Source organism: Bacillus sp. JJ1532 (assembly GCF_036965085.1).
Classification (GTDB): domain Bacteria; phylum Bacillota; class Bacilli; order Bacillales; family Cytobacillaceae; genus Cytobacillus.
In genome coordinates, this window is record NZ_JBALOW010000055.1 from 19,476 (window position 1) to 77,146 (window position 57,671).

Sequence of the window (57,671 nt, forward strand, 5' to 3'; positions counted from 1 at the left end):
CAAGGGTACAGTCGAAAACACGCACTATGAAGTGTTCATGAAGCTCGTTTAGCAAGGGTACAGTCAAAATGCGTACTATGAAGTGTTCATGACTCTCGTTTAGCAAGGGTACAGTTGAAAACACGTACTATGAAGTGTTCATGACTCTCGTTTAGCAAGGGTATAGTCGAAAATGCGCACTATGAATCGTTCATGAAGCTCGATTTTATCCTCATTTTTTGATCATAAGCTTCGACTACTCCTCACGTTAAATCTCCCCTTAATACTTGCTATTCCTTTCATTCAGATTATGTTCAATTTAGAAGATTGCATTTTATCAATTAAAATTTATTCTCTCGTCTTTTTCATGTTAAAATAGAATACATGATTGCCTTTTTAATAGTTTGACAGTAATTTCGAAGTCTTAAATATATTCATAGAAGTTTATTTATAGATGAAAGTAGGTGATATCGTGGGCAAAGTCATTGCAATTGCAAACCAAAAAGGTGGAGTAGGAAAAACGACTACATCCGTGAACCTTGGTGCCTGTTTAGCATACATAGGAAAAAAGGTTTTGCTAGTAGATATTGACCCTCAAGGGAATGCGACAAGCGGGGTAGGAATAGAGAAAGCAGATGTTGATCAATGTATTTATGATGTGTTAGTAGATGATGTAGAAGCTGCGAAGGTTATTCGCCCAACTACAGTTGAGAATTTATATGCTATTCCTGCAACGATTCAACTAGCTGGAGCAGAAATTGAATTAGTGCCGACGATTTCAAGGGAAGTGCGTTTAAAACGTGCCTTAGAGGAAATTAAAGAGAACTTCGATTACATTATTATTGATTGTCCGCCATCTCTTGGCTTATTAACATTAAATTCCTTTACAGCATCTGATGCTGTCATCATTCCAGTTCAATGTGAATACTACGCCCTCGAGGGGCTAAGCCAGCTTTTGAACACAGTCCGCCTCGTTCAGAAGCATTTAAATCATGATTTAAAAATTGAAGGCGTGTTACTGACGATGCTGGATGCGAGAACAAATTTGGGCATTCAAGTTATCGAAGAGGTGAAAAAATATTTCCAGGATAAAGTGTATCAAACAATCATTCCTAGAAATATCCGCCTTAGTGAAGCGCCGAGTCATGGTGAACCTATTATTACTTATGATCCTAAATCACGTGGTGCAGAGGTGTATTTAGATTTAGCAAAGGAAGTGGTTTCGAATGGCTAAAGGTTTAGGGAAGGGGCTTAACGCTTTTTTTTCCAACATGGAGACCAAAGAGGAATCAGTTAGGGAAATCAATTTAAAAGAGCTGCGTCCTAATCCTTATCAACCTCGTAAAATATTTGAGAAGGAAGCAATTGAAGAGTTAACCCAGTCGATTCTAGAGCATGGTATTTTGCAGCCAATCATCGCACGGAAAAGCTTAAAGGGCTATGAAATTGTTGTAGGGGAAAGACGGTATCGCGCAGCAAAAGCGGCGAAATTAGAAACGGTTCCGGTAGTCGTTAGAGAATTGAATGAACAGCAGATGATGGAATTAGCTGTATTAGAAAATCTGCAGCGTGAGGATTTAACCCCAATTGAAGAAGGTGCTGCCTACCAGCTTCTAATGGAAAAATTGAAGATTACCCAAGAAGAACTAGCAAAGCGTCTTGGAAAAAGCCGGCCGCATATTGCAAACCATATTCGCTTACTCTCCTTGCCTCCAAAAATCCAGACACTGATCTCCGAAGGGAAAATCACCATGGGCCACGGCCGAGCCTTATTGGGGCTAAGAAGTAAAGAGAAGCTTATGGTGTTAGTTGAGAAAATCATTAAAGATAACTTAAATGTTCGGCAGTTAGAACAGTTAATTCAACAGCTCAATAATGTTTCACGTGAAACAAAACAGCCTGCACCTAAAAAGGATATTTTTATTAAAGAGCAAGAATCCTTCCTACGTGAGAGATTCGGAACAACGGTTAATATAAAACAAACAAATAATAAAGGAAAAATTGAGATAGAGTTCTTTTCCAAGGAAGATTTAGATCGGATTTTAGAACTGCTTGAAACAAGTAAATAATCTATTTTAAGCCATCATAGGATGGTTTATTTTTTTGGCTTTTGGAGATTTCTACTTATCTATTAACGAAATTTTGAAAAAATGATTGTCATCTATCTCTCGTTCATGGTAGTGTATCTTTAACTTCATTCGTATGTCGAAATTTAACTAGTAAGGTGAAAAAATGTTTCTACTTGGTACGCTTGTAAATGGATTATTGATTATTATTGGTACCCTTTTAGGGAAAATGCTTAATAAAATCCCTGAAAATATGAAAGGGACTGTCATGCATGCCATTGGACTGGCTGTCATGGTTTTGGGCCTTCAAATGGCCTTAAAGGGTGAGAATTTCCTAGTCGTTATTATCAGCCTTGTATTTGGGGCTGTTCTGGGTGAGTATTTTGCTTTGGAGAATAAGCTTAATGCACTTGGTGATTGGTTGGAAAGGAAAATTGGCTCTAATGGTCAGGGGAGTATTTCTCAAGGATTTGTCACGGCTACACTTATTTTTGTGATTGGTGCCATGGCCATTATTGGCGCATTGGACAGCGGGATTAGAGGCGATCATGATGTGCTTTACACAAAGTCGATAATTGATGGTTTTACTGCGTTGATTTTAACGACTACTCTTGGAATTGGCGTCCTGTTTTCGGCTATCCCTGTTGTAATTTACCAAGGACTAATTGCCCTATTTGCTACACAGATCGATCAATTTGTTCCGCCGATTCTTATGGATAGCTTTATTAAAGAAATGACAGCTACTGGAGGAATCATGATTTTTGCTATTGGTTTAAATCTTACCGGCATTATCAAAATTCGCGTAGCTAATTTACTTCCTGGAATTGCTGTAGTAGGGTTAATTGTGACGATTATTTATTTTTATCAATTATATTTTTAAAAAAGAAAAGGAGGGGAGCCTTATTATCCTCTCCTTATGTTATTTTCTCTTGTTCTGAATCAAATCTTGATATAGTTCGTTCTGGTTTGTAAAGTAAGTTTGCGTTGTAAATTCCGTTCGCAATGGTTTTGGCCATGTTCATCACAAGATGAAGTCTTGTATTCTGCAGGACAAAGAACTCCATAAAGCCGCTAACATTGACGATTCCTGTAATATGCATATGCCCTACCTCTGGAAGTTCTTTATTCACACCAGCACCAGGCTTCACAGGGCCCTCTCCAATCTGAATCACACCTACACTTTTTAAACGCCCTAAGCACGCATCAATGCCAATGATAAAAGGATTAAAGTGCTTTTTTTGAATTTCCGCCAGTTTGTCAGCCATATTTACAGCATGAATGGGATTTTCTAAAGTTCCGTACACGAAAAAGGAGGGCATTCTTTTTTCTTCAAGAAGTGTTCCGATGAGTGGACCTAATGAGTCCCCTGTTGATCGGTCAGTCCCGATACAGACAAATACAATAGGCCGGTTTCTGAAATTAGTTGGCAATAATTGGTTGATTTGCGAAGCTAACTGATGGGCGGCATTCGGTTCATCATGCACGATTCTTTCCGCATTTGCTTTTTTTTCAAAAAGCTGAGGTCTAAAATCCATTGGATCCACTCCTTTTTGTTGGGAACAGGGAAATTTTCTTTATGTATGTATACAGTTTTCACCTGCTATTCCACATCCACATTTTAGGTAGTAACAGTATACGGAAAATATTAGTAATCTATACATGGTGTTTAGTATGTGGGGAAATCGTGCTGTGAAGGGGTACAAAACTAAGAGAGAAATTGTTAAAATGAACTTGCTTTATCTCTTATGATTACTGGGTTATTCTAATCTATGATTGCTTGCCCTTAATAGATGCACTAAGCTTAAATAAAGTAAGTTTTTTGATACAAAAAAGCGAACCTCTATTTAAAGAAGGTGAAGGATTGGACCATATAAGGACATTTTTTAATAAAAAAATTGAAGTTTTATCAAATGAAGAAACTTGGATGGCAATCGGGAATGGGGCTCTTAAAATTTTATTTATTATTATTTTGACGGGTCTTTTTATTAAAATAGGAAAGGCTGTCATTTTAAAAATATTTAAACTTAGGACGCACAGTTCGCTTATTCGAATTTCAGAGCGGCGTGAGGCTACATTAGTAAAGCTATTAGTCAATATTCTTACATATGTGGCGTTTTTCTTTGCCTTAATGATGATTTTGGAAACGATGACCATCGATGTGAAGGCTTTATTAGCTGGTGCGGGAATTGTTGGATTGGCTATTGGATTTGGAGCACAAAATCTTGTTCGGGACATCATCACGGGATTCTTTATTATTTTTGAGGATCAATTTTCGGTAGGGGATTATATTCAGGTGGACCAGTTTATGGGGACCGTAGAGGAAATTGGACTAAGGACAACGAAAATTAAAAGTTGGACCGGGGAAATACATATATTGCCTAACGGAAGTATTAACCAGGTAACGAACTTTTCAATCAATAATAGTGTGGCTTTTGTGGATGTAAATATTGCTTATGAAAGTAATATCAATAAAGCAGAGAAGGTTCTGCAGGAGCTGCTGGAGAATCTGCCGGAAAAGTATGAGGATATGGTGAAGCCGCCTGAAATTCTTGGTGTGCAAACTTTAGATGTTTCCAATCTCACAATCAGAGTTACGTCTGAAACATTGCCTATGAGGCATTTCTATATCGCACGGCAATTAAGGAAGGAAATTAAGCAATGCTTAGAGGAGAATGGAATTGATGTGCCGTTCCCTCGCCTTGTCATGTATTCGCGAAATGAAGAAGAATTAAAGAAAACAAAAGACGGAATGGGGGGCTAATCGTGGAACAAAAGGAATTCAATTTAAATGATATTGTCGAAATGAAAAAGCAGCATCCATGTGGAACTAATCGCTGGAAAATTATTCGTATGGGAGCCGATATCCGGATAAAATGTGAAGGCTGTTCACACAGTGTATTAATCCCAAGAAGGGAATTTGCGAGAAAGATGAAGAAAATCCTTGTGAAGCATGAGGAATAAGTTCCGGCGGTTTGGTCGAGCACCTTGCGCTTTTCTTAGTTAATCTCTATAATTGTGAAGGAATTCATATACCGATTGTAAGTGATTTTCATAGATATTTTTTTATTTGAGGAGTGACTTGGATGGCTTTAACAGCAGGTATTGTAGGGTTGCCGAATGTCGGAAAGTCGACATTATTTAATGCGATTACCCAAGCGGGGGCAGAATCGGCGAACTACCCATTTTGTACGATTGATCCGAATGTAGGAATTGTAGAGGTTCCTGATTATCGCTTAAATAAATTAACAGAGCTTGTTCAGCCGAAGAAAACCGTTCCAACAACATTTGAATTTACGGATATTGCGGGAATTGTAAAAGGAGCGAGCAAAGGAGAAGGGCTAGGAAATAAATTTCTATCCCATATCCGTGAGGTAGAGGCCATTTGCCAGGTAGTCCGCTGCTTTGCGGATGATAATATTACTCACGTTGCCGGCAAGGTTGACCCGCTTTCTGACATTGAAACGATTAATCTGGAGTTAATTTTGGCGGACCTTGAATCTGTTGAAAAGCGGATTGCCAGAGTTGGAAAAATGGCGAAACAAAAAGATAAAGAATCTATGTTTGAAATGGAGATTCTTGAGAAATTAAAAGAGGCTTTCGAAGCGGACAAGCCTGCTCGAACAGTAGAATTTACAGAAGAGCAAATGAAGGTTGCTAAGGGACTGCATCTTTTAACCATTAAACCGGTTCTATATGTAGCCAATGTTGGGGAAGACGATGTGTCAGACCCGAATTCTAATGAATATGTCCAACAGGTAAAAGAATTTGCAAAAAATGATAATGCGGAAGTCATTGTCATTTGTGCCAAAATAGAATCAGAAATTGCTGAGCTAGAAGGAGAAGAAAAGGAAATGTTTCTTCAGGAGCTTGGAATTGAGGAATCCGGACTGGATCAATTAATTCGCTCCGCTTATCACCTTCTTGGACTAGCTACTTATTTCACAGCTGGTGTACAGGAAGTGCGTGCTTGGACATTCAAAAAAGGCATGAAAGCTCCACAATGTGCCGGGGTTATCCATTCTGACTTTGAAAGAGGCTTTATCCGTGCAGAAACGGTTTCCTATGATGATCTGTTAGCTGGAGGAAATATGGTTGCGGCACGTGAAGCTGGGAAGGTTCGCTTAGAAGGAAAAGAATATATTGTTCAAGACGGAGATGTTATCCACTTCCGTTTTAATGTATAAAAGGAAACACTGCAGAGTACGAATCTGCAGTGTTTTTTTAACGCCATTTTTAGCCTCATGAAGGGCGAGAATTACGAATATACCGAATTTATAGAAAATTTTACCTCTTTTTGCTATACTTTCAAAAGAAGATAGAACATAAGGGGAGTCTTTTACATGAATATAGCAAGGGTGATTTTGAAGAATGTACTGCTTTATGCTGTTATCATTGCGGGATTATTTCTCGTTGTCCTATTTCCAAGAAATCCAGTACTCTCTGTTAGTGGAAAGGCTTTAACGGTACAGATGGAATATCAATTCTCTTGGCAGGAGTACAAGAAAGATATTACGACATACATACAGCATATATGGGATAAAAAAAGCTTAGGGGGAACGAAGCATGAACGTTTGACGGTCGAGGATGAGCTTAGGCGGTTTGTGCCCAATAGTTTAAAGCTGCTTCTCCCTGCTTTTTTTCTTAGCCTATTAATAGGGATTGGGAAGGGAATCTTTGATTATCGCAATAGATCAAATAAGAAGAGAATCATTGGCCATGGGTTCACATGGCTTTTGCAATCGATACCTGATTTCTTCCTTGTCATAAGTATTCAATGGCTCGTTATATTTACCTTTCCAACGTTGCGCCTTTTTAGTCAGACGAATTGGTATGGATTTATTGTGCCAGCCATTCTAATTTCCATTTACCCAATGATGTATATGGCTAGAATCACTTCAGATGCTTTAGCTAATGAAGAAGGCCAGTATTATATCCAAGTGGCACAGTCAAAGGGATTTCCGATGTCAAAGGTCATTAATAAACATATGTTTCGCAATGCTTTGAAAACGGTTATTAATCATATGACCTCACTCATGATTCACTTATTGTCTAGTTTAATCATTGTTGAATATTTAATTGGATATGAAGGGATGGCCTATCGATTAATTACAGCCCTTGGTTTCGGCTTAGGCTTTCACATGGGAGCTTTTCGAAACTTCGAACCGGGTATGATTATTGGAATCAGTTTATGTTTTCTCCTATTTGTCATAATTGCACAAGTCCTTGGATTTATCATTAAGAGAAGTTTACGGATTCCTTAAAGGGGAGATATATTTGCGTAACTATTATTTAATTATAGGACTAATCATGGCTAGTGTATTGGCCTTTTTTACCATTTTTGGCCCTTCTCTTTCGTTTGTGGATTCGGATTTAAAGGGGGAAAGGGTGATCTTCCCAGGGCCAGGGAAAATTTCTGTAGCTCCTTTTCCCCCCTCTGACATGTTCCCTCTTGGATCTGATCGGGAGGGGCGAGATTTATTAAGTCTATTAATCATGGGGGCAAAAGATACGTTTATTCTCATATTTAGCATTGTGATCCTAAGGTATATATTTGCTATTCCGTTAGGGCTTCTTGGAATGAGGAATAGAGGGGTTATTTCATGGCTTAATAAATGGTGGAATCAGCTATTTTCCAGCTTTCCAGTCCTTTTTACAGCCGCTTTAGTTCTAACATTGCCATTTCTTCTTTTTCATGAGCATAGATACTATTGGACAATTGTCATTATTGCCTTAATTGAAGTAGGAAGAGTTAGCTTTATTATTCAGCAGGAGGCTTATGGTCTATCTCAAAAACCATTTATTGAAGCAGGGATAACGATCGGAGTTGATCCAATAAAAATGTTAGTTTTACACTATTTTCCTAACCTTTTTCCAAGTATTATTGTTAACTTTTTTATCGATGCAGGAAGGGTGGCCATCCTAATTGGGCAACTTGCCATTATCAATGTATTTCTTACACAGGACATTGTGCAAGTTACATATGGGTATAGTGAGCTGTTCAATACAAGTCTGGATTGGGCAACTCTTATTCGGGAGGCACGGAAGGATGTAATACGGGCGTTTTGGATTCCGTTCTTTCCGATGCTGGCTATTGTGATTTCCACGCTCACATTTAATATTTTGGGAGAAGGAATTAGGCAGCATTTTAATCGGCATATCCAGTAGGGTATGAATGGAAGAGCCTCAGTATTAAAACAATCCGAGATACATAGTGAAGAAGAAGCAGGGGGATAAAAAACCAAACGATAAAGATGAAGCCCATAAATCAAATATTCCTTTATAGAGGTCTAGTCCATTGCAAAAGCTGATATTTTGTGCTATACTTTCATCTTGTGAGTAATGAATAATTGCTCCTTGCCCTTTAGAAAGGGCCGCTTAGACCAAAAGGAGGTGTAAAAGTGATGAGAAAGTACGAAATTATGTACATCATCCGCCCAAACATTGAAGATGAAGCTAAAAAAGCTCTAGTTGAGCGTTTTAACGGAATCTTAACTGAAAATGGTGCGGAGTTAACTGAAGCAAAGGATTGGGGTAAGCGCCGTCTAGCTTACGAAATCAATGATTTCCGTGATGGCTTCTACCAATTAATCCATGTTAACGCTGAAGCTCCAGCTATTGACGAGTTCTCTCGTTTAGCGAAAATCAGCGAAGACATTATCCGTCATATCGTTGTTAAAAATGAGAAATAATAGATAAATTGTAACCTCCAAAATGTTCCATGTGAAACATTTGGAAGAAAGGAGTTGATTCTGATGATGAACCGTGTTGTTCTTGTTGGACGTTTGACAAAGGATCCTGATTTACGATATACCCCAAATGGTGTAGCGGTTGCTTCATTCACTCTTGCTGTAAACCGTACGTTTACGAATCAACAAGGTGAAAGAGAAGCTGACTTCATCAACTGTGTTATTTGGAGAAAAGCTGCTGAAAACGTGGCGAACTTCTTGAAAAAGGGCAGTCTTGCCGGAGTAGATGGAAGAATTCAAACTCGCAGCTTTGATGGTCAGGATGGAAAGCGTGTATATATTACAGAGGTATTGGCTGAAAGTGTTCAATTCCTTGAGCCTCGGAATAGCTCCAGAGGCGAAAATGCTAATTATGGCGCACCTAGAGAACAGGATTTCCCATTTGGAAATAACAACAATCAGAATCAACAACCACAAAACAACAGAAATAATCAAGGCTATACGCGGGTAGATAACGATCCATTTGCAAATGACGGTGGACAAATCGACATATCAGATGACGATCTGCCATTCTAACTTGATTATTGAACGACTAAATAAAAAAAAGGAGGGAAATGACCATGGCTATGGGAGGACGTAGAGGAGGACGTGCAAAACGTCGTAAAGTTTGTTTCTTTACAGCAAACGGAATCACTCACATCGATTACAAAGATGTAGATCTTCTTAAAAAGTTCATTTCTGAGCGCGGTAAAATTTTACCACGTCGTGTAACTGGTACAAACGCTAAATACCAACGTAAATTAACTGTTGCGATTAAGCGTGCACGCCAAATGGCATTACTGCCATACGTTGCAGGTGAATAATAGATAATAAAGCACAACAAGGGGCAACCTGTTGTGCTTTTTTTATTACAATGATAGGCGAACATTTCTCAAGTTTGAGAACTGTCTAGCTCCACAAGGAGCGCTTCGGCATCATAATCATCGCACGAGTAGAAGCGTTTGCTATTAGGAGGAGCGCCTACCACCGATGACAGGACATCCCGCCCTTCCTAGTTGAATATGACTAAAATACTAGCTAAAATAGAATTTATGGTGTCCCGTTAAAAAGAGGTGTAAAAATGAAAAATGTACATAAGCTGACTGAAGGGGCTGTTTTATTAGCAGCCTATGCCGTTCTCATATTAATAACGATGTATATTCCGATACTTGGTGTCGTCAGCAATCTATTTTTGGCAGTGCCCTTTATTCTGTTTGGGGCGAAAAACACACGCATGTTTGCGTTTGTTTTCTTTATTGCTGCTGTTCTAATCTCCCTGATTGTAGGAACGCTGCTTGCGGTTCCTCTTACGCTCACCTATGGCTTGACAGGCATCGTAATCGGGCAATTGATTAAGGAGAGGAAAAGCAGGACCGTTTCCTATTTAGCTGCTTCATTAGTATTTCTCGCAACGGTATTAATCCAATATGCAGTTGCAGTCGTTTTCTTCAAAATTAACTTTATAAAGGAATCTATTAGTGTGCTAAGGGAATCTATTGATGAGTCGCGAAGCATGCTAGAAACGATCGGGCAAGGATCAAGTGAGAAAATAATCGAGCAGTTTGAAGCATCGTTAAATTTGCTTGATACTCTAACACCAAGTTTATTTGTATTAATTGCCCTATTTGGGGTTTTATTAATAGAACTAGTCTCATTTCCAATCGTTAAACGTTTTGGAGTAGAGATAGAACGCTGGAAGGCCTTTAGAGAGATTGTTCTGCCAAAAAGTATTCTATGGTATTATTTATTAACGATGTTGGCCTCATTTGCCCTAAATCCTGAAGAAGGCACCTATTGGTATATGGCGTTAATGAATATTGGATTTCTGCTTCAAATGTTTATGGTCCTTCAAGGATTATCGCTTATTTCTTATTTTTGTCATAAAAAGGGCATTTCAAAGGCTGTCCCTATTTTTGCGGTGGTCTTTACATTCATCATTCCAATTTTCCTTTCTATTGTAAGGATATTAGGTATAATTGACTTAGGGTTTGATTTAAGAAAAAGATTAGAAAAGAGTAAATAAATGTATGTCCAAAAGGATGAATCTATCTCCTGAATAAGACATGCTCTAAACACTGCTGTTTAGGAGCTGAAAACATGCCGTCATATTTAGAAAAGCGCTCCATTCGCTATCCAATCTATGGATTGATGGGCATAACAGTGGTGCTTCTTATTATATTAGCGTATTATAACTGGATTTTTGGCCTGATCGGACTTCTTCTTGTTGTTCTTCCCTTCTATTACCTATTTAAAATCATTTATTTACAGAGGAAGGAAACAGAAGAATACATATCTACTTTATCCTACCGGGTAAAAAAGGTTGGCGAAGAGGCCTTAATGGAGATGCCAATTGGGATTATGCTCATTAATGATGATTATTACGTTGAATGGACCAATCCTTTTCTGGCTTCATGCTTTGATGAAGATACGTTAGTAGGAAGATCGCTTTATGATGTTGCAGATTTCCTAGTCCCATTAATCAAACAGGAAGTGGAAACAGAAGTGATTACGCTTCATGACCGTAAGCTTCGTGTTATTCTGAAATTGGAAGAGCGACTGCTTTACTTTTTTGATGTAACAGAACAAACAGAAATTGAAAAATTGTATCAAGAAGAAAGAACCGTTATTTCTATTATCTTTTTAGATAATTATGATGAACTGACCCAAGGGATGGAAGATCAGGCGAGAAGCAGCCTTAACAATATTGTGACCTCCATTTTGAACAAATGGGCAACAGATAATGGGGTTTTCTTAAAAAGGGTATCCTCTGATCGATTTATTGCTGTCTTTAATGAACAAATACTTCAGTACCTTGAAAAAGGGAAATTCTCGATTCTAGATGATATTAGAGAAATAACGGCAAAGAGAAACCTTCCTCTAACATTAAGTATCGGAGTTGGAACGGGTGTCTCATCCTTGCCTGAATTGGGTGTTCTTGCTCAATCAAGTCTCGACTTAGCTCTTGGGCGCGGCGGAGATCAAGTGGCCATTAAGCAGACAAACGGAAAAGTTAAGTTCTACGGCGGGAAAACGAATCCTGTTGAAAAGCGAACAAGGGTCCGTGCGCGTGTCATTGCCCATGCTCTGAAGGAGTTGATCACTGAGAGTGATAAGGTGATTATTATGGGGCATAAAAATCCTGATATGGATGCAATCGGAGCGGCCATTGGCATTCGAAAAATTGCCCAGATGAATCAGCGTGAGGGGTATATCGTCATTAATCCTCAAGATATTGACACCGGAATTCAAAGACTTATGACAGAAATCAAAAAAACTGAATCATTGTATTCCAAATTTATTACCCCGGCACAGGCATTAGAAATGGCAACAGACGACACGCTGTTGGTGATTGTCGATACTCATAAGCCTTCGATGGTTATTGAGGATAAGCTCATTCAAAAAATAGACCATGTTGTCGTCATCGATCACCATCGCCGGGCAGAAGAGTTCATTCATAATCCGCTGCTTGTTTATATGGAGCCTTATGCTTCATCGACTGCTGAGCTAGTGACCGAGCTCCTCGAGTACCAGCCGAAGTATGGAAAGATCGATATGCTTGAGGCAACTGCCTTACTAGCTGGAATTACTGTTGATACGAAGAGCTTCAGTCTAAGGACTGGTTCAAGAACCTTTGATGCGGCCTCCTATTTGCGTTCTCAGGGAGCTGACACCGTTCTCGTGCAGAAGTTCCTTAAAGAAGATGTTAAGACTTATATTAAACGGGCAAAATTAATCGAAAATGTGTATTTTTATCGTGAAGGCATTGCGATTGCAAAGGGACAGCCTGATGAGGAAATTCATCAAGTGTTAATTGCACAGACAGCGGACACATTGCTGACGATGGACGGCGTACTTGCTTCCTTTGTTATTTCGAAGCGATCTGAAAATACAGTCGGAGTAAGCGCAAGATCTCTAGGGGATATCAATGTTCAAGTCATCATGGAAAGCCTAGATGGCGGAGGGCACTTAACGAATGCGGCAACTCAGCTGACAGATCATTCTCTAGATGAAGTAGAAGAACGTTTACTTGCCGCCATTGATGAATATATGGAAGGGAGAAAAAAGGAATGAAAGTCATATTTTTAAAGGATGTTAAAGGAAAAGGAAAAAAAGGGGAAGTCAAAAATGTTGCGGACGGATACGCACAAAACTTCTTGATTAAACAGGGCCTAGCTGTTGAGGCAGTCCAAGCAAATATTAGCACATTAAATGCTCAAAAGAAGAAAGAAGAAAAGTTAGCGGCAGAAGAACTGGCTGATGCCAAAAAGTTGAAGGAAACAATGGATAAAATTACATTGGAATTCTCGACAAAAGCGGGCGAAGGCGGTCGACTATTCGGCTCGATTACGAGTAAGCAAATTGCAGAAGAATTGCAGAAGGCTCACAATATCAAAATTGACAAGCGCAAAATTGAGCTGCCAGATGCCATTCGTTCATTAGGCTATACGAAGGTTCCTGTTAAACTTCATACAGAAGTGACATCCACTTTGAATGTCCATGTAAAAGAAGTAAACTAAATTTGGAAGTTCCATTAGCTCATAAACATGATAAAATAGAAGAGTTGAAAAAAATGTGATCGGTTCTGCTGGTCACATTTTTTCTAAGCTTTTAGCCATTTTTAATTATTTTTTTTACTGTAATCGTTATTTAATTTTCATATTCCTCTGGACAATATTAAAGGAGGTTTTTATAGATGAATGAATTAGTTGCAGATCGTCTTCCACCCCAAAATATTGAAGCGGAGCAGGCGGTTCTAGGGGCTATTTTTCTCGAGCCATCTTCCCTTACTTTAGCTTCTGAAATTTTGATTCCTGAGGACTTTTACCGTGCAGCCCACCAAAAGATTTTCAATGTGATGTTAAAGCTAAGCGATCAGGGAAAAGCAGTTGACTTAATTACCGTGACGGAAGAGCTTGCAGCAGCAAAGTTGATCGAGGATACAGGTGGAGTCAGCTATTTAAGTGAGCTTGCGGGATCTGTTCCGACAGCAGCTAATATTGAGTATTACGCAAAGATTGTTGAGGAGAAATCCCTTCTCCGCAGACTAATTCGTACGGCAACTGGCATTGCTCAGGATGGCTATACCCGTGAGGATGAGGTTGAGGTCCTACTAGGGGAAGCGGAAAAGAATATTCTAGAAGTAGCTCAACGGAAAAATGCAGGTGCCTTTCATAATATTAAGGATGTTCTTGTTCGCACATACGATAATATTGAAGTCATGCATAACCGGAAGGGCGACATTACAGGGCTTGAGACTGGTTTCGCCGAGCTTGATAAAATGACGGCTGGATTTCAGCGCAACGATTTGATTATTGTTGGGGCACGTCCTTCCGTTGGGAAAACGGCATTTGCCTTAAATGTTGCGCAAAATGTAGCAACTAAAACAGGGGAAAATATAGCGATTTTTAGCCTTGAGATGGGTGCCGAGCAGCTCGCCATGCGTATGCTCTGTGCAGAGGGAAATATTGACGCACAAAGACTGCGTACAGGCTCCTTGACGGATGAAGACTGGGGCAAGCTGACGATGGCGATGGGAAGCTTGTCGAATGCAGGGATATTTATCGATGATACACCTGGTGTGCGGATTACAGATATTCGTTCCAAATGCCGCCGTCTGAAGCAGGAGCATGGCCTTGGGATGATCTTAATTGATTACTTGCAGCTCATTCTCGGTAGCGGACGCTCTGGGGAAAACCGCCAGCAAGAAGTTTCGGAAATTTCCCGATCATTGAAAGGGTTAGCACGTGAATTACAAGTTCCTGTTATTGCTCTATCCCAGCTTTCCCGTGGAGTGGAGCAGCGTCAAGATAAAAGACCAATGATGTCTGATATCCGTGAATCAGGGAGTATCGAGCAGGATGCGGATATCGTCGCATTCCTTTACCGTGATGATTATTATGACAAGGAATCAGAGAATAAAAATATCATTGAGATCATCATCGCGAAGCAGCGTAATGGTCCAACAGGTACTGTGTCGCTTGCCTTTGTGAAAGAGTATAATAAATTCGTAAACTTAGAGAGAAGATATGATGATCCTCCTGGTGCTTAAAAAATTCATATAATTATAGTGGAAGATCCAGTTTTTATAGCTGGTTCTTTTTTATTTTCCTATTTTCATATAAATACGAACATATTTCAATACTTTAATAGAATAGTTCGTGTTTTGTTGACTTTTCCGTAAAATGATTGCTAAAATGGTGTTGTTCAAATGGAAATCAATCGTGATTGATAAATCCGGAGGTGCTTGTAAAAATGTCATCAGTTGTCGTTGTTGGAACACAGTGGGGAGATGAGGGAAAAGGCAAAATTACCGATTTCTTATCTGAAAATGCTGAAGTCATTGCTCGATATCAAGGTGGAAACAATGCGGGCCATACGATTAAATTTAACGGGGAAACGTATAAACTGCATTTGATTCCCTCAGGGATTTTCTATCGTGAAAAGATCAGTGTGATCGGTAATGGGATGGTGGTTGACCCTAAAGCACTTATTAAGGAGATTGCCTATCTGCACGAAAAAGGAGTAGCAACTGATAACCTCCGCATAAGCAACCGTGCCCATGTCATTCTCCCATATCATCTTAAATTGGATGAAGTGGAGGAAGAGAGAAAAGGGGCGAATAAAATTGGAACAACGAAAAAGGGAATTGGCCCTGCCTATATGGATAAAGCAGCGAGGATTGGCATCCGTATCGCTGACTTATTGGATAAGGAAGTTTTTGAAGAAAAGCTTGCACGCAATCTGGAAGAAAAAAATCGTTTATTGGAACGTATTTATGATACACAGGGTTTTACAATAGAAGAAATTTTAGATGAATATTATGAATATGGACAGCAGATCAGACATTATGTTTGTGATACATCAGTTGTACTTAATGATGCCCTTGATGAGGGGCGCAGAGTTCTCTTTGAAGGGGCACAAGGGGTCATGCTCGATATTGACCAGGGAACTTACCCATTTGTTACCTCTTCTAACCCTGTCGCCGGGGGAGTAACCATTGGTTCAGGTGTAGGTCCTTCCAAGATTAAACATGTTGTAGGTGTATGTAAAGCATATACAACTCGAGTGGGGGACGGTCCATTTCCAACAGAGCTTGATAATGAAATTGGCCATCAAATACGGGAGGTAGGCCGGGAATATGGAACAACGACAGGCCGTCCGCGCCGTGTCGGCTGGTTCGATAGTGTAGTTGTCCGCCATGCACGCCGTGTGAGCGGGCTTACAGATCTGTCATTGAATTCCGTAGATGTATTAACTGGAATTGAAACTTTAAAAATTTGTGTAGCCTACCGCTATAAAGGGGAAGTGATAGAGGAATTCCCTGCAAGCTTAAAGGTGCTAGCAGAATGTGAACCTGTTTATGAGGAACTACCGGGCTGGAAAGAGGATATTACTGGCTGTAGAACATTAGATGAGCTACCCGCCAATGCACGGCACTACATTGAGCGCGTTTCACAAGTGACTGGAATTCCGTTATCGATCTTCTCAGTAGGCCCTGATCGCACACAAACTAATGTAGTAAGAAGCCCTTGGCGGCAAAACTAATAGCTATGAATATAAAAATCAGGATTTTTTAAAGGGAATGGTTAGGGCGCTGTCAAATAAGTCCGTAAAATTAAGCAAGTAGAAAAATTTATTACAACGGTGGTCATCAGCTTCCCACTCTCAATGTAAATTTACACAAAGAGGTCATCAATAGGCAAAGGGCATCCGATAAGCCGGCTTTTGGCTATTAGATGCCTTTTTTTGTCCAATTATGCAATTTAAATAAAACTTACCTTTACCAAACAGCTCATCTTCATTTCATTCTTATTAAAATTTAGGTTCAATCAATTTATTCAGGATTGCCTTGCGTTCAAATACTAAATTAATTTGAATAATTTATCAGATCCGATAGAGCCCCTCTCAGTAATGGCAACCATATCCATGATGATGGTAAGGGTAACCGCCGTAACCCATACCATAGCCAGGATACCCGCCATATCCCATGCCGTAACCAGGATACCCGCCATATCCGATACCATGACCAGGATATCCACCAACCCCCATGCCATAACCAGGATACCCACCATAGCCGGGATATCCTCCATACCCGAATTGTCTTTCCATTTTATATATCCCTCCTCAAATTATTACAATCTTAGTATATGTGTCCATTTTTAAAGAGGAATAGGATATTTGCCTATTTGTAGAATAATGCAGAGTGTATGATAAAAAGTATTTTTTTTAAAAAAGTATTGCACACTATTATATTTCTATGCTATTATAAAAAGCGTCGTCATAAACGAGCCATTAGCTGATTGCAGAAGCTTGCAGTCCGGAGCATTACATCAGCGAATAGCAGCTGTAGCAATCTGCGACAAATCACGCAGGGATTTGGAGCACATTTATGACTACAATCAATATTTAGGAAACAACATATTATACGAGCCATTAGCTCAGTTGGTAGAGCATCTGACTTTTAATCAGAGGGTCGAAGGTTCGAGTCCTTCATGGCTCACCATTTCTTAGGCCCGTTGGTCAAGCGGTTAAGACACCGCCCTTTCACGGCGGTAACACGGGTTCGAATCCCGTACGGGTCATGGCAAATGACATCCAGTAAGCGGCAGGCAAGCCCGGCCACCTTGCTGGATGGCATTAATACATATAATACGGCTCAGTAGCTCAGTTGGTAGAGGATTTTAAAAGATTACAGCTACAAAGCAACCCTTCCCCGAATGGTAAACTTTTAAAATCTGCGACAAATCACGCAGGGATTTGGAGCACATTCTTTAAGCTAAACAAACTTTAGGAAACTATATTATATACGGCTCAGTAGCTCAGTCGGTAGAGCAAAGGACTGAAAATCCTTGTGTCGGCGGTTCGATTCCGTCCTGAGCCATCACCAAATAGAGTATGAACTTGTTCATACTCTATTTTTGTTACATAACTGTAATAATCCACTCCCTTTAACAAGAAATGTTAAAATACCGCGCTTATACCCTCTTTTTAAAAAAATAGTAGGAAAAACCTAGTCATAATAAGCTTTATGTACTAGTCTTTCTCTTCATTTCGACAAAATTCAATCGACATTTTAGGCCCTTATGACAGTAAATTGTCATCATTTATACAATTATGTTACATTATGAAGTCAAATAGTCTATTAGATGGATTTTATGGTAAAGTATAGAAGTGAAAAAATTATGGTAAATAGAATAATAGTTATATAGCACTAATTGGAAGTGTATTTGTTGCCGTAGTCTAGGAGGATATACCAATGCAAGATTCGACAAATAAATTCACGAAAATCAAAACACATACATATAATAAATTTAAAACTGCCTTCAAAACTACCGCATTAACTGTTTTTGCTGTAGGTGCAATTTCTTTTGCTGCTGGTATTTCAGCACATGCCAATACTGAAAAGCTGACAACTGTTTACTATGTTTATGTAGATAAACAATATATTGGGACAGTTACTGATAAAACGGCCATAGAAGGTTTAATTGATAAGAAATTGAAAGAGGCTCAGTCCTCGAATGAAACGCTAAAGCTTTCTTTAAACTCTGAGGTTACATATGTACCAGAGCAGGTTTTCCATGCAAACTCTGAAACGAATCATACAGAGGTGGCAGAGGAAGTAATGAAAGAAATTAAGGTACAGGCCGAGGCTTCTGCCCTTATCATTGACGGGAATCCAGTTGCCTACGTCCAAAATCAAGATCAAGCAAATGAAATTATTAAAAACTTGAAGTTAAAATATGTGTCAGAAGATGAATTAAAAGCAGTTGAGGCAATGAAAACTTCTGATACTAGTACATTACCCCCATTGAAAGAAAATGAAACTCGTATATTAGACGTAAAACTTTCAAAAGAAGTTTCCATCAAAACTGAAAAAGTTGAGCCAGCAAATATTATTTCTGTTGAGGATGCTGTTAAGCTTCTTGAAAAGGGATCTTTAGAGGAAGTCAAATATATGGTGAAAGAAGGGGATGTGCTAGGTGGAATTGCACACGCTCATAACCTTAAAGTCGAGCAGCTGCTAGACCTTAATCCGGGATTATCAGAAGACTCCCTTCTGCAAATTGGCCAGGAATTGAACGTAACCATTTTAAAACCATTTATTCACGTAATTATTGATAAGGAATACTTCACAAATGAAGTGATCCCTTTTAAAAAAGAAGTAGTGGAAAATGCAAATATGTTCAAAGGGGATACAAAGGTTAAGCAAGAAGGAAAAGATGGAAAACGGGCTGCCACTTATCATATCTCCGTACAGAATGGGCAAGTGGTGACGAAGGAAATTGTAAAAGAGGAAATTCTTGAACAGCCTGTTAATCATATTGTCGTCAAAGGTACTAAGGTGATTCCATCACGCGGTGAAGGCAGCTTTATTTGGCCTGCGGTTGGAGGATATGTTTCAAGTCATGTAGGCAATCGCTGGGGAAGATTGCACAAAGGAATTGATATAGCGAGACCGAGCAATCGCACGATCAAAGCAGCTGATAATGGGGTAGTTGTATCTGCAGGCTATCAAGGCAGCTTTGGTAACAAAATTGTGATTGACCATCAGAATGGCTACCGTACCATCTATGCACATCTATCATCTATTAGTGTAAGCCCGGGACAAGTCGTTTCAAAGGGCTCCAAAATAGGAGTAATGGGGTCTACTGGAAATTCTACAGGTGTACATTTACATTTTGAACTTTATAAAAATGGTGCACTCCAAAACCCTCTAAAATATATTCGTTAAAGATCAAAGTCTCTAGTTTCGATACTAGAGGCTTTTCTACTTTAACAAACTAGGTAATGGTAACTATTTAATAATTATCCAGCCCTGCCTCTGACATCCTAGAGAATACAACGTTTTTTCTTAATAGATGAATTCACATTTATAACATGTTAAAGTAAAATTGAATGATAATAAACAAAATCTATCAATCAAAATAAATCAATCTTCATGAAAAGGAGAATTACATGGAAAGAAAAATTCTAGTAGTTGATGACGAGAAGCCGATTGCTGACATATTGCAATTTAACTTAAAAAAAGAAGGCTTTGAAGTATTTTGTTCGTATGATGGAAATGACGCTCTCGAAAAAGTGGAAGAAATTAAACCAGACCTTATTCTTCTTGATATTATGCTTCCACAGAGAGATGGAATTGAGGTTTGCCGGGAAGTAAGGAAAAAATACGATATGCCCATCATAATGCTGACAGCAAAGGATTCTGAAATTGATAAGGTTATCGGTCTTGAGCTTGGGGCAGATGACTATGTGACAAAGCCGTTCAGTACAAGAGAGTTAATTGCCCGTATCAAAGCGAATTTGAGAAGGCATCAGCATATGGCTGCCAATGCGAATGAAGAGGATGAGACGAATGAAATTACGGTCGGCACCTTAATCATTCATCCAGATGCTTATATTGTGTCAAAAAGAGGAGAAACCATTGAACTGACTCACCGTGAGTTTGAGCTTCTTCATTACTTGGCAAAGCATATTGGACAAGTCATGACCCGTGAGCATCTTCTTCAGACAGTTTGGGGTTATGATTATTTCGGGGATGTTCGGACAGTTGACGTAACTGTTCGAAGACTCCGAGAGAAAATTGAGGATAACCCAAGTCATCCAACCTGGATTGTGACAAGAAGGGGAGTTGGGTACTATTTACGAAACCCTGAACAGGAGTAAGGACATTCAATGAAAAAGGTAGGCTTTTTTCGTTCTATTCATCTTAAGTTTGTCATCATCTATGTGTTGCTCATATTGATTGCCATGCAAATTATTGGCGTTTACTTTGTTAGACAATTAGAATCCACACTTAAGGATAATTTTAAAACAACCATCCAGGATCGTGTAAATCTGCTTGCTTATTATCTGGAGGAGCAGATGACGAAGGAGCGCTTGCCCGATGAGGAGGGTCCGACCCTAGAGGAAGATGTTTACCGGCTGTTAAGAGATTATAATTCGGAAGACATTACTGAGGTTAGGGTTATTGAGGGGGATACGTTAAAAATCCTGGGAACCTCTGACCCTGATAACCAAGGCGTTGTCGGGCAAAGAGATACTGATACATTAATAAGAATGACGCTTGCCACCTCTCAACAGGCAAGTGACGAGCTTATTGATTCCCAAACGGACAATCGAATCTGGGTTTTAGTTACACCAATTAAGCATAATGGCGAGGTAAGAGGAGCCATCTACCTCGTTGCAAAAATAGAAAATGTATTCGAGCAGATGCGGCAAATTAACAGTATCTTTATTTCCGGTACAGCAATTGCCCTTGCCATTACAGCGATTTTGGGTGTCCTTCTAACTCAAACCATTACACGGCCAATGTCAGATATGAGAAGACAGGCTCTTGCTATGGCGAAGGGAAACTTCTCCCGTAAAGTTAAAATATATGGCAATGATGAAATTGGCCAGCTAGCCATGACCTTTAACAATTTAACGAAAAAATTGCAGGAAGCTCAGGCTACAACTGAGGGGGAAAGACGCAAGCTGTCATCTGTACTCTCCTATATGACAGACGGAGTGATTGCAACAGATCGAAAAGGAAGGGTTATTTTAATCAATGAACCTGCTGCCGACATGCTGAATGTTTCACGTGAAACAGTTTTATCGATGCCGATTGTTTCACTTCTTGGTCTTGATGAAGATTATACATTTGATGAATTGCTATCTGAACGGGATTCAATCATTTTGGACTATAGCAAGCCTTCAAATACATTAATCCTGAGAGCTAATGTTTCTGTCATTCAGAAGGAAACGGGATTTGTTAATGGACTCATTACTGTTCTCCATGATATTACGGAGCAGGAAAAGATTGATATGGAGCGCCGGGAATTTGTTGCAAATGTTTCCCATGAGCTGAGAACGCCACTAACAACAATGAGAAGTTATTTAGAGGCCTTGGCAGAAGGGGCTTGGCAGGATGAAGAAATTGCTCCGAAATTCTTAGATGTAACTCAGACGGAGACAGAGCGAATGATTCGCCTTGTTAATGATCTGCTTCAGCTTTCAAAAATGGACAGCCGGGAATTAAGCTTGAAGAAGGAATGGATAGATGTTATTAGGTTCTATAATCGAATTATCGACCGTTTTGAATTATCGAAACAGCAGAATGTTACTTTTGAAAGAAAACTCCCCGACCATTCAGCGTTCGTTGAAATGGATGGAGACAAACTAACGCAGGTTATTGATAATATCATTTCGAATGCTCTTAAATACTCCCCAGAGGGTGGAAAAATAACCTTTAGGCTTGAGGAACAGAATGAATTTGTCGTTATTAGTGTTTCTGACCAGGGAGTAGGGATACCGAAGGAAAATATCAATAAGATCTTTGAACGATTTTACCGGGTGGATAAGGCTAGAACGAGAAAACTTGGAGGCACTGGATTAGGGCTTGCAATCGCTAAAGAAATGGTAGAAGCACACGGCGGGGAAATATGGGCGACAAGTAAAGAAGGAAAAGGAACAACCATTTCGTTCAGCCTGCCATATGATCGTACTGAAGAGGATGATTGGGAATGACATATGAAAATATTAAATCACTCATATTAGTCATTTTAGTATGCTTTAGTGTGCTATTAACATGGAGCATCTGGACATATCAGCCAAACTTAGAAACGATGAAAAAAACAAAAACAGTTCAAGAAGTCGCCATCAGTGAGAAAAAGGATGCGGAAGAGATTGTTAAGCCAGACAGAGTGATCTACCACTATACGAAGGAAAAGCATTTTGGGACGACAGATGCGGGTGAAATTGATAAGATCATTTCTGAAATTAGCAGATGGAATTTTACAGATTTTATAAATGTCACTAGTGAAATAAAGAATTACCCGTCATTCATTCATAATTCCGGAAATGCAGTCATTCTTTTTCCTGATTCAATACCAATTGATTTTTACCGAACAATCATTGATATGAAGGAAAAAAAGATCCCAGATTTTTATTTTGACCGAATTGTTATTGATACTGAGGGAATTCAAAAGGATCAAGGATTTGTCTATTTCATCTCATCTGAAAAGGGCCAGGCTTTCCGAAGCCAAGTGCCTGCATCCTTCGTGCAAAGTTTTTATAATGGCTTTTTTAATAATGCCGAATATAGCCTTCATTATGCTAAGTACTTTCTGTTTAAGGTTTCTAGCAATCGGGTTATTTACCTGCCAGAGGATGCGCCTAAAATGCTTCAATATCAGTTTTTATCGACTCCTTTAGAGTCAGAAAAGTTCAAGAATGCTTTGTTTAAGGATCCTACTGTCGTCAAGAAGAGCTTTCAGCAATCTGGAGAGGAATACACAAATGGCTCAAGCTTAATGCGTGTGAATAACGATCGAAATACGCTCTCATATGTGAATCCAGTAGGAGGCAGCGAAAGCCAATTGACTTCAAAAAGCCTGCTGAAAAGGAGTATTGATTTTGTCAATGATCATGGGGGCTGGACCGATAATTACCGTTTTGTTGAAATGGACGAAACGAGCCGCCAGGTATTGTTCCGTATTTATGATGACAAAGGATATCCTATTTTTAGTGAAGGCAGCGGAATTTCAGAAATTCGCGAAACTTGGGGCCAAAGTGAAATCTATAAGTATTTCAGGAGTAACTTTTTAATTGGGCTCAGAATGGAAGCGACTGAAGTTAATCTTCCATCAGGACAAGAGGCCCTTGGGTTATTGGAATTGAAAGGAATTGAACTGGCTCATCTGCAGGATATGATGCTCGGCTATGCGATGGAAAAGGATTCAAGGCTAGTGTATTTAGAGCCCAGCTGGTTCTATAAATATAATGGTTCCTGGAATCAGTTATCCATTGATGAGACAATGGGAGGGGCTAATCGTGGATTGGAGTAGAATCAAAACCATTTTCATATTAACCTTCCTCGTCCTGGATATCTATTTAATGTATGAGTTTTTTAAGCTAAACGATTCCAGCCAGTATGAGTATAGTACAGAAACTTCCTTTGAAAAGCGATTAAAGGCAGACGAAATCGAGTATGTCGAGCTCCCAAAAAACTATGCAAAAGATACGTATTTAAGTGCAAAGCCAAAAAACTTCAATAATGATGAAATTGAATCATTAGAGAGAACGAAGCTAAAGGGGCAGAGACTGCAGGTCAATACAGGCAACGTGCTAAAGTTTGTTCTTGATAAGCCATATGAGCTTAGTGATAAATTGGATACGGCAGAAATAAATTCATTTGTCAAAAACAATGTTTTGTACGGGGATCAATATCGTTTTTGGAAAAAGGAAGAGAATGCGATTACGTATTACCAACAATTCGATGATAAGGTTTTCTATCATAATATGAGCGGCGAGCTAACTATTTATTTAAATGAAGAGAATGATATTGTGACCTACCAGCAATCCATGCTAGAGGAAATTGAAGAGCTATCAGAAGAACAGAAGATTATCCAGCCCCTGAAGGCGATTGAAACGCTATATGAAAATGGCTCCTTAAAGCCAAAGAGTAAGATTACAAATGTGGAGCTTGGCTATTTCAACTTTGTTCAAACAAGCACGTCACAGGTGCTGACTCCTGCATGGAGGTTTGTGATCAATGATAAAGAAGATGTATTTGTTCACGCCTTTGAGGGGCAGATCATCCAATTAAACAACGAAGATAAAAATATAGTGGAGTGAGAGAATATGCGATTCAGCGTACTCGCGAGTGGTAGTACGGGGAATGCAATCTTTGTCGAGACTGAGGATCATTCGTTTCTTGTCGATGCGGGCTTGAGCGGAAAGCAAATGGAAGCCTTGTTTCAAAAGATTGACCGGGATATGGGGAAGCTCTCTGGCATCTTAGTTACACATGAACATAGTGATCATATTAAAGGTGTCGGGATACTCGCAAGAAAATATAAATTACCCGTCTATGCAAATGAAAAGACATGGAATGCAATGGATGGTTTAATAGGACAGGTCCCTGTGGAGCAGAAATTTACTTTTTCCATGGAGACGGTTAAATCATTTGGTTCATTAGATATTGAATCTTTTGGGGTTTCACATGATGCCGCAGATCCGATGTTTTATGTGTTCCACCATTCTGGGAAAAAGCTCGTTTTGATTACGGATACAGGGTATGTAAGTGATCGAATGAAGGGGCTCATATCTAATGCGGACGCGTATGTGTTTGAAAGCAACCATGATGTCCAAATGCTGCGGATGGGCCGATATCCATGGAGCATTAAAAGACGAATCCTCAGTGATGTCGGACATGTATCCAATGAGGATGCGGCGATCGCAATGAGTGAAGTGGCCGGTGATAGTACAAAGCGCTTTTATCTGGCACACTTAAGCCAGGATAATAATATTAAGGAACTAGCAAGAATGTCAGTAACGCAGACGCTTGAAAGCAGAGGCATTATTGTGGGAGAGCAGTTTGAGCTGTATGATACAGATCCAAAGACACCGACAGCACTGACGGCAGTTTAAGGTGGATGTAGGAAAGGAGTGGGGAGCCTCTTGTGAGGGGTTTCCTGCTCCTTTTTATTATTAAAAAAATGGTTCTAACTTATGAACAAACTCGTAAGATTGCTGATTTGACCAGCATTTCAATAGATTCTTTAAAAGAGGCGAGTATAATAATAAATAAGGTGGAAGAATAGAACTTAGCACTTATATTTGACACCTTTTAAATAGAGCTTGTAAGAAGTTTCTAAATGAAATAAAGGAAAGGAATGGTCCAGTGTGGGTTATTATGATCAAGATTATCAAAACCAGTATAAGAAGCAAAAGGGAAATAGGGGCGGTTATTTTCTAGCGAGCCTTGTTGGGGCAATTCTAGGTGCCATTCTTGTAATTATTGCCATCCCGAAATTAGCTGATTTTAATGTATTGCCTTATTCTGTTCAGCCAGATTCGCAGTTAGAAGAGAGTGCTGCCAATAATAATAACGCAAATATTCCTACTGAAAATGTTTCTCTAAATGTCGTTTCAGACGTAACGAAAGCGGTAGATAAAGCAGGTGATGCGGTTGTCGGGGTATCCAATATTCAAACAACAGGCTTCTGGGGTGAAGGCAGCAACGGTGGAAACGTGGAAGAGCCTGCTGGAACAGGGTCAGGCGTCATTTATAAAAAGGCCGGAAATAAAGCTTTTGTTGTCACGAATCATCATGTAGTGGAGAATGCTAGTAAGCTAGAGGTTACACTAGCGGATGGGACGAAGGTTCCAGCCGAGCTTCGAGGCAGTGATATTTGGACGGATCTTGCTGTCCTGGAAATTGATGCGAAGGACGTAAAAGCCATTGCCGAGTTTGGAAATTCCGATTCCTTAAAAGCGGGAGAACCGGTAATCGCCATTGGAAATCCACTTGGTCCAACCTTTTCAGGGTCAGTGACACAAGGAATTATCTCTGGATTAGAGCGGACCATTCCAGTAGATATTAACCGTGATGGCGTCATTGACTGGAATGCCGAAGTACTTCAAACAGACGCAGCGATTAACCCTGGTAACAGTGGCGGAGCCTTAGTCAATATTAAAGGGCAGGTCATTGGAATCAACTCCATGAAAATTGCCCAGAGTGCAGTTGAAGGAATCGGCTTAGCGATCCCAATCAACTCCGCACTTCCGATTATTAATGATCTTGAAAAATTCGGCGATGTCAAAAGGCCATATATGGGTGTAGATTTAAAATCCGTTAACGAAATCCCATCTTACTATCAGCAGGAGGCATTGAAGCTGCCAAGAGATGTGAACTATGGTGTTGCTTTAAGGCAGGTTGTGCCAAACTCACCAGCTGCACAAGCGGGATTGCAGGAGCTCGATGTAATCGTTGAAATGGATGGAGAACAAATCAAAGATGTCGTAGACCTTCGAAAGCACCTTTACAATAAAAAGAAAGTCGGCGACCAAATGAAAGTGAAATTCTACCGCGATGGAAAGCTTCAGGAAGTAACGGTAAAACTGAGCGGGGAAACGTTTTAAATAAGTGAATAGGATTTGAGACAGGGGAGCGACAAGTGCTCTCCTGTTTTTTTGAAATTGAATGGAGAAGGCTTAAACTGTGAATAACTTTTTGCAGGTCTGGCTATATAAAAAATGAGGGTGCTTTCACATTTGTTTTTGTTTTGTTAAGATGAAATGTGGATAACTGAAAAACGATGTGGATTTTTAATTATCCACAATACAATTTTAGAAACTAGGTGGAATGAGCATGAAAGAAAACGAGCAAATCATATACAGCTGTGACGAACATGTTGATATAGCAATAGATACAATCGTTGATGAGTATGAGACCTTTCCAATGTTAACGAAAATTTCAGACGAGGAAAAGTTATCAACACCCTGTGAATATTGTCGAAATCAGGCAATATATCTTGTGGCGAACGAATGATCTCACACAATATGTGGATAGAAAATGTGGATATGTGGATAACTCCTGTTGATATCTTGTTTGTAAAGTGAGGATGACTTGTGAATATCTCGATAGTTACCGTTGGAAAGTTAAAAGAGAAGTATTTAAAACAGGGAATCGATGAATATCTAAAGCGATTATCTGCTTATGCCAAAATGGATATTATTGAAGTTCCAGATGAAAAGGCACCAGAAGAGTTGAGTGAGACTGAAATGCTGCAGGTGAAGCAAAAGGAAGGCGAGCGGATTCTAGCCAAAATTAATCCGGATGCCCATGTGATTGCTCTTGCGATTGAAGGGAAGATGAAATCATCGGAGGAGCTTGCTGACACGTTGGACAAGCTTGCTACATATGGGAAGAGTAAGGTGGCGTTTGTAATTGGCGGATCGCTGGGGTTGAGTGAGGATGTGTTGAAGCGGGCTAATGAGAAATTGAGTTTTTCAAAGATGACGTTTCCGCATCAGTTGATGAGGTTGGTTTTAGTGGAACAGGTTTATCGGGCTTACAGGATAAATCGGGGGGAACCGTATCATAAGTAAGTGCGGTTTTATATAAATAAGGTTTTTGTATTCCTAATAAAGAAACTCGCCATGCTTGGCGAGTCTTATTTTTTATATACCAATAACGATGCCAATACGACTGCCATTTCGGCACGTATTTTAAGAAAAGCACCTCAAAACGGAACCCTCAATGCTGAAATGCACCATGGTTGAAGAGTGCTTGATAGTTTGATTAAGCTACATGTTGGTATATATATAGAAAAAGTCATGCGGAGTGTTAGCCTGAATTTTTTAATATGTTTTTAGAAAAGCCCAGGTAGAAAGGTTATAGCTTGTTTCGAACCTTCCCCGGTTTAATTGTTGTCGCTGAATTTTAAGCTGATGAATTTTTCTTCCATCATTTCGCGCATGGCATATTTAACGCCTTCTCTGCCTACGCCACTGTCTTTCCAGCCGCCATAGGGCATATTGTCGATTCTGTAGGTGGGAATGTCGTTCACAATGACACCGCCTGTTTCCAAGCGGGTGGCCGCATAGAAGGCACGTTCAATGCTTGGCGTGATGATTCCGGAATTCAAACCGTAGCGGGAATCGTTTGCTTCGGCTATTGCATTGTCCAGGGTATCAAACGGTGCAATACAAACGACTGGTCCGAAAACTTCAAAACGAGACACTTTTGAATCACGGTTCACATTGGTTAGAACCGTTGGTGCCAAAACATTGCCTTCCACCGTTCCACCGCATTCGATTTTCGCGCCTTCCTGAACGGCTTCATTGATCCAGCTCTGTAGACGATCTAAAGACTTTTTCGAAATAACCGCGGTGATATTCGTCTTTTCATCCAGTGGTGAACCAATCACCAGTTGCTTCGTTCTGCTGACGAATCGCTCCAAGAATTCGCCGTATAAGGATTGATGGACATAAATCCTCTGAATTGAAATACACACTTGGCCATTATAGGAAAAAGCCCCCATGACCGATCGCTCGATCAATTGGTCAATATCGACACCTTCGTCGATGATAAAGGGTGAATTAGACCCAAGTTCAAGTGTGAGTTTGCGAAACCCGGCCTGCTGCTGAATGATATGACCGACTTCCACACTCCCCGTAAAGGTCACCTTTTTTACATAGGGATGTGTGGTTAATGCCTCACTTAAAACATCCCCCTTGCCCGGAATAATGTTTAGCACTCCGTCCGGCAGCCCCGCTTCTTTAAAAGCCTCTGCTAAAAATAAAGAAGAAATCGGCGTTTGTTCGGCTGGTTTCAACACGATCGCATTCCCTGCAGCAATGGCCGGCCCGACCTTGTGGGCAACAAGATTAAACGGAAAATTGAACGGGGTAATAGCCGTCACCACACCAATTGGCGTGCGAATCGTAAATCCAAAGCGGTTTTCCCCGCCTTCAGCTGCATCCATCGGAATTTGTTCCCCGTAATTACTCTTGGCGGCTTCTGCTGCGAAACGATAGGTTTGCACTGTGCGATTTATTTCCTCGCGAGCATTACGGATGGATTTTGCACCCTCTAGCGCCATGATTTCCGCACATTCCAAGCTTCGTTCCTCCAGGATATCGGCGACTTTTGCTAAAATTTTGGCACGGGCATGCGCCGGATAGTTCCTAAATTTTTGAAAAGCCGCATTTGCCTCGACAATCGCCTCTATGGCATCGGCTGGCTCTGCCTGGCCAATATCTGAAAGAAACTCATTTGTATGGGGACTATATAAAGGTTCATACGTTTTTGCTTCTCGCCATTTTCCGCCAATCCACAATTGCCATTTCTTTTTCACCTGATAAACCTCCTATAATTTACAAATATAATCACCAAGTGTTTTTGATAACTTGACATTCTCCGAATAATCAACATCCACATCAATCAGCACAATTTCGTTACTCGATAGTGCTTTTTCAAGCATGGGAAGCAATTCATCAGAATGAGTCACTTTCATCCCTTTTACCCCAAAGCTTTTGGCAAAATCTAAAAAGTTTGGATCTGTAAATTCAATATCCGCTGACCGATTAAATTTATTCAGCTGTTTCCATTCGATTAAGCCAAATTTCGAATCATGAAAAATAATGACCACAAACGCTAGTCCTAGCCGTTTGGCTGTTGCAAGCTCGACCCCATTCATGAGGAAACCACCATCACCCGTTACCGCAATTACTGGTTTTTCCGGATGGGCAAGTTTCGCGGCAATAGCTCCAGGTACGGCAATACCCATCGTTGCCCAGCCATTTGAGATAATCGTATGATTTGGCTTTTCAGGCTGATACAAGCGGGCAATCCACAATTTATGGGCCCCAACATCTGAAATAATAATGGCTTCGCCTTTTTCTGCTTTTTTTATATCGGCAATGATTCGCTGTGGTTTCACGGGGCTTCCTGACAGCTCATCGGAAGCATGCAATTTTTCCACCAGCTGCTCCTTTAACTTCACAACTGCCGGCCACAGTTCTTTCTTTTCAACCAAAGGGCTTAACGCCTCTAGTGCTTCCTTCACATTCCCAACTAATTCAGCTTCAAGTGGATAGTAGGCATCGACCTCCGCTGGAAGGCTGTCAATATGAACAATTCCGTTCCCGGCCTCGTCATTCCAATATTTTGGTAAGTATTCTACAAAATCATAGCCAACCGTAATAATTAAATCCGCTTGATCAAATCCGCAAAGAACATAGTCTTTGGCTTGCATTCCTACTGTATATAGTGTTAAAGGATGATTGGCTGGCAGAACGCCTTTCGCCATAAAGGTGTTTACGACCGGAATATTTTTTGCTTCGGCAAACTGTCTTAACTCTACGGCAGCCTCATCGCGAATCACGCCGTTTCCTGCTAAAATAATTGGCTTTTTCGAACGGTTTATTGCCTCGGCTGCTTTGTTCAAAGAACTTCTTGAAGGACTGGAAGATGGCTTTTGCGATACTGGAAGTGGCTTTCCTTCCGTTTCTTGCATGGCGATATCCTCAGGAAGCTCAATATGAACAGCGCCAGGTTTCTCCAGTACGGCTTGTTTAAATGCTTTACGGACGATTTCCGGAATCGTGTGGGCTACCCGAATTTGTTGATTCCATTTGGTGATTTTATCAAAAACACCGACAATATCTACATATTGATGGGATTCTTTATGGATTCTCTCCAAACTCGCTTGACCTGTGATGGCGACAAGCGGTGCATGGTCAAGAAAGGCATCCCCGATTCCGGTTAGTAAATTGGTTGCACCCGGCCCAAGTGTGGCTAAGCAAACACCGGGTTTACCGGTTAAGCGGCCATATACATCAGCCATAAATGCAGCCGCCTGTTCATGATGAACAAGGATTAGTTCAATATCTGACTCAATCAGAGAATCAACGAAATCAGTGTTCTCCTCGCCGGGGATCCCAAATATGTATTTAACCCCTTCATTCTCTAAACATTTCACAAATAAATCCGAAGCTTTCAATTCATCGCCCCCATTTCCTAATTTTTTCGTTTGCTTATTTTCCCTCATAATGGGAGAAATATGTAGGAATGTATAAACTATTAAAACCTGTATAAATTAAGCCCATATGTCTTTTTAAGGGGCTGGATTCAGTGTATATCGCAAATATTTTGATTGTAATAGTAATAGGATTAGGAGCGCTTATTCTTCTCGGGCTTATTATTTTTCTTGTTTACTTATACATATTTGACCGTAATCAAAAGGCCCACTCGATTTTACGCAACTATCCCGCGCTTGGCAGGATGCGTTATTTTTTAGAAAAAATAGGTCCGGAATTTCGCCAATATTGGTTCAACAGTGATACGGAAGGGAAGCCATTTTCACGCGACGAATATGAGCATATTGTTAAAAGTGCTAAATACAAAAGGGATGTCGTTGCATTTGGATCAAAACGGGATTTTGATGAGGAAGGTCTCTATATCCGCAACGCGATGTTCCCTAGACTTGCCGAAGAAATAAAAATGGACCGTGAAACAAAAGTGTTTACGAAACGATACATCCTATTGAAGGACCCGCTTTTTTCCCAACGTGAGGAAAAATGGGAGGACGAGGACTCGCTCGCCCAGTTATTGCATGATGATGATGCCGTCGTCATTGGCCCGGACACCAAATTTCCATTTGTTCTGAAAGGCCTTATCGGCATGTCGGCAATGAGTTATGGAGCACTTGGAAAAAGTGCCATTACTGCCTTATCAAAAGGATTGGCATTGGCAAAAGGCGCGTGGATGAATACCGGTGAAGGTGGATTATCCCCTTATCATTTAGAAGGAGGGGTCGATATCATCATGCAGATTGGCCCAGGCCTATTTGGGATTCGAGATAAAAATGGCGAGGTTGATTGGGACGAGTTGAAAAGGAAAAGTGAAATCCCCCAAGTAAAAGCCTTTGAACTTAAACTTGCTCAAGGAGCCAAAACACGCGGCGGCCATATTGACGGTGAAAAAGTAACTCCGGAAATCGCGGAGATTCGCAAGGTAGAGGCATGGAAATCTGTTGATAGTCCAAACCGCTTTCACCAATTTAGCGATGTGGGTTCACTGTGCGAATTTATTGAAAAAATACGTGAACATACCGGCAAGCCTGTAGGAATGAAGATTGTGGTTGGTGGGAATGACAGCGTCGAAGAATTAGCCAAGTATATGCGCGATACCGGAAAAGGACCTGATTTTATAACGGTTGACGGCGGTGAAGGTGGTACGGGGGCATCCTATCAGGAATTAATTGACACTGTAGGCTTGCCAATTAAATCAGCCCTGCCCATTTTAGTCGCGACTCTACAAAAATATGGGGTCCGTGACCGGGTCAAAATCATTGCCTCTGGCAAGCTATTCACCCCTGACCGAATAGCCATCGCTCTGGCTATGGGGGCTGACCTAGTCAACATCGCGCGTGGATTTATGATCACGGTTGGATGTATCCAAACCTTGAAATGCAATTCAAACGCCTGTCCAGTCGGCGTTGCGACAACAGACCCTAATCTCCAAAAGGCACTTGTCATTGATGAAAAGAAATTTCGGGTAGTAAATTACCTAGTTACCCTAAGACAGGGATTGTTTCGAATTTCAGCAGCGGCGGGCATTGACTCTCCCATTCATTTCCGGCCGCAACATATCAGCTACAAGGACGAAAAAGGCGTCGTGACATCACTTGAAAGAATTTTAAAAGAAATCCAGGAACAAGTGGATGCTGGGTAAAACTGTCCGTGCCTGTCCCTCCCCGAAATTTTGAGATGTTGATTCCTGCATCTGGGATCAAGAGTATCCGCTCTTATCGGTTGGGGGATCATGTTAAGTACCCGATCAGGTGAATAGTCAAAAATCGCTTAAATAGACGGATAGATTCCGCCTATTGACTCGAAAAACGTGAAAATGGGGGATTTTCTTTGCATAATCGGAAAATCTCCCCTTATTTTACTTTACTTAATTAAGGACAAGAATTCTTATTTAAAAGGAAGTGAGATGAACGGGTTTTAGGCGCTTTAATTTTAGAATTCTTTTTGAAATCCAAGAGAACCTCATTTTGATGCGTTGCGGTGAACCGTACCATAAGTAAATGAGGATGTTTAAATCAAAGTGACGAGGGATACATTAGACGTTCACTTTGACAATTAAGAATTAATTTAAAAATCAAAGTTGTCAGGATCAGGCCCGACTCGATGATTTTGATTCAGGTCGTTAATTCGTTGCATCTCTTCCTCAGTTAGTTCGAAGTCGAATACGGTTGAGTTCTCAACAATTCGATGTTCTTTTGTAGATTTCGGAATGGTTACTACGCCATTTTGTAAATCCCATCGTAAAATAATTTGAGCAACGGCTTTGTTATGTTTATTGGCTATTTCTTGTAAGGTCGGATTATCTAATAGTTGGCCTTGCATTAAAGGGGACCAGGCCGCTAACTGAATCCCATGTTGTTGGCAATAGTTTTGTATTTCTGTTTGTGTTAAACGTGGGTGGTACTCTACTTGATTGATCATCAGTTTAATTTCGGCATCTTTCATTAAGTCTTCAAGATGGTGAACTTGGAAGTTGCTTACTCCAATAGCCTTTACTCTTCCTTCTTTATAAAGAGTCTCTAATGCACGCCAAGCTTCCTTATATTTACCTACTACAGGCCAGTGAATAAGATAGAGATCTAAATACTCAAGATCAAGTTTCTTTAGACTTGTTTCATAAGCTGCTATAGTTGATTCGTAACCTAAGTCAGAATTCCAAACTTTCGATGTGATAAATAGTTCTTCTCTAGAGATCCCTGCTTCTTTTATCCCTTCTTGGATAGCTTGACCAACGCCTTCTTCATTCTCATAAATGGCTGCTGTATCAATACTACGGTACCCATGTTTAATTGCAAATTTAACGGCATTAACCAGTTCAGGCCCTTTCTCTACTTTAAACATTCCAATTCCAAACCAAGGCATTTTTACACCATTATGCAAAGTAATTGTATCTTGTAAGTTTTTAACCATTATAAATAAACCTCCAATTTTTATTAAGAAAATGAGATCGTTCATATTTGGTGATTTCACACATTGATTACTTAGGAAACCGCCTCCTTCAATTTATTCCCTCTTTGGTCTTTTCTTTCAAGGGATGCACTCCAACCTGCAAGGATGGCAGCTATCAATACCATAAGTGCACCTACCCAAGAGGTGTGAATCAGTCCAATAGTGTCTGTAATAATACCACCTAAGTAGGATCCAATGGCAATTCCCGCGTTAAATGCAGCAATATTGATGGCCGACGCCACATCTACTCCAGTGGGTACAAATCGTTCTGCTAACATGACCACATACACTTGTAATCCAGGCACATTCATAAAAGCGAGAACCCCCATTAAGAAAATGGTAATCAATCCTGCTATTTTATAAGGTGCCGTAAACATGAGGATAAATAGTATCACTGCTTGCACAATAAACATGTAAAATAATGCCGTAATTGGATTGTTATTAGATAACTTTCCACCTACCATGTTGCCAATAGCGATCGCAATCCCATATACAAGAAGAATAACTGCAACTGTTCCTTCTTTATATCCTGTTATTTCCTGTAATATGGGAGATAGGTAAGTAAAGACAACGAATGTTCCTCCATAACCTAAGGCGGTAATTATAAATAAAAGTAATAAGCGCCCATTTGTCACTAATTTGAATTGATCACGAACCGTTGTACGAGTACCTTTTCGTAATCTAGATGGAATCAGAATGCTATTCGCGATTAAGGCGATAACTCCGACGCCAATGATGATGATAAAGGCCATTCTCCAACCAAATTGTTGCCCAATAAATGTTCCCAATGGTACACCTGTTACAGTGGCAACCGTGAGTCCAGAAAACATAATGGATATGGCACTAGCTCTTCGATTTTCTGGTACTAAATCTGCAGCGATGGTAGAGCCAATGGACATAAAAACTCCATGTGAAAAGGCAGAAAAGACTCGAGCAACAAGTAACACACCAATGCTTGTCGCACTAGCAGCAATACTATTACCGATAATAAAAATAACCATAATCCAAAGTAGTAATGATTTTCGTGACATACTAGAAGTAATGGATGTTAGAATCGGTGCCCCAAATGTTACTCCTAATGCATATAAGGAAACTGTTAAGCCTGCTGTCGTAACAGATATTTGTAAATCATTCGCTATTAATGGCAAGAGCCCTACACTGATAAACTCTGTTGTTCCTATTGCAAATGCACTTATAGCGAGGGCTAGCAGTGCGAATGTACTTTGTTTTTTATCTAAAGACATTTTTCTCCTCCTTAATCATTTGGAAATGTATGATCGATCTTGTTTTTAGTAAACTAAAAAATAATTACATTCAAACTCAACCGATAGATGCTATTATGATACATATCAAATCAGTGGAGAAGTACGTACTTAAAAGTGCTATAGATACTTTTAAGTTCCTATGCGTGAGGAGGAATAAAGGATGAAGGATAAGAAATACAATATTTCAGTTGAAGCGACGCTGGAAGTGATAGGGGGAAAGTGGAAATGTGTCATTCTCTGTCATTTGACACGCGGGAAGAAACGAACAAGTGAATTAAAGCGTCTCATGCCAAATATTACACAGAAGATGTTGACGCAACAATTACGTGAATTAGAGGACGATGGAGTCATTAAAAGAATTGTTTATAATCAAGTTCCTCCAAAAGTAGAGTATGAGCTTAGTGAATATGGCTGGAGCTTAGAAGGCATCTTAAATTCGCTTTGCACTTGGGGAGAAAAACATATTACGAAAGTATATGGCGATCCATCTGGTATTTTGGAAGAAAGTATTTTAAATGAACATTTAAAACAATGAATGAGAGGGATTGGGACAGAGTGTGTTCCTAATCTGTAGATAGCAACCTATTAGGTGGTTGCTGTATCAGAATTGTTCCATTTTTCTTTTGTCCTTCTTGAATATAATTTTGGAATGAGCTGGAATCTTGGGACACTGCGACATGGGTAATCGATGAAGACTCTGTAAATGAGTCAGACTGCATTCATACATGTCAGGGATTGGAGTTTGATTATGTAGGTGTATCGAGGGTTTAGGATTATTAGGAGGGAACCGTACCATAAGTAGGTGCGGTTTTTTAAAAGGACCACCAAAACTTAAATTTTACAATGTTTTAGGTGGTCTTGAATTTATATACTAAAATGAATCATATATTTATTTTATTTTGAGGCTAGTTGAATTTTTTCACATAATGCTGAGATTTCATCGAAAAGACAGAGTGCTTTATTTGATAATACAATATCTAAAGCTAATGATTCAGGAGGAATGATCGTAATATCAGGATAAACTAACCCAAATTCTTGTCGATTTAAAGAATGAAAGCAGGTTTTCATAATTGATAAAGATTCGATTAATTTTTGAACGGTATCATCATGAACTGTAATGTAATCGTTTAGCTGGCTATTATATAATTTTTTATCGTTAATATCACTAATGTCAAATTCTTGGACAAAGGCATTTATAACTGTCCAGTTTGTGAAGTCTGTTAAGTTTGCAGAATTGCCATCGTTCACTTCATGAATACGTTTAACACAACGGTCAATTGTCGTTGTTTTATTTAATAGGACATTATTCATGATTTCTAAGCTTTAATATGTGATAAGTAGAGTTCTTTCATAATCTGTAATTGTCGCTTCGGTTTTACCTCTACATCGTAATAGTTAACTGATTTCATAAGGGCCAACTTTCGAGCGAATAAACCAAAGCTGTTTATGAGGGAAATCATGGTTTCCTTTATATTTATTTCCTTACGAATCGATCCATCGAGTTCTCCTTCTTGCATAATTCCCAACATCAAGACATAGATTTCTTCTCTAACTTCGTCATATATAACGATATCTTCCAATGGCTCCTTTGATATAGCTACATAATTTTCGAATGCATCAATAAACTTCGTAGAGTTTTTGGATGGGTGGGTAACACTCTCCGTTAGGTAATCAAATATCTTACTAAACTTTTCATACGCATTGTTTGGCTCATTGGCAATTCGTTGAAATTGATAAAGCTCTTCTTCCATTATCGATGTTGCAACCGCGACAATTAATTTATCTTTTTTTGGAAAGTATCGAAATAAAGTAGCGATGCCAATTCCTTCTTCATCAGCGATAACTTGCATTTTGACGTTTTCTAATCCAGAATCTGCAAATAATCGTTCAGCTGTTTTTATAATACCTTGGTAACGTTTGTTTCTGTTTTTTTCTCTTAATCCAGTTTTGTTGGAAGCCTCCATAACAATCTCCTTCGTTTGAATCTATTTTAGATATACATGGAATCTATTTGTTTTGCAATTATATCAGAATTCGTTTACAATTTGATTAATGATAGTTAGACTATCATTAATTTATCATGATAAAGTTATGATGAAGTGGTTTCGTAATAAAAAACATTTATGGGAATGATTACGGCGGAAGCATTCCCGAATAGAATGGAGGAAATTTAATGGGTCGATTAGAGAATAAGGTAGCAGTTATTACTGGTGGCGCACGGGGAATGGGAGCGTCTCATGTACGACTTTTTGCGAAAGAAGGAGCAAAAGTAGTCTTCACAGATTTAAATGAAGAAGGTGGAAATGCTTTAGCGAATGAATTAGGAGAAAACGTAAAATTTGTGAAGCAAGATGCAACCAGTGCAGATGACTGGGCCACAGTTATTACTGAGACTGAAAAAGCATTTGGTCCAATCAACATATTAGTAAACAACGCTGGGATCAGCATGAGTGTTCCACTAATGGAAATGACAGAAGAACAATATCGCAAAATAGTTGATATTAACCAAGTATCCGTCTTCTTAGGAATGAAAGCGGTAATCCCTTCAATGCAAAAAGCAGGAAGTGGTTCAATTATCAACATTTCATCCATAAATGGACTTGTTGGTGGTGCGATAGGGTACACAGATACAAAATTCGCTGTACGTGGAATTACAAAAGCGGCAGCTCTTCAACTTGGTGGATTAGGAATTCGTGTTAACTCTGTTCACCCTGGTGTAATCGAAACTCCAATGGTTACACAAGGTGATGCAGTAGAACAAATAAAAGAGTTTGCAAAACACATTCCAGTTCAACGTATAGCAAAACCAGAAGAAGTATCTAATATGGTACTTTTCCTAGCATCGGATGAATCTAGCTATTCTACAGGTTCTGAATTTGTCATTGACGGTGGATTAACGGCAATGTAATAGAGTAGTTTCAACACCTCTATAAAGAGGGATAACCTTTTTATAGAGGCTTTTTTAGTGTTATAGAAATGGATATTTGTTAGTCGACCGTAAACATCTGCCATAAAAGCTGCCCCTTGTTCATGATGAACATTGATGAAATGAATCCATCAGGTCAAGGGTTTCTTTACCCATGATGCCAAAAATATACTCAACGCCCTCATTTTCTAAGCACTGAACAAGTAAATCTGTTGCTTTCGTCATACGACGCCCCTCTACCAACTTGTTTTTTCCTATTTTCCCCTGAATTTATTAAAAAAACTTCATTTACTTGTGGTAAGAATAATGAAGCATAATGCTTATTAAATTTAATTTATTTTGATTGTTTATCTGGAAATCATTGCTGCTACAGTGTTTGAAAACCTTTTTAGGACTTTAGGAGCATTGCTATTCTCTTGGTTTTTGTTGGTGTTCTGCAATTAACCAGTCATACTAGCGTAATAGTATATCTCTCTAATAATGGACTTACTAGATAGTAAAGGAGAGTTTAAAAAACGAATTATTTTAATACGAATAAACAACTAGATGTGAAGGAGATATTAAGATGAAATGAATTATTTCAATTCGAATAGACAACTAGATGTAAGGGAGATATTAAGATGAAAAGAATGTTTCCAATTTTATTGACAGCAATAATCTTCATGTCTACGTTAGTAATGCCTATTAATACGATGAACGGTAGAGCGGAAGGGACCAAGCCCTGGATGAACACCAAGCTCTCTGCTGAGGAGCGCACCAAGCTGCTTCTTGACGCGATGACGATGGAACAGAAGATCCAGCAAATCGCCATCTCGCGCTTCAATGAGAACGACAAAGGTGAGACGGTCGTCATCAAAAGGGGCGGTAGTAACAAGTATATGAGCGGCGTATTCCCGCCTCAGGGTACCCTGCCCGGGTGTGAGTGGCAGGACACCGGCCGGCAGATCCGTGGAATCGAGGAACTGGGTATCCCCACAGTCCGCATGACCAACGGTGGTACGGGTGTGAAGGGCGGATCGTGTGGCAATGACCCAGTGGCGACGGGCCTGCCGTCCACCCTGGCTATGGCCGCGACCTTCAACCGAGGGCTGAACTATGAGGCCGGTCGAATCCTCGGCGCGGAGACACGTGCCTTCGCGCATCATGTGATGCTGGGACCGGGCATGAACCTCGTGCGCCACCCGTATAATGGCCGGAACTATGAGTACTTCAGTGAGGACCCATACCTGACTGGTACCCTGGCGACCGAGCAGGTCAAGGGCATCCAAAAACAGGGGGTCCAGGCCCAACTCAAGCATCTAGCTGGCAACGAGCAGGAAACCGAGCGGTGGACGATGGGTGTCCAGGTTCCCTCAAAGGCCATGAATGAGCTGTACATGCTGCCATTCGAGATGACCGTCAAGAATGCTGACCCGGCCTCCATGATGTGTTCGTTCCCGGATGTCAACGGCATTTATGCCTGTGACAGTTCTGAATTGCTCCAAGATGCTCTGCGGCGCAACTGGGGCTTCGACGGTTGGGTCATGAGTGACCGTCGCGCGATTCACAACACGGTCGCTGCCATCAAGGCGGGTACGAATGTCGAGCTCGATTGGGCACCACAATACTACACTCAAGAGAAGATCAAGAAGGCCCTTGACTCGGGTCAGGTGACAGAGAACGACATTGACAATCTACTTCGTCCACGGTATATCAAAATGATTGAGTACGGCCACATGGATGAGCCTTTCAACAAGTTCCTACCGGAGATTGTCGACCTGAAGGCCAACGGCGCTAGCGCGCGGAAGATGGCCGAGGAAGGTTCTGTGCTATTGAAGAACAATGACGGCTTCCTGCCACTGGACGGCAAGCCGAAGTCAATCGCGCTGATCGGCGTCGAGTGGTTCGCTGGTATTGCCAAGATGTCCCCGCGCTCCGTTCGGGACGACAATGAGAACGTCGTGACCTCTTATACGGTCACACCAAAACAGGGCCTAGAGAATGTGATCAAGGAGCTGGGCTATGGCACCAAAGTGACGTACAATGATGGCCGTGACCCGAAGGCTGCTGCTAAGCTTGCCGCTGAGTCCGATGTCGTGCTTCTCATGATCGGCGACAACCCGCATGAGACCAAGGACCGCGAGACACTCGGCTTCCCGGCTATCGACCTTGACAAGAACCCGGATCGAGTGGACTGGGTGGAGCAGGAGCCGATGATCGACGCTGTTCTGAAAGCCAACGCAAAGAACACGGTTGTGGTCCTGAAAACTTCCGGTACGGTGCTCATGCCGTGGCTGGATAAGGTCCCTGCAGTGCTTGAGGCTTGGTATCCGGGAATGGAGGATGGCAATGCCGTCGCCAATCTGCTCTATGGTAAGGTCAATCCGTCCGGCAAGTTGCCTATGACGTTCGGTGCCACTGATCGTGAGGCCGCCTTCGCGACCGAGAAGCAGTTCCCTGGAACCCGTCAAGACACTGGCAAGCCAGGAGGCCCTGGCCCGTACGGTGACGGTTCCGACCAGCTAATTGCCCAGTATACAGAGGGCCTTAAGATGGGCTACCGCTGGTACGAGGCCAACAACGTGAAGCCTGTCTTCCCATTTGGGTACGGCCTGTCGTACACGACCTTTAAGTATGCCAACCTCAAGGTGAAGAGGGTTCGCGGTGAAGGAGGTGGCCCAGGAGGCTCGTTGTCCGGTATTGACGTGTCCTTCACCGTGACGAACACGGGTAGCGTTGCCGGCAAAGAAACCGCCCAGGTCTATTTGACCCTGCCAGAGGAGGCGGGACAGCCAGCCAAGCGACTCGTCAACTTCGAAAAGGTTTATCTTGAGCCCGGTGAGAGCAAGCGAGTGACTTTGCGGATTAATCAGGCTGACTCCAATCACCCGTTCTCCTACTTCATTCCAAAAGAACCGGACAACCTTGTGAATTGGGCTGACGGCAAGTGGGCTACCGCTGACGGAAAGTACGGTGTACATGTCGGCGGTTCCTCAGCAGACACCCCGTTAAAAAAGGACGTCCCGTTGAACTTCAAACTCAGCAGGGACAAGAGCAAGGGCAAAGGCAAAGATAAATCACATCGATAGGCCCTTGGCCATGGGATGACATCGGCGACCCGGCAGGGATTGTTAGGCATCTCGAAGGTGGTGAGCCCGCGGACTCGGTGAATCAAGCCGAGGCCCGCGGGCTCATTGCTTTTCTCGACACCTTCATAGGCGACGAATGGACGAAAAGAGTTAAGGAAGGACGTGAGAAGTATTATGAAGGAATCCGTTCGAAAAAGCAGGCGAGGTCCGGCGTATTTGTGGTGGGTGGCCCTTGGCCTGATGGCCCTCTTGACCGCATGTACCGTTGAGGAATCCGAAGGGCCGATTGGGAGCGATGACGCCGTGGAACCCGCCCCGTCCGGGCACGGTGACTGGCAGGTCCCGGGCTTGGTAGACCGGTCCGGTGCGCCGATCGAGGTGCCGACACCAGGTCCGGCCACAGGCAGGACCCTGTACGTCACAGACTTCGGGGCAGATCCGGATCCGGACTCACAAGACGATGCAGCAGCCATCCGAGCGGCCTTGGACGCGGCTGAACCAGGTGACGAGGTCGTACTGCCAGCCGGCACATATGACCTGCGCTCCACTGACCCGGCCGACAAGTCGGCGAACATCGTGTTGCGCAGTGGTGTAGACCTGCGCGGTGAGGGCCAGGAACGGACTGTGCTGCTGACCTCCCTCGATGGCGAGGATAACAGCCGGGTGATCCGTGGCTCGGGCATTCACGATGTCATCATCGCTGACTTCACCATTACCTCCCGTCATGAGGGTCCCCTCGGAGATGACCCAGACAACGGCAATGCGGGTGGCGGCCCGATGTACGGGATTTACCTCGGAGCCCTCAAACGGAAGGCTAGTTCACAGGTACTTGTGGAAAACGTGGGCATTCGCAGGTTCGAGCGCCACGGGATCTCCGTCAAGGCAAGCCGTGAAGTGACCCTCTCTGGAAACTACGTAAGTGAGGCAACTGCTGTCGGTCCAGGCGGACAGGGCTACGGCATCGCTATCGAGGGCTCAGCGGACCAGCACGACCCGGATGCCACCAATGATTCCCGGCACAATGTCGTTATCGGTAATACCTTAAATGGCAGGCATCTGAGGCACGCCATTCTGCTTCAGTTCCCCACACACAACAATCTCGTGGCGGAGAACACTATCACCGGCAGCCACCTCGACGCAATCGACCTGCACGGCGAGGGTGAGTATCTGAACGAGATCCGGGACAACACGGTTATCGGCGGGCAGGGGGCGGGCATCGCGCTGGGAAATTCCGGCGGGTCCAAGAACAAGCACGATGCCTCAGGACCTGGAAACTGGGTGCACTCCAACGATTTGATTGGAAACCGTCAGGGAATCCTCGTCATCCTAGGAACTCCTGAGACCCTCATCGAGGATAACAGGATCACCGCCGGGAAGGATTCGAAGGCTGGCATCGAGGTCCGCAATGCGCCAGGCACAGAGTTGCACGGTAATCACATCACTGGAGGGACTGACGGGTTCTGGGCGATCCGGCTCAGTGAGGACCGCGGTGCTGACGGACGGGGCAAAGGAATCCCTTCAGGCATCAGGATCGAGTGCAACGTCATTCGACAGGCCGCCAATGGCATTAGGATCGATGCCGGGAAGGACCTCAGATTGGTCGAAAATGTCGTTGATGGCATCGACGGAGCCAAGCTGAGGGTGGCCGATGGGATCGAGGTGATCCAGCGGTTTCCTATAAAAACGCAACGGTGCGAAAGTTGAGTACTAGTCATTTTATTATAACTTCTATAAAGAACCCAGCCTTCATGAAAAAGAGGGCTGGGTTCTTCTAAAAAGTTCACTCATTTTTCATATAAACCGAAGGCGCGACTAGCGGATAGGAACTAGTCGGGCCTTTGGAAATTAGGGACAGGATTTTTTTGCGAAATTTTGATAATCCAAGAAGAATTAATAAATTTGAGGTAATAGTACCGTCCTTTGTTTCATCGTTTTACCTGGTTGACACAATTGATTTTCTTTTATATAACAAGGAACCAATGATAAAGGCAATTCCACCCCAAAGAAGCATGTTTCCAAAACCAAACCAAAGAGAGGCTGAAAGAATAGAAGTATTATAGACCATACTGTCTCTTAGACCGTCTGCAAAATAGGTGAGCGGAAGAATGTTTGAAACAGGATGCAGCCATTCGGGCATTGTTTCAACCGGAAAGAAAATACCGCTTACAAACATCATCAGAAAGCTGACAATGTTTGCTGCTCCCATGTAGGCCTCATTTGTATTGCTAAAAGAAGAAATAAAATAGCCAATTGCATTGAAGGAGAGGGCTCCGATTAAGATGACCAGCAGTAAACTAGGGAAATTAATAAACAAATTAGCCCCGAATAGGAATACGCCAATTAAGGATAAGAGAATGATTTGAATGATGCTAAATAACAGGCGCATCACCATATCACTAAGACCAAAGATCCCCATTTTTGCCGGGGTCATCCGCAGCCTTTTTATTAACCCTTTTCTGCGCATATCCACTAAGTCAACCATTCCGAATAAGCCGCCTTGGGCAATTGATAAAGCAATCATTCCAGTTAAGAGAAAATCAGTATACTTTAATTCCTGGCTGCCTGAGGAAATGGTTTCAAATTGCTGCTCATAGGTTGGGGTTGCACCAACTGCTTGCAAGTTTGCCTGCTGAATAAATTTATCCAGAATACCCGAAACGACTTGGGTTGATACACTTTGTTCATTTTCTTTGTTTACGATCAGTTTAATCGATGTTGCCTGTGCTGATTCTGGCAAAATGATGGCAGCATCAACTTCCTTCTCTTTTACTAAAACTTTTGCTTTATCTTCATTAACAGAATCATTTCCACTTGCTTTAATAATAGGAATTTGTTGTAATTGCTTAGCCATCATAGTAGACGTTTCATTTGAAGATTCATTAACAATAACAACTTTCGTGCTGAAATCATCATTTGAACCACCGCCAAATATCGTCATAAAGATGACCATTAAAATAATTGGAAAAAAGATCCCCCAAAACCACGCTTGTTTTTCACGGAATGTTAATTTTAATTGAGCAAGGAACATTTGTTTAAATTGCTTGAGATTATTCATCTTAATCCCTCCACTCCTTACCGGTATAAGCGATAAAGACATCTTCAAGACTCATTTCGTGAATCGAAACTTGCTCGACTTGATATTCCTTGTCTTTTGTAAATTTAAATAGGTCAAAAAGTAAATCCTCGGGTTTAATGGTCCATAGCTTAAGTGCGGCGTCTTCACGTACTGTCCGTGTCACAGAATCAAGAGCTTTTGCAAAAAGCTCTGCATCATGGGCGGCTTTCTCTCCATCAAGGAAGGATAATCGAACCTCTCTTTCATTTGTTAATTTTTCTATTAATGCGGAGGGGGAATCCAAGATTACGACCAACCCCTGGTCAACGATGCACACCCTGTCGCTTAGTTTTTCCGCTTCTTCCATGTAATGAGTTGTGAGAATAGTCGTTTTCCCTAATTTCTTAAGCTCAAGAATGATCTCCCAAACATTGCGTCGTGCCTGGGGATCGAGTCCGGTTGTTGGTTCATCAAGAAATACGACTTCGGGATCACTAATCATGGCAAGCCCGATTGCAAGTCGTTGCCGCTGACCGCCAGATAGTTTCTTGACTTGATTCTTTCGGTGCTCGGTCAGATTTACCAATTTGAGAATTTCCTCAGTTGACCGTGCCTTATCGTAAAATGAAGCAAATAGATTCAAATTTTCTTCAGGGGTCAATAAGTCAAACATGGCACTAGATTGCGGCTGTACACCGATTTTTCTTTTAATGGTTATTGCGTGCTTGTTCCAGTTCAATTCGCCAAACTGTATTTCTCCATGATCAGGCGTAACCAAGCCTTCAATCATCTCAAGTGTTGTTGTTTTTCCTGCCCCATTTGGTCCGATGATGGTAAAAATCTCTCCTTCTTTTACAGAAAAGCTAATATCTTTAACGGCTTGAATGGAACCGAAGGATTTTTTTAAATTCCGAACCTCTAAAATATTCATAGTCACATCACCTTTCCTTGAAAACCAGCCATTTTCACAAAAGTCCCAATTCAAAAAATATTACCAAGTTATTCCTATGTTGTTGAATATTAAAAGATTCATGAATTTCAGAGAAAACTCAGGGCTGGATTAGCAACGGTGGAGAATCCCTTCTTTTGACGAATTCTTTTTCTTCATTTGTAGAATTAATTGCCAATGCAGAGTATTTACATGGAGCCTCTAGTGGCAGGCTCCTGAGGGTCAGAAGCCAAGTACCTTTAAGGCTGGGCTATGCTGTTCTGGAGCATCTCGCTAGGGACGGTTACAACGTGAAATAGATAGGATTGAAGAAGTATCATAAGGATGAAAATGAAGCATCTTGTAAGGTCACTAAAAAAAGAGGTTCAAATGAATGAAAACTGGAAGGAGGTTAAGAAGATAACCTTCTGGTTTCCCTCAGACAATGCTTTACCATCTCGTAAAGTGAGCAGAACCGTATCATAAGTAAATGAGGCTTTGCGAAAAAAGTAACAGCACCTTCTAATATGATAGAAAGGTGCTGCTTTGTTATATGATATTTATTGCATGAATGGTCATTTTTGCTTTTGCAGCAAATTTGGTACAATCAGGATTTTCATATCTAAATGAAGAAAAAGAGTGACCAATTATAAAAGATTGATGAATTACTTCTCTTTCACTTTTACTTACTTTAATATTCTCCTTTAATTACAAAAAACGAGCCTCGAATTGTTCCAGCTAGTTTAGACTTCTGCCTAGCAAACTTAAACTTCCCTTCTAATTCCTGTGGTACCTCCATCCCCTCAGAAAGCTTAAAACCAACAGCCCGCTTCTTAGAGCCATCAACCGTATACATGACGTTGACCGAAAGACCATCCTCATAAAAGACGTAGGCCATTTTGATATTTTCCACTTGAAAACGCGATGTTTCTAAAGGTTTGGCTGCAAACTCAATATCACGTTCTTCTTTCAAAATTCGGTTCACATAATCAAGGGTCTCCTGGCTTTCGCTAGCTGGTACAACCGTAAATTCATGCTTGTATTTGTTCATAAAGTAACGGGCTTCATTTGCACGTAAACCAGCGAGCGCTTCTGCTACAGGTGAAGACTCTAAACCAATTGTAGACACATTTTTAAAATCAACGATATAGTGCATTTCCAACCTTCCTTTTATCTCATTATTTCCTAACTACAGGAATCCACATTTCACCATAAAAGACTCCGTTTCGCTGCTCCATCACAACCGCTGCATTAGGTCCACCAACATAGGCAACATTGTTTGCTTCTTGTAAGGCTTGACCAAAAGCAATACCAGTAACTTTATTACTCAATTCATCTAAAGTATTACCTTCCCCTTTAACAACTAAGTATTCACCCTTAGGAAATTGGATAACTCTAGTTTCTCCTAGTTCTGGTGCCGCTGCCTCTGTCATGACGCCAGCATAATGCATCATCTTGTTATTCACGGCTTCGTTCACGATAAAAACGTAGTCGTTTGTGGCTATCGCTTTTAAAGTATCTAGCCTTCCATCTTGGCTGACGGCCTGCCAAAAGTCTGCCTTTTCCTTGTTTATACCTGCATAGTCCCTGTAGTCGCTCTTAAGCTCAGTTCCAGTGCCTAAAACGGTAAAGCTGTCTTTTTCTTCTATAGTGTAATTTGCCATGTGCAAAACCTTCTTTCTTTTTAATTTATATTAATCAAATGATTTGTCTTTTCACTTGATGAGTTTATAATAGCCTTAAATCATGTCAAAAAATGATACTGTTTAGGGGATCCCGATGAAAAAAGTTGAACGGATTAATACTATCATGCGGTATATCAACAACCGCGCCCGCTTTACAATTTCTGAAATCATGCGAGAATTTAATATCTCCCGTTCGACCGCTATTAGAGATATCAGAGAAATTGAAGCCATGGGGATGCCGCTTGTTGCTGAAGTTGGAAGGGATGGGGGTTATATTGTCATGAACAACTCTGTCCTTCCCGCTGTTCGCTTTACCGATAATGAGATTAAAGCTCTTTTTATTGCCTTTATGGCCACAAGAAATCAACAACTCCCTTATCTTAAGAGTCGTCAGTCTTTAGCTGAAAAATTACTTGGCCTCATCTCAGAAAACCAGCAAGATGACCTTGTTCTTTTAAATCAAATCTTGCTTTTTGAAGGGACAAACCCCAATAATCCCGACCTGCTTGATTTGTCGGACCTACCCGATCCAATGTTAGAAAAACTCATCCAAATCCTCCTTTTGGATAGCTATTTATTGATTACAATCAAGGAAGAGAAGATAACAAAGTCTTATTCAATTTATCTCTTGCACCTTTATCATGAAAAAGGCGTTTGGCTGATTGAAGGCTATGACTTAAAGGATGAAGAGAGGAGGATTTTCCCTGTTGACAATCTCACCAATGTTAAACCATACCCTGCGAAAAAAAGAATAAATAAGAAAAAGATTTTAGAAAAACTAAGTAAGGAGGAAGAAGTAGTTAACCTTGTCCTTGATCTTGGTCCAAAGGCGATTGCCCAGTTCAAAAAATACCATCCTTTAAAAATTTCCATTTCCTATACGAATCCTTACCAAACCACAGCCATTCTAAAGACCTTTATCAATGTTAATAATCCCGAAGAATTGACTGAAATAACAAATTGGCTTCTTTTTCTAGGTGGGGATATCAAGGCTAGGGAAGTGCCAGAAAAAGTTTTAGAAGTTATACAAGGGAGATTATCCTTATTTTGCCCATAAGTAGTTCCAGTTAAAACCCAAATAATTATGGGCTTGGCCAACTGCCAGTTACCCTTTATTTTCGCACACCCAAAAGAGATGGGGGGTTCCGAATGTTGGTAATAGTTTAAAAGGGTAATAGCACTTTTATCAGTACTGTTCCTTATTCATTTTATTAAAAAAGGTTTAATCTTATTTAGATGTGTTACGGGGAACCGTATCATAAATAGAGGCGTTTTTTTATAGCTAGAAGGAAAAAAATGATCGGCTGTTAAGGTTTTGCCGCCTATTAGGCAGCAGAACCTTACCCGCGCCACACAGGTTTCTCCGTTTTCTTAATAAGTTTGGATTTCCTTATTGTTTCATACATTTTTTCTGTTAGAAATATGGCAAAGAGATCGTTGCCACCGTATAAGGAGTATAGCCTTTCATTGGATCCGGCTTCATGTAAGAGCAAATTCACAACGGAAAAGGTTCTATTTGTAGCCAACTCCCATAAAACTAAATGGTTGTCGATTTTGTCATCCAAAATTAAGAACCTTTTATGATTAACAATAATCTCATAAGTATCTCCAGTATGAGATTGTTCGTAGCTCTCGATTGTAATACCTTCTTTTATTAGAAAAGGTGCAATTTCTTTAAAAAATTGACCAATGAACCCTTCAGCTAAATCCTCGGCATCGGACTTATACATTCTTTGTGTTTCATTCCAAAAGAGATAGCCTGTTTTATTTGACCTTTTTTTCAGTTCTTCGACAAGTTGATTATCGGCATGTTTATAAAATCCCAAAGCCTCTAATTCTGTTAACAATGACTTGATTCTCTTACTTCGACTCCAAGTCAGAATCCTTTTGGCAAATTTATTAAAGAAATGCCATATATCTTTTTTATAAATTCCTATTAACCTTACAATAAAGTAGATAAGCAGGAACATTAAAACGAACCCCATGTTTGTTTCATCCCCAATTCTACATAAATGCTTCCCGGCTAGTAATTCACCACTTAATTTTACATTTAACATATATACAAGATTATCCTGCTTCTTTACCCAAAGTATTTTTAAAAATAAAATGCCGCTTAAACAGGTGAGGTGAACCTTATCATAAGTAAATGAGGTTATAGGAACTTGGGAATTCCATCATGCAAATAAGAGGCAATACTTATTTCATTCATTACATGCCATCTTCGATTGGACTCCCAAATATTATATTAAAAAAGTTTATTTTATAAAAAAGTTCTTCCAGCCTGTTTCAGTATATTTAGAATAATGCTCATTTAAATTTATTTATTTTGATTGTTTATTTGGTATATCAATGATTTTCTCAGTGTTTTAATACGTTTTCAGGACTTTACGATTATTACTAATCTCGTGGTTTTTGTTAGTGATCTGTAATTAACCGTTAATACTAGCGTAATAGTTTTTCTCTATACTGATATACTTAATCGGTTAGTAAGGGAGAGAATACGATGATAAAACGAATTATTTAAATACTAATAGACAAATAGAGAGTGAAGGAGATTAAGATGATAAAACGAATTAATTCAATTTTTTTGACAGCAACGATCTTTATGTCTTCGTTAGTAATTCCTGTTAATGCGGAGAACGGTGGAACGGAAGGGACCAAACCTTGGATGAACACCCAGCTCCCTGCTGAAGAGCGCACCGAGCTGCTTCTCGATGAGATGACGATGGAACAGAAGATCCAGCAAATCGCCATCTCGCGCTTCAATGAGAACGACACCGGTGAGACGGTCGTCATCAAAAGGGGCGGTACTAGCAAGTATATGAACGGCGAATTCGAGCCACAGGGTACCCTGCCCGGATGTGAGTGGCAGGACACTGGCCGACAAATCCGTGGGATCGAGGAACTGGGCATCCCCACAATCCGCATGACCAACGGTGGTACAGGCGTTAAGGGCGGATCGTGTGGCAATGACCCGGTAGCAACGGGCCTTCCATCTACCCCGGCTATGGCAGCGACATTTGACCGCGAGCTGAACTATGAGGTTGGCCGAATCCTCGGCGAGGAGACACGGGCTTTCGCGCATCACGTGTTGCTCGGACCGGGAATGAATCTCATTCGTCACCCGTACAATGGCCGTAATTATGAGTACTTCAGTGAGGACCCATATCTGACAGGTATCTTAGCGACCGAGCAGGTCAAGGCCATCCAGGACCAGGGGGTCCAGGCACAGCTTAAGCACTTGGCTGGTAACGAGCAGGAGACTGAGCGATGGACGATGGGCGTCCAAGTTCCCTCAAAGGCCATGAACGAGCTTTACATGTTGCCATTTGAGATGACCGTTAAGGATGCTGACCCGGCTTCGGTGATGTGTTCGTTCCCGGATGTCAACGGCACCTTTGCCTGTGACAGCTCTGAATTACTCCAAGATGCCCTACGCAACAACTGGGGCTTCGATGGTTACGTTATGAGTGACCGTCGCGCAATTCACGACACGGTGGCTGGCATTAAGGCGGGCATGAATGTTGAGCTCGACTGGGCACCGCAGTACTACACTGAAGAGAAGATCCAGGAGGCACTCGACTCAGGTCAGGTGACCGAGGACGACATCGACAATCTGCTTCGTCCGCGTTACATCAAGATGATCCAGTTTGGCCACATGGATGAGCCTTACGACAAGTTCCTGCCGGAGATCGTCGATCCGATGGCTAATGGCGCTAGCGCATTGAAGATAGCTGAGGAAGGGTCCGTGCTGTTGAAGAACGACAACGGTTTCCTTCCACTGGACGGCGAGCCGAAATCGATCGCTCTGATCGGCGTTGAGTGGTTCGCTGGTGAGGCCAAGATGTCTCCGCGCTCTGTTCGGGACAACAACGAGAACGTCGTGACACCGTACACGGTCACTCCACAGGAGGGCCTAGAGAATGTCATCAAAGAACTTGGCTACGACACCGAAGTGACGTACAACGATGGCCGTGACCCGGAGGCTGCTGCCAAGCTGGCCGCTGAGTCCGACGTCGTGCTACTCATGATCGGCGATAACCCACATGAGACTGTGGATCGTAAGACACTCGGCTTCCCTGCCATCGACCTCGACACGAACCCGGACAGAGAGGACTGGGTTGAGCAGGAGCCGATGATCGATGCAGTCCTTAAGGCCAACGCTGAGAACACCGCTGTGGTACTGAAGACTTCCGGTACGGTGCTCATGCCGTGGTTGGATGAGGTCCCAGCTGTCCTTTCTGCGTGGTTCCCGGGCATGGAGGATGGCAATGCCGTCGCTAACCTGCTCTACGGTAAGGTCAATCCTTCCGGCAAGCTGCCGATGACGTTCGGTGCCACTGAGCGTGAGGCCGCATTCGCGACCGAGGAGCAGTACCCTGGAACCCGTCAAGACACTGGCAAGCCAGGTGGCCCGGGCCCGTACGGTAACGGTTCCGACCAACTAATTGCCAAGTACACAGAGGGCCTTGAGATGGGCTACCGTTGGTACGAGGCAAACAACGTGAAGCCGGTCTTCCCGTTTGGTTACGGCTTGTCGTACACTACTTTCGAATATGATGACCTTAAAGTGAAGAAGGTCCAAGGTAAAGGCTCGTTGTCCGGTATTGACGTGTCCTTCAAGATCAAGAACACAGGTGACGTTGCCGGTAAAGAAGCAGCACAGGTCTATCTGACCCTACCAAACGAGGCAGGGCAGCCGACTAAGCGCCTTGTTAACTTTGAGAAGGTTTACCTTGAGTCTGGTGAGAGCAAGCAGATGACTCTGCGTATTAACCATGCTGACTCAAACCACCCATTCTCCTATTTCATTCCGGAAGAACCGGACAACTTGGCGAATTGGGCTGACGGTCAGTGGGCAACTGTTGACGGAAAGTACCGCGTGCATGTCGGTGGTTCCTCAGCAGACACTCCGTTAGAAAAGGATGTCCCGTTGAACTTCAAACACAGCAAGGACAACAGCAAGGGGAACGGAAACAACGGAAACAACGGAAACAACGGAAACAACGGAAATAATGGTAACAATGGAAATAAAGGAAATAACGGGAATAACGGAAACAACAACTCCCAACGTTAGGCCTCTGGCCATGGGATGACGTCTGCGGCCTGGTAGGGGTCGTCAGGCATCCCGAATATAGTGAGCCCGCGGGCCTCGGCGTGAATCGCCGAGCTCGCGGGCTCACTGCTTTTCTCGACACCTCCATGGGCGACGAGAGGAACGAAAAGTGTCAAGGAAGGATGTGAAAAGTCTGATGAAGGGATTAGTTCGGGACAGTCGGCGCGGTAATCTAAGTACTTATATATTCTAACTAGATTATATAAGTAATACGCTTAAGGCTATTTATTGTTTATATACTGATTAGTATTAGTATAAAACTATATTATTTTAGACCGCTGAAGAGCGGTCAATCACCCTATTGGCTTGTCATAGCTTAGGGTAATTTTTTTATCCATTTAATGATAAGTTTGTTTTTACTTTTTCGCTTGTCTAGGTTTTAGTCTTCTTGCGAACATTTACGTCTTCGGTCTCCTAAAGAGCACATCATAGGGCAGGGGTTACCTAAGTTGCCTATATCCTCTTACGACACTCCTTCCATTGGGGTTTTCAAATTATACTGAACTGTCTTGTAAATATAGGTTGTTTAAATTGCAAGTGTTTCAATTAGGGCTTTCCGTCATGGATATGAATGGTATGCTTCCTGAGCATTTTCTGGGAAAAATGTCATAATGGCTGCCCGAATACGTAAAAATGAAAAAGAGTAGATGCATAAAAAGAGGGAGATGGGGAAATGGAGAAGGCGAAGGTGCAAATGGAAATTGAACAATTTTTCAAGAAAAGAGTAGAAAAAGACCCCAAAATTCAAAATGCTTATTTGCGTGTTCATTCAGAGAAGCATGGGGTTGATTTCAAAATGGCTGCTGGAGAAGAAGCTATCCACCCCGAACAACCATTTTATATTGCTAGTATTAGTAAACTGTTTACGTCCGTATTGTTTGGACAGTTAGTCGAACAGGGGCAGTGTTCATACGAGGACAAAATTTCAAAGTATTTGGATGCTGAAATATTAACGAATCTGCATATTTACAAAGAGAAGGATTATTCAAACGAAATCAAAATCAAACATTTATTAAATAATACCTCTGGCCTAAATGATTTCGTAGAGGATAAGCCGGTAACAGGAAAGTCAATGCCTGACTTGCTTGTTGAAGAACCAAATCGAATATGGACTCCGCTTGAAGTGATCAATTGGGCGAAGGAGAACATGGAAAACCATTTTCATCCAGGAGGAGGATTCCATTATTCCGATACGGGATATCATCTATTGGGATTTATTATTGAAAATATCACAGGGTTGCCTTTCCATGAAGTGCTGAGAAAGAACATTTTTGAACCTCTGGGTATGAAACACTCCCATTTCTCTCGTACTGAACCAATAGAAAAGAGTCCATACGAAGTAGCGAAGTTTTATATTCGTCAAACAGACATGACCAATAATGAGAGCCTGAGCATTTTGTATGCTGGCGGCGGTGTCGTATCCACTACTGGTGACTTGTTAAAGTTCATGAAAGCATTAGTGAATGGTCAGATACTAAAGAAAGAAACTCTTGAAAAAATGAAAAGTGACTGGGGTAAATTCTTTTTAGGAATTGATTATGGGTATGGAGTGATGAACATAAAAACGGTTCCTGTGTTAATGCCAGCAAAGTATAACTCTTGGGGGAATGCCGGCTCTACCGGTTCGTTTATGTTTTACCACCCTGTGATGGATGCATATATCATCGGAACTTTAAACCAATTTGGATATGGTCAAAAAGGAATTAGGTTAATGCTTCAATTGACGGATAAACTTCTAAAAGCTACAAAAAAAGCTGAGGCATTATTGTAAAAGAAGCAGGGAACGAAATGCCCTTTGTAAGGACATTATATAAAAGAGTTTAGCAATCTAAAGAAGATGATTCTACTATTGAACGAGGGAACTGAAAAACCCCCAATATATTGTAATTTGGTTAATGACAGGGCTGACAAACAGTCCTGTTTTTTATTCGACTCTCTGCTCAATCATCCCTGAAACCTCATCAGTAGAAAAAACATTACCTTCTACGATGTCCTTTTTGGCTTGTAATTTATTAAAGGTTTTTTTACTATTTTATTTGGAAATCGTCCTTTTCATAATTACAAGCCAAAATCTTTTGTATGATTTACAATATCCCCCATTTTCTAATTCATGTTACTATTAAATTAGGAATTTTTATGGAGGATTAATCTTGAAAACTATATCCGAAGAGGTTATTCGTTTCCGAGAGAAATGGCGAAAGTTAATTAACTCTGAAATTGAATACTACTTGATAAATCAAAATGAAAGAACTAGATTATTTACTTATTAGGGTAACTTCAGGATTACCTCATTCGTGGATTAGGAGAATGAAAAATGTTTATGATTATAGGTATCATCGCCCTATTAATCTATGTCGGGTTGGTATATTATATCGGCTGGCGTGGATACCGTTGGCTGCGTCCGGAAAAATCATCACGAAGGTTTAAAACACTTTACATCATGGTAGTAGCCATTTCAGCTGCTTCCTTCATTATGGGTCGTATTTCTGGTATTACACTTCTCAGCAAGATAGGCGCATACTGGATGGCCATCTTTTATCTGCTTCTCCTGTTAGTACCAGCTGCCCATATTTCTGTGATTGTGCTGCGCTTAACTCGTTTGTCACGCACTGGGACGCAGAAGTGGGCAGGAAGAGTGATATTGGTTCTAACGATTTCCTTCCTTATTTATGGTACTTATAATGCATATAATCCACTTGTTCGTTCTTTTTCAATCCAGATAGAACAAGGTACATCATCACTTGATTCACTAACTATTGCAATGGCCGCGGATACGCATTTTGGGTTACTGTCTGGTAAAGATCATGCGAAACGTCTAGTTAAAGAAATCAATGGGATGGAACCGGATATAATCCTATTGCCAGGAGATCTAATTGACGATGATATTCAGCCTTTCGTGGATCAGGGGATCGATGAGGTTTTGTCCGAGCTTCATGCCCCCTATGGTGTATATGCCACTTTGGGTAACCATGACCGGCATAACGGTACGATGAAGGAATTAATTGATACAATAGAGCGAAGTGGTATCAACGTACTTTATGATGAAGCTGTCACAATAAAAGACCAACTTACATTGATTGGGCGAAAAGACCGCAGAGATCCCGATAGATTGGAATTGAACCAGATCATGAAGGGGGTTGACCTTTCTAAACCTGTGATTCTGCTTGACCATCAGCCATATGACTTGGATATTGCTCAAAAAGCGGGTATAGACTTGATGTTGTCGGGTCACACTCACCATGGCCAAGTTTTCCCAGGTAACTTAATTACGGATTCAATTTATGAGAATGCATGGGGGCATCTTAAGAAAGGAAGCATGCAATCGATTGTAACAGAAGGTTTTGGCTTCTGGGGTCCGCCGATCCGGATCGGAACGAGGTCAGAAATCGTGAGAATTCAGGTGAATTTTGAATAACGACAACTGATGCTGGGCGACAAGAACATGTCCCATTAAAGGCCGTGTAAATCTCAGCTTTTTGTGATTGTACGCTAAGGGCGTAATTGGAGTTAGGTAATCAATGCATAGATAAGAAAGGATTGGTTTAAATGAATCAACTGCTTCAGATGGGAGCAAACACTGTTTTAAGTTCTCCAAAAGGGAATGTTACTGTTAGCTACGAAATTTCTAATTCGATAGATATATCCTTAACAGCTTTTCTTTTAACTGATTCAGATAAGGTACAAGGAGATAGCGGAATTATATTTTATAATCAACCAACGAGCTCTTCTGGTGTAGCTACCCTTATACCATCTGAGAATGTAGGTAATACAAAAGTACATAAAATTAATTTTGACATGAGTAAAGTCCCTGCAGGTATTACTAAAATAGCTATTACGCTTACTGAGGATAATAGCAAGGGTTTTTCAAATGTAAAGAATTTAAAGGCAGAGATATGTACCGATGATAACAGAATCCAATTAACCCCATCCAGCTTCAAAAATGAAAATGGAATAGTAGTATTAGAATTATATATACGGAATGGCCAAACAAAGGCAAGATCAGTATGGCGCGGATTTGATTCTGGTCTTGAAGGTTTATGTAAAAATTACGGTGTTGAGGTTGAAGCGGATGAGCAAAACAAGCCTTCCGAACCTAAAACTATTCAAAAACAAACTCCAAAAGAACCTGATAAGATCCTAACTGTTCCTGGAAATAATAATAGTCAAAACACGTTGTCAACGATAAGCCTTGAAAAGGTAAAGGGTAAGGTAAGTCTCGAAAAAGGCCAAAAGCCAGTTATCATTGAGAAAACACCCGAGATTACGGCTACAGTATCTTGGAAGACTGGGACAGATTATGATATTTATGCTTTAGTCTATACAAAGGATGGTAAGCAGATAGATGTAGCGATGTTTGGGGCTGAGGGAACACCTCCCCTCTACCGGTATGGAAACGGGGCAGTGGAACATATGGGGGATGTTGGGAGAAGCGGTTGGTCAACGAAGACAGAAATAATTAAATTAAGGTTAACGGATGATATCCTCGCAGTGGTTCCTGTGGTTTATTCTGCTCAGTCAAATGGAACAGGCTCATTCTACAGATACAAGGTATCCATGAGTATAGATAATCATAGCGGAACCTCCGTTACCATATCCTCCAAGAATGCAAATAACAATGATCGAATTTATACATGTGTGCCCGGAATACTTCATAATACGCCAAATGGAGTTATTATTAGTCCATTAGAGCTTTATAGTAAGCAAAACTCAGAGTGTAGGCCTAAACTTAAGATGGGGTCTTCAAATATGGTAGAAGTTTTAATGGATAAGGGACCAAAAAATGATTACAAGTAGACAAGAGATATGAATCTGAAAATCCGCTAGTTTAATGGCGGGTGAACCGAACCATAAGTAAATGAAGTTTTAACTTTTCCCAACTTTAAACAAAGGTTGGGATTTTTATTGTTTTTTATGAGGGAACTTTTCATTCCCAGTCCTTCAACTGTATATTTTTTTATCTTGATAAGCCTTTGTAGCAAGCAGGGCTAGTATTAATACGAATTCAGCTATATTATGTAAGGCATCAGTTTTTAAAAAGTGGATCATTGGTGTGAGGCACATAATCAAGGTTCCGATAAAATACCATGGCCATTTTTGCTTTATCCAGATCATAATTGATGTGACGACTAACACAATAGAGACACCAATGATCATGAAGGGAGGAAAGTTTCCTGCTCCTACATTTTTATAGCTTAAGACACCATACTTCATAGTAGGTTCTAGGGAAATTCCCCTGACCACTGTAACGAATTCAATGATAATCAAACAAAGTGTCAATAAGACAGCGAGCCATGGGACGATGCCTTTTTTTGCCCATTTTAGATTTGCCTTTACTAAAGTATTCCAGGCAAATAGGACGAGCAAGGGGGTGATAAGGGCATGCAAATAGTATCGGGTTAGGTTTAATGCCCTCAGTAAGTCTCCCTCTCCAATGTATTTCCCCAGTGCTAGGATCCCATTATCATAGAGTAAAGCCAGAATAACCATCAGTAGTACATTTCCAATATCAGCCCAACTGTGCCATTTGGCTAACAGGACAACTAC

49 protein-coding genes, 3 tRNA genes and 2 pseudogenes (1 of these 54 only partly in view) are annotated in these 57,671 nt (G+C 41.2%); 39 read left to right on the plus strand and 15 right to left on the minus strand.

Annotation, left to right across the window (positions count from 1 at the left end; all coding sequences use genetic code 11):
* The first annotated feature begins 451 nt into the window (after window positions 1-451).
* From V7122_RS18540 to V7122_RS18550, 3 genes are all read left to right on the plus strand, one after another.
* Window positions 452-1,213, plus strand: a complete 762-nt coding sequence (locus V7122_RS18540; RefSeq protein WP_335345081.1) for a ParA family protein — start codon at window positions 452-454, stop codon at window positions 1,211-1,213.
* Window positions 1,206-2,048, plus strand: a complete 843-nt coding sequence (locus V7122_RS18545) for a ParB/RepB/Spo0J family partition protein (protein WP_335345077.1) — start codon at window positions 1,206-1,208, stop codon at window positions 2,046-2,048. Before V7122_RS18540 ends, V7122_RS18545 begins: the two co-directional genes overlap by 8 nt.
* 163 nt (window positions 2,049-2,211) lie before the next feature.
* The gene (locus tag V7122_RS18550) at window positions 2,212-2,925 is read left to right on the plus strand and encodes a DUF554 domain-containing protein (protein ID WP_335485226.1); all 714 of its coding nucleotides are present in this window, start codon (window positions 2,212-2,214) and stop codon (window positions 2,923-2,925) included.
* A 34-nt stretch (window positions 2,926-2,959) separates the two neighbouring features.
* Here the strand turns inward: V7122_RS18550 and yyaC are convergent, their stop codons facing one another.
* Window positions 2,960-3,580: a spore protease YyaC gene (gene yyaC, locus V7122_RS18555; RefSeq protein WP_335528157.1), complete on the minus strand. Its 621-nt coding sequence runs from the start codon at window positions 3,578-3,580 to the stop codon at window positions 2,960-2,962.
* A 326-nt stretch (window positions 3,581-3,906) separates the two neighbouring features.
* Between yyaC and V7122_RS18560 the strand changes: the two genes are divergently transcribed.
* The 13 genes from V7122_RS18560 (at window position 3,907) to V7122_RS18620 (ending at window position 16,315) form a co-directional block, all read left to right on the plus strand.
* On the plus strand, window positions 3,907-4,806 hold the full coding sequence (locus V7122_RS18560) for a mechanosensitive ion channel family protein (protein WP_438823990.1): 900 nt from the start codon (window positions 3,907-3,909) through the stop codon (window positions 4,804-4,806).
* Between the two features lie 2 nt (window positions 4,807-4,808).
* Window positions 4,809-5,006 (plus strand): DUF951 domain-containing protein, encoded by a 198-nt coding sequence (locus V7122_RS18565; protein WP_335345074.1) that lies wholly within the window; start codon window positions 4,809-4,811, stop codon window positions 5,004-5,006.
* Between the two features lie 122 nt (window positions 5,007-5,128).
* Window positions 5,129-6,229 (plus strand): redox-regulated ATPase YchF, encoded by a 1,101-nt coding sequence (gene ychF, locus V7122_RS18570; RefSeq protein ID WP_335345073.1) that lies wholly within the window; start codon window positions 5,129-5,131, stop codon window positions 6,227-6,229.
* A 156-nt stretch (window positions 6,230-6,385) separates the two neighbouring features.
* A complete protein-coding gene (locus V7122_RS18575; protein WP_335485228.1) occupies window positions 6,386-7,306 on the plus strand; it encodes an ABC transporter permease subunit in 921 nt (306 codons plus the stop codon).
* A 13-nt stretch (window positions 7,307-7,319) separates the two neighbouring features.
* Window positions 7,320-8,210: an ABC transporter permease gene (locus V7122_RS18580; RefSeq protein ID WP_335528159.1), complete on the plus strand. Its 891-nt coding sequence runs from the start codon at window positions 7,320-7,322 to the stop codon at window positions 8,208-8,210.
* A gap of 236 nt (window positions 8,211-8,446) precedes the next feature.
* Window positions 8,447-8,734 (plus strand): 30S ribosomal protein S6, encoded by a 288-nt coding sequence (gene rpsF, locus V7122_RS18585; protein ID WP_335345079.1) that lies wholly within the window; start codon window positions 8,447-8,449, stop codon window positions 8,732-8,734.
* A gap of 63 nt (window positions 8,735-8,797) precedes the next feature.
* Window positions 8,798-9,307, plus strand: coding sequence for a single-stranded DNA-binding protein (gene ssb / locus V7122_RS18590; protein WP_335345070.1), 510 nt, complete (start codon window positions 8,798-8,800; stop codon window positions 9,305-9,307).
* A 50-nt stretch (window positions 9,308-9,357) separates the two neighbouring features.
* Window positions 9,358-9,594, plus strand: coding sequence for a 30S ribosomal protein S18 (rpsR, locus tag V7122_RS18595; RefSeq protein WP_221847803.1), 237 nt, complete (start codon window positions 9,358-9,360; stop codon window positions 9,592-9,594).
* Window positions 9,595-9,851: 257 nt separating this feature from the next.
* Entirely contained in the window at window positions 9,852-10,793 is a 942-nt protein-coding gene (locus V7122_RS18600) for a YybS family protein (RefSeq protein WP_335528162.1), read from the plus strand.
* Between the two features lie 74 nt (window positions 10,794-10,867).
* A complete protein-coding gene (locus V7122_RS18605) occupies window positions 10,868-12,841 on the plus strand; it encodes a DHH family phosphoesterase (protein WP_335528165.1) in 1,974 nt (657 codons plus the stop codon).
* On the plus strand, window positions 12,838-13,287 hold the full coding sequence (gene rplI / locus V7122_RS18610) for a 50S ribosomal protein L9 (protein WP_335528168.1): 450 nt from the start codon (window positions 12,838-12,840) through the stop codon (window positions 13,285-13,287). Before V7122_RS18605 ends, rplI begins: the two co-directional genes overlap by 4 nt.
* Before the next feature lie 176 nt (window positions 13,288-13,463).
* Window positions 13,464-14,819, plus strand: coding sequence for a replicative DNA helicase (gene dnaB / locus V7122_RS18615; protein ID WP_066296068.1), 1,356 nt, complete (start codon window positions 13,464-13,466; stop codon window positions 14,817-14,819).
* A gap of 203 nt (window positions 14,820-15,022) precedes the next feature.
* A complete protein-coding gene (locus tag V7122_RS18620) occupies window positions 15,023-16,315 on the plus strand; it encodes an adenylosuccinate synthase (protein WP_335528171.1) in 1,293 nt (430 codons plus the stop codon).
* Between the two features lie 360 nt (window positions 16,316-16,675).
* Here the strand turns inward: V7122_RS18620 and V7122_RS18625 are convergent, their stop codons facing one another.
* Window positions 16,676-16,879, minus strand: coding sequence for a hypothetical protein (locus V7122_RS18625; protein WP_335528173.1), 204 nt, complete (start codon window positions 16,877-16,879; stop codon window positions 16,676-16,678).
* Between the two features lie 318 nt (window positions 16,880-17,197).
* Between V7122_RS18625 and V7122_RS18630 the strand changes: the two genes are divergently transcribed.
* The 12 genes from V7122_RS18630 to rlmH all read left to right on the plus strand — a co-directional run bounded on the left by V7122_RS18630 (window position 17,198) and on the right by rlmH (window position 27,646).
* Window positions 17,198-17,273: transfer RNA gene (locus V7122_RS18630), tRNA-Lys, on the plus strand.
* A 7-nt stretch (window positions 17,274-17,280) separates the two neighbouring features.
* Window positions 17,281-17,352: transfer RNA gene (locus tag V7122_RS18635), tRNA-Glu, on the plus strand.
* A 226-nt stretch (window positions 17,353-17,578) separates the two neighbouring features.
* Window positions 17,579-17,651 (plus strand) — tRNA-Phe (locus tag V7122_RS18640).
* A 375-nt stretch (window positions 17,652-18,026) separates the two neighbouring features.
* A complete protein-coding gene (locus tag V7122_RS18645; protein ID WP_335528175.1) occupies window positions 18,027-19,502 on the plus strand; it encodes a M23 family metallopeptidase in 1,476 nt (491 codons plus the stop codon).
* Window positions 19,503-19,726: 224 nt separating this feature from the next.
* Window positions 19,727-20,437, plus strand: a complete 711-nt coding sequence (gene yycF, locus V7122_RS18650) for a response regulator YycF (protein ID WP_335345062.1) — start codon at window positions 19,727-19,729, stop codon at window positions 20,435-20,437.
* Window positions 20,438-20,446: 9 nt separating this feature from the next.
* A complete protein-coding gene (walK, locus tag V7122_RS18655) occupies window positions 20,447-22,279 on the plus strand; it encodes a cell wall metabolism sensor histidine kinase WalK (protein WP_335345061.1) in 1,833 nt (610 codons plus the stop codon).
* A complete protein-coding gene (locus tag V7122_RS18660; protein ID WP_335345060.1) occupies window positions 22,276-23,598 on the plus strand; it encodes a YycH family regulatory protein in 1,323 nt (440 codons plus the stop codon). Before walK ends, V7122_RS18660 begins: the two co-directional genes overlap by 4 nt.
* Window positions 23,585-24,388, plus strand: a complete 804-nt coding sequence (locus V7122_RS18665; RefSeq protein WP_335345059.1) for a two-component system regulatory protein YycI — start codon at window positions 23,585-23,587, stop codon at window positions 24,386-24,388. Before V7122_RS18660 ends, V7122_RS18665 begins: the two co-directional genes overlap by 14 nt.
* A gap of 6 nt (window positions 24,389-24,394) precedes the next feature.
* Complete coding sequence (locus V7122_RS18670) at window positions 24,395-25,183, plus strand: MBL fold metallo-hydrolase (protein WP_335528179.1); 789 nt, start codon at window positions 24,395-24,397, stop codon at window positions 25,181-25,183.
* Window positions 25,184-25,438: 255 nt separating this feature from the next.
* Window positions 25,439-26,677, plus strand: coding sequence for a S1C family serine protease (locus V7122_RS18675; RefSeq protein ID WP_335528181.1), 1,239 nt, complete (start codon window positions 25,439-25,441; stop codon window positions 26,675-26,677).
* A gap of 229 nt (window positions 26,678-26,906) precedes the next feature.
* Window positions 26,907-27,086 (plus strand): CxxH/CxxC protein, encoded by a 180-nt coding sequence (locus tag V7122_RS18680; RefSeq protein WP_438824796.1) that lies wholly within the window; start codon window positions 26,907-26,909, stop codon window positions 27,084-27,086.
* Window positions 27,087-27,166: 80 nt separating this feature from the next.
* Window positions 27,167-27,646 (plus strand): 23S rRNA (pseudouridine(1915)-N(3))-methyltransferase RlmH, encoded by a 480-nt coding sequence (gene rlmH, locus V7122_RS18685; RefSeq protein WP_335528185.1) that lies wholly within the window; start codon window positions 27,167-27,169, stop codon window positions 27,644-27,646.
* 314 nt (window positions 27,647-27,960) lie between these two features.
* Here the strand turns inward: rlmH and V7122_RS18690 are convergent, their stop codons facing one another.
* A complete protein-coding gene (locus V7122_RS18690) occupies window positions 27,961-29,397 on the minus strand; it encodes an aldehyde dehydrogenase family protein (protein ID WP_335345055.1) in 1,437 nt (478 codons plus the stop codon).
* Between the two features lie 12 nt (window positions 29,398-29,409).
* On the minus strand, window positions 29,410-31,044 hold the full coding sequence (locus V7122_RS18695) for an acetolactate synthase large subunit (protein ID WP_335528188.1): 1,635 nt from the start codon (window positions 31,042-31,044) through the stop codon (window positions 29,410-29,412).
* Between the two features lie 131 nt (window positions 31,045-31,175).
* Between V7122_RS18695 and V7122_RS18700 the strand changes: the two genes are divergently transcribed.
* Window positions 31,176-32,777: an FMN-binding glutamate synthase family protein gene (locus V7122_RS18700; RefSeq protein WP_335528191.1), complete on the plus strand. Its 1,602-nt coding sequence runs from the start codon at window positions 31,176-31,178 to the stop codon at window positions 32,775-32,777.
* 425 nt (window positions 32,778-33,202) lie between these two features.
* Here the strand turns inward: V7122_RS18700 and V7122_RS18705 are convergent, their stop codons facing one another.
* Window positions 33,203-34,045 carry an aldo/keto reductase gene (locus V7122_RS18705; RefSeq protein WP_335528194.1) on the minus strand — a complete coding sequence of 281 codons (843 nt, stop codon included), beginning with the start codon at window positions 34,043-34,045 and terminating at the stop codon, window positions 33,203-33,205.
* A gap of 71 nt (window positions 34,046-34,116) precedes the next feature.
* Window positions 34,117-35,328: an MFS transporter gene (locus V7122_RS18710; protein ID WP_335528197.1), complete on the minus strand. Its 1,212-nt coding sequence runs from the start codon at window positions 35,326-35,328 to the stop codon at window positions 34,117-34,119.
* 181 nt (window positions 35,329-35,509) lie between these two features.
* Between V7122_RS18710 and V7122_RS18715 the strand changes: the two genes are divergently transcribed.
* Window positions 35,510-35,884, plus strand: a complete 375-nt coding sequence (locus V7122_RS18715) for a winged helix-turn-helix transcriptional regulator (protein ID WP_335528200.1) — start codon at window positions 35,510-35,512, stop codon at window positions 35,882-35,884.
* A gap of 99 nt (window positions 35,885-35,983) precedes the next feature.
* Window positions 35,984-36,108 (plus strand): annotated as a pseudogene (locus tag V7122_RS18720) (DNA/RNA helicase domain-containing protein); the annotation flags it as partial.
* Window positions 36,109-36,243: 135 nt separating this feature from the next.
* Here the strand turns inward: V7122_RS18720 and V7122_RS18725 are convergent.
* Together V7122_RS18725 and V7122_RS18730 are read right to left on the minus strand one after the other, a co-directional pair.
* On the minus strand, window positions 36,244-36,660 hold the full coding sequence (locus tag V7122_RS18725) for a short-chain dehydrogenase (RefSeq protein WP_335528203.1): 417 nt from the start codon (window positions 36,658-36,660) through the stop codon (window positions 36,244-36,246).
* Between the two features lie 5 nt (window positions 36,661-36,665).
* Window positions 36,666-37,313 carry a TetR/AcrR family transcriptional regulator gene (locus V7122_RS18730; RefSeq protein ID WP_335346068.1) on the minus strand — a complete coding sequence of 216 codons (648 nt, stop codon included), beginning with the start codon at window positions 37,311-37,313 and terminating at the stop codon, window positions 36,666-36,668.
* Window positions 37,314-37,522: 209 nt separating this feature from the next.
* Here V7122_RS18730 and V7122_RS18735 point away from each other — a divergent pair, with 209 nt between their 5' ends.
* The gene (locus tag V7122_RS18735; protein WP_335346067.1) at window positions 37,523-38,257 is read left to right on the plus strand and encodes a glucose 1-dehydrogenase; all 735 of its coding nucleotides are present in this window, start codon (window positions 37,523-37,525) and stop codon (window positions 38,255-38,257) included.
* A gap of 74 nt (window positions 38,258-38,331) precedes the next feature.
* Here V7122_RS18735 and V7122_RS18740 read toward each other — a convergent pair.
* A pseudogene (locus tag V7122_RS18740) lies at window positions 38,332-38,500 on the minus strand (thiamine pyrophosphate-binding protein); the annotation flags it as partial.
* A gap of 395 nt (window positions 38,501-38,895) precedes the next feature.
* Here V7122_RS18740 and V7122_RS18745 point away from each other — a divergent pair.
* Together V7122_RS18745 and V7122_RS18750 are read left to right on the plus strand one after the other, a co-directional pair.
* Window positions 38,896-41,343, plus strand: coding sequence for a beta-glucosidase (locus V7122_RS18745; RefSeq protein ID WP_335485251.1), 2,448 nt, complete (start codon window positions 38,896-38,898; stop codon window positions 41,341-41,343).
* A 174-nt stretch (window positions 41,344-41,517) separates the two neighbouring features.
* Complete coding sequence (locus V7122_RS18750; protein WP_335528206.1) at window positions 41,518-43,047, plus strand: right-handed parallel beta-helix repeat-containing protein; 1,530 nt, start codon at window positions 41,518-41,520, stop codon at window positions 43,045-43,047.
* A gap of 229 nt (window positions 43,048-43,276) precedes the next feature.
* On the opposite strand, the gene V7122_RS18755 is transcribed toward V7122_RS18750, so the two are convergent.
* The 4 genes from V7122_RS18755 to V7122_RS18770 form a co-directional block, all read right to left on the minus strand.
* A complete protein-coding gene (locus tag V7122_RS18755) occupies window positions 43,277-44,398 on the minus strand; it encodes an ABC transporter permease (RefSeq protein ID WP_335485257.1) in 1,122 nt (373 codons plus the stop codon).
* A 1-nt stretch (window position 44,399) separates the two neighbouring features.
* Window positions 44,400-45,329 carry an ABC transporter ATP-binding protein gene (locus V7122_RS18760; RefSeq protein ID WP_335346063.1) on the minus strand — a complete coding sequence of 310 codons (930 nt, stop codon included), beginning with the start codon at window positions 45,327-45,329 and terminating at the stop codon, window positions 44,400-44,402.
* 688 nt (window positions 45,330-46,017) lie between these two features.
* Window positions 46,018-46,482: a phage tail protein gene (locus V7122_RS18765; protein WP_335485260.1), complete on the minus strand. Its 465-nt coding sequence runs from the start codon at window positions 46,480-46,482 to the stop codon at window positions 46,018-46,020.
* Window positions 46,483-46,504: 22 nt separating this feature from the next.
* Entirely contained in the window at window positions 46,505-46,990 is a 486-nt protein-coding gene (locus V7122_RS18770; protein ID WP_335346060.1) for a GyrI-like domain-containing protein, read from the minus strand.
* A gap of 115 nt (window positions 46,991-47,105) precedes the next feature.
* Between V7122_RS18770 and V7122_RS18775 the strand changes: the two genes are divergently transcribed.
* Entirely contained in the window at window positions 47,106-48,068 is a 963-nt protein-coding gene (locus V7122_RS18775; protein WP_335354057.1) for a helix-turn-helix transcriptional regulator, read from the plus strand.
* A 283-nt stretch (window positions 48,069-48,351) separates the two neighbouring features.
* Here V7122_RS18775 and V7122_RS18780 read toward each other — a convergent pair whose 3' ends face one another.
* Complete coding sequence (locus V7122_RS18780) at window positions 48,352-49,068, minus strand: hypothetical protein (RefSeq protein WP_335528209.1); 717 nt, start codon at window positions 49,066-49,068, stop codon at window positions 48,352-48,354.
* Window positions 49,069-49,571: 503 nt separating this feature from the next.
* Between V7122_RS18780 and V7122_RS18785 the strand changes: the two genes are divergently transcribed.
* The 4 genes from V7122_RS18785 (at window position 49,572) to V7122_RS18800 (ending at window position 56,921) form a co-directional block, all read left to right on the plus strand.
* Window positions 49,572-52,088 carry a beta-glucosidase gene (locus V7122_RS18785; RefSeq protein ID WP_335346057.1) on the plus strand — a complete coding sequence of 839 codons (2,517 nt, stop codon included), beginning with the start codon at window positions 49,572-49,574 and terminating at the stop codon, window positions 52,086-52,088.
* A gap of 712 nt (window positions 52,089-52,800) precedes the next feature.
* Window positions 52,801-53,898, plus strand: coding sequence for a serine hydrolase domain-containing protein (locus tag V7122_RS18790; RefSeq protein WP_335354058.1), 1,098 nt, complete (start codon window positions 52,801-52,803; stop codon window positions 53,896-53,898).
* A 543-nt stretch (window positions 53,899-54,441) separates the two neighbouring features.
* Complete coding sequence (locus V7122_RS18795) at window positions 54,442-55,542, plus strand: metallophosphoesterase (RefSeq protein WP_335354059.1); 1,101 nt, start codon at window positions 54,442-54,444, stop codon at window positions 55,540-55,542.
* A 131-nt stretch (window positions 55,543-55,673) separates the two neighbouring features.
* Window positions 55,674-56,921, plus strand: a complete 1,248-nt coding sequence (locus tag V7122_RS18800) for a TerD family protein (protein ID WP_335347409.1) — start codon at window positions 55,674-55,676, stop codon at window positions 56,919-56,921.
* A 144-nt stretch (window positions 56,922-57,065) separates the two neighbouring features.
* On the opposite strand, the gene V7122_RS18805 is transcribed toward V7122_RS18800, so the two are convergent.
* Window positions 57,066-57,671, minus strand: partial view of a hypothetical protein gene (locus tag V7122_RS18805; RefSeq protein WP_335354060.1) — the 3' portion only. The gene runs 54 nt beyond the window's last position; only the last 606 of its 660 coding nucleotides appear in the window; its start codon lies beyond the right edge, outside the window — the gene reads right to left on this strand; it ends in the stop codon at window positions 57,066-57,068.

Excerpts from the sequence above, each read along its gene's own strand:
- V7122_RS18670 (WP_335528179.1), top strand. The coding sequence starts at position 24,395 with ATGCGATTCAGCGTACTCGCGAGTGGTAGTACGGGGAATGCAATCTTT.
- V7122_RS18770 (WP_335346060.1), bottom strand. The coding sequence starts at position 46,990 with ATGGCAAATTACACTATAGAAGAAAAAGACAGCTTTACCGTTTTAGGC.
- V7122_RS18785 (WP_335346057.1), top strand. The coding sequence starts at position 49,572 with ATGATAAAACGAATTAATTCAATTTTTTTGACAGCAACGATCTTTATG.
- V7122_RS18780 (WP_335528209.1), bottom strand. The coding sequence starts at position 49,068 with ATGTTAAATGTAAAATTAAGTGGTGAATTACTAGCCGGGAAGCATTTA.
- rplI (WP_335528168.1), top strand. The coding sequence starts at position 12,838 with ATGAAAGTCATATTTTTAAAGGATGTTAAAGGAAAAGGAAAAAAAGGG.
- V7122_RS18760 (WP_335346063.1), bottom strand. The coding sequence starts at position 45,329 with ATGAATATTTTAGAGGTTCGGAATTTAAAAAAATCCTTCGGTTCCATT.
- V7122_RS18755 (WP_335485257.1), bottom strand. The coding sequence starts at position 44,398 with ATGAATAATCTCAAGCAATTTAAACAAATGTTCCTTGCTCAATTAAAA.
- V7122_RS18710 (WP_335528197.1), bottom strand. The coding sequence starts at position 35,328 with ATGTCTTTAGATAAAAAACAAAGTACATTCGCACTGCTAGCCCTCGCT.
- V7122_RS18550 (WP_335485226.1), top strand. The coding sequence starts at position 2,212 with ATGTTTCTACTTGGTACGCTTGTAAATGGATTATTGATTATTATTGGT.
- V7122_RS18795 (WP_335354059.1), top strand. The coding sequence starts at position 54,442 with ATGTTTATGATTATAGGTATCATCGCCCTATTAATCTATGTCGGGTTG.
- V7122_RS18725 (WP_335528203.1), bottom strand. The coding sequence starts at position 36,660 with ATGAATAATGTCCTATTAAATAAAACAACGACAATTGACCGTTGTGTT.
- rpsF (WP_335345079.1), top strand. The coding sequence starts at position 8,447 with ATGAGAAAGTACGAAATTATGTACATCATCCGCCCAAACATTGAAGAT.
- V7122_RS18765 (WP_335485260.1), bottom strand. The coding sequence starts at position 46,482 with ATGCACTATATCGTTGATTTTAAAAATGTGTCTACAATTGGTTTAGAG.
- V7122_RS18715 (WP_335528200.1), top strand. The coding sequence starts at position 35,510 with ATGAAGGATAAGAAATACAATATTTCAGTTGAAGCGACGCTGGAAGTG.
- V7122_RS18735 (WP_335346067.1), top strand. The coding sequence starts at position 37,523 with ATGGGTCGATTAGAGAATAAGGTAGCAGTTATTACTGGTGGCGCACGG.
- V7122_RS18645 (WP_335528175.1), top strand. The coding sequence starts at position 18,027 with ATGCAAGATTCGACAAATAAATTCACGAAAATCAAAACACATACATAT.
- yycF (WP_335345062.1), top strand. The coding sequence starts at position 19,727 with ATGGAAAGAAAAATTCTAGTAGTTGATGACGAGAAGCCGATTGCTGAC.
- V7122_RS18605 (WP_335528165.1), top strand. The coding sequence starts at position 10,868 with ATGCCGTCATATTTAGAAAAGCGCTCCATTCGCTATCCAATCTATGGA.
- V7122_RS18575 (WP_335485228.1), top strand. The coding sequence starts at position 6,386 with ATGAATATAGCAAGGGTGATTTTGAAGAATGTACTGCTTTATGCTGTT.
- V7122_RS18705 (WP_335528194.1), bottom strand. The coding sequence starts at position 34,045 with ATGGTTAAAAACTTACAAGATACAATTACTTTGCATAATGGTGTAAAA.
- V7122_RS18730 (WP_335346068.1), bottom strand. The coding sequence starts at position 37,313 with ATGGAGGCTTCCAACAAAACTGGATTAAGAGAAAAAAACAGAAACAAA.
- V7122_RS18625 (WP_335528173.1), bottom strand. The coding sequence starts at position 16,879 with ATGGAAAGACAATTCGGGTATGGAGGATATCCCGGCTATGGTGGGTAT.
- ychF (WP_335345073.1), top strand. The coding sequence starts at position 5,129 with ATGGCTTTAACAGCAGGTATTGTAGGGTTGCCGAATGTCGGAAAGTCG.
- V7122_RS18660 (WP_335345060.1), top strand. The coding sequence starts at position 22,276 with ATGACATATGAAAATATTAAATCACTCATATTAGTCATTTTAGTATGC.
- V7122_RS18545 (WP_335345077.1), top strand. The coding sequence starts at position 1,206 with ATGGCTAAAGGTTTAGGGAAGGGGCTTAACGCTTTTTTTTCCAACATG.
- rpsR (WP_221847803.1), top strand. The coding sequence starts at position 9,358 with ATGGGAGGACGTAGAGGAGGACGTGCAAAACGTCGTAAAGTTTGTTTC.
- walK (WP_335345061.1), top strand. The coding sequence starts at position 20,447 with ATGAAAAAGGTAGGCTTTTTTCGTTCTATTCATCTTAAGTTTGTCATC.
- V7122_RS18775 (WP_335354057.1), top strand. The coding sequence starts at position 47,106 with ATGAAAAAAGTTGAACGGATTAATACTATCATGCGGTATATCAACAAC.
- dnaB (WP_066296068.1), top strand. The coding sequence starts at position 13,464 with ATGAATGAATTAGTTGCAGATCGTCTTCCACCCCAAAATATTGAAGCG.
- V7122_RS18750 (WP_335528206.1), top strand. The coding sequence starts at position 41,518 with ATGAAGGAATCCGTTCGAAAAAGCAGGCGAGGTCCGGCGTATTTGTGG.
- V7122_RS18600 (WP_335528162.1), top strand. The coding sequence starts at position 9,852 with ATGAAAAATGTACATAAGCTGACTGAAGGGGCTGTTTTATTAGCAGCC.
- yyaC (WP_335528157.1), bottom strand. The coding sequence starts at position 3,580 with ATGGATTTTAGACCTCAGCTTTTTGAAAAAAAAGCAAATGCGGAAAGA.
- V7122_RS18745 (WP_335485251.1), top strand. The coding sequence starts at position 38,896 with ATGAAAAGAATGTTTCCAATTTTATTGACAGCAATAATCTTCATGTCT.
- ssb (WP_335345070.1), top strand. The coding sequence starts at position 8,798 with ATGATGAACCGTGTTGTTCTTGTTGGACGTTTGACAAAGGATCCTGAT.
- V7122_RS18800 (WP_335347409.1), top strand. The coding sequence starts at position 55,674 with ATGAATCAACTGCTTCAGATGGGAGCAAACACTGTTTTAAGTTCTCCA.
- V7122_RS18680 (WP_438824796.1), top strand. The coding sequence starts at position 26,907 with ATGAAAGAAAACGAGCAAATCATATACAGCTGTGACGAACATGTTGAT.
- V7122_RS18790 (WP_335354058.1), top strand. The coding sequence starts at position 52,801 with ATGGAGAAGGCGAAGGTGCAAATGGAAATTGAACAATTTTTCAAGAAA.
- V7122_RS18620 (WP_335528171.1), top strand. The coding sequence starts at position 15,023 with ATGTCATCAGTTGTCGTTGTTGGAACACAGTGGGGAGATGAGGGAAAA.